Origin of the sequence: Gilliamella sp. GillExp13, assembly GCF_001690815.1 — a bacterium.
Lineage (GTDB): Bacteria > Pseudomonadota > Gammaproteobacteria > Enterobacterales > Orbaceae > Gilliamella > Gilliamella bombi.
Window position 1 is genome coordinate 1 of record NZ_LZHJ01000022.1, and the last position, 47399, is coordinate 47399.

A 47399-nucleotide genomic window follows, 5' to 3' on the forward strand; every position below is an offset into this window, starting at 1 on the left:
ATGTGCTTGATAGGCTTGATTAGGTTTTGAGTTTCTTTTTATCTCTCGACTTATTGTCGAAGGATGTCTATTGAGTAGCTGGGCTATCTCTTTTTTATTCTTTCCGGCTTGTAATAATACGAAAATTTGGTATCTTTCCTTCCTAGAAAGGTGATTATAATACATAGCAATCTCCAAACTGTGGTGGTGCGAAGGTGCTAGTATAAATCACCTTTCTACTTTCTTCACTCCACCGTGTTTAAAATTGCACTTCATGTTTGAATCCAGGATTGAATATCTAAGCTGTTTTATAGAAAAACATTCCAATTTTTCACCACACTTAAAGGTGAATATAGTCATTAATCTAGCATTAGAATGAGCCCTGAACTGGTAAAGGGGTGTTGCAAAAATAGTTGATTAGAGTATTGATTTTGTTTGTGTTTTTATAAAAACAATTAATTTATAATTAGTTATTACCCTAACCAATTATTTATTATAATAAAACTTGACAAAGCATGAGCAATTGTTGATAATGGCGCCGTTTTTTTAACCTGAATTTTTTATTATAACGAGGTGGCAAAATGCCTGTAGTTAACACTTTATCTTAATGCCGACTTGGTATCTTCTATCATATTGTCTTTTGCTTAGTATTATCTAAGCCCCTTCGTTGCAATTCAATCTATAGATTTTTGCCTTGTCGGTTTTCCCTTATTTTTTGGAGAAAACATTATGACAATGGAATCTTATATTCAAAATTTAGAATTAATTAAATATCCACGAACACTGCACCTAGAAAGCTCACGCTTACAGTTTGGTGATAGTGAACATGGACAACGTCCTTATAAGCAATTAGCTGGTCAATATATTGTTATTGAAGAAAAACTTGATGGAGCAAACTGTGCTATTAGTTTTTCAGCTAGTGGTGAGCTGTTGCTTCAATCTCGAGGACATTACTTAATAGGTGGTTCACGAGAACGCCAATTTAACCTTTTAAAGCACTGGGCTTGCGTGCATGAATATTGGTTACTTGAGCGTTTAGAAGATCGCTATATTCTTTATGGTGAATGGTTACACAAAAAACATGCTATTTTTTATGATGCTTTACCGCACTATTTTTGTGAGTTTGATATTTGGGATAGACAACAAAACTGTTTTTTATCTACCCTAAAGCGACATCAATTATTAGCTGGTGGTCCTGTTTTATCGGTGCCTGTGTTGTTTGCAGGGATTGCACCTTCTAAATTGAGCGATTTATTGGCGTTAGTCAAACCATCTTTGGCTAAAACCGCTAATTGGCGTACTTGCTTTGAACAAATCGTGATGCGTGAAAAGCTAGACTTAAGCAAAGCTTGGCAACAATGCGATAACTCTGACTTGATGGAAGGGTTATATCTTAAAATCGAATCGGAAGAACAAACCATTGATCGCTTAAAATGGGTTAGGCAGGATTTTGTTCAGGCGATTTTAGATGCAGGGCAACACCATAGTGAACAGCCTTTTATTCCAAACCAGTTGGCTCAAGGTGTTGAGTTATATACACCTCAATTAACAGTAAATTGGAATAATGGATGCCTAAAAGGGGGTAAATTATGAATTACCAAGTACTAAAACAACAAATAGCAAGTACGTTGGCAACAGATGATTTTAGCCCATGGTTAACCTGTATTCCTGAATTGAATAGTTTGATAATAACGCCACAAGATCCCTCGCATCATGGAGAGGGGAACGTTTGGGTTCATACGCAAATGGTTGTGCGTGCATTATTAACGCAAGAAGAGTTTACCAATGCAACAGAAGATGAGCAGTTTGTATTATTTATGACTGCTTTATTACATGATATCGCTAAGCCAGAAACCACCGTTATAGATGAGTTGACAGGTAAAATTACACAACCAAGGCATTCCAAAAAAGGCGAGATCCGTAGTCGTATATTATTATGGCGAATGGGGGTGCCATTTGATTTGCGGGAACAAATCTGCCGAATTATTAGTGTACATCAAGTGCCTTTTTTTGCTTTAAGTGATGAGGAAAGAAATAAATCACCCGAATATTTAATTCACCGCTTATCGTGGCAATTGCCTATTTGGATGTTGTGTTTGCAAGCTAAAGCAGATATGGAAGGTCGTATTTGTGCTGATAAACGCCGAGCGCTTGATGAAGTTGAACTCTTTAGGCAATTGGCACTTGAAGAAGGGTGTTTATATCACCCTCGTCAATTTGTTGATGATTATACTCGTATCCAATATTTTCGAGGTAGTAATGTATTACCAGATTATGCATTATATCCTCAAGAAGGATCTAAGGTGATTATGCTAGCTGGTTTACCTGCATCGGGTAAAAATAGTTGGGTGAGTAAACATTATCCAACATGGGATGTTGCTTCTTATGATGATGCTAGATCTGAGCTAAAACTAAAGCACGGTGAAAACGAAGGGCTGGTTATTCAGTTTGTGTTAGCAAAGGTTAAACAGTGGTTAAGAACAAAACAACCTTTTATTTGGAATGCGACCCACTTATCGCAAGAAATGCGTCAAAAAGCACTCGATTTGCTTTATGCTTATCATGCGAATGTGGAAATTGTCTATCTTGAACAACCAGAAAAAGAGTTGTATCGCCGTAATTCAGCACGAGATACTACGTTGCCAAATAAAGCAATTCAGCGGTTATTAAATAAATGGGAAGTTCCATTACCGACTGAAGCACATAAGGTGAGTTATTTTATTAATCAATAATTATTACTCATCTTTGGTTATATTAATTGGGGCCGATATTAAAGCCCCAAAATTAATTGGAGAATAGTGTTAAATATTAAATTCTGTTATTTTTAATTACTTTTTATATCAATAAATCTTATCTTTTTATTGTCTTGTTTTATCCATTATATTGAGACAAAAACCAAGTAATCGCAATTAAATCCGCCGATCCACCAGGGCTTAAATTACGTTTTATTAATTCACTGTCAAGATGATATAAATTTTCTCGTACTTTTGGATTGATTACGCCACCTTGTTTGATGAGTTTTTTCGATTGTTCTTGGACAAAGGTCAAGCCATCAAGTCCACCTCGTGAAACTACATTAGTGTCTTGATTAAAAGCAAGTAAATGTAACATCGCTTGTAATAAGCAAGTTTCTTCATCATAGCCGTTCTTTTGCATTTGTTGAAAGATAGGCAGTGAGATATTTCTAACTGTTGCATAACCTGATTCTGCTTCTCCTCTTGCTCCTGTAAGGTTATGGAGTTTAAATAGCTTTTCACCAACAGAATTTGTTAGATTATTTTGTTTTAGCTCGCTTTGAACAATGCCTTGGCAAATGGATGAAACTTCGTTACAAATGCTTTGTATATTGATTGGTAAGTTTAATTGCTCTAACTTGCCAATAGCGCCGAGCAGCAAACCAAAGGCAAATATCCCGCCTTTATGAGTATTAACTTGATTGGTGGCTTTAAACATCGCTTGTTCGCAATTAATACCAATTGGTCTAATGCCAGCTAAAAAAAGTTGATTTTTATGCAAAGCTGATATTCTACCATATTGGTAGAAACGTTCAAACCAGACACAAATAGCACTAATACTTTGAAAAAAGGTTTGGAAATCCATATCACGATGTGCTCCACTATTATTCATATCAACTAATCCGGGTTTTGGTGATAAGCAAATTTCTTTGATTAATGCTTTAGTTGCTAATTGCGCAGGTAAACATCGGTTAGGGTCATTATTGAGTTGTAATTCTAATAATGCTACTTGCTGAGAATAATCACTCATTACTATTGGTTACCTATAGGGATTCGATTTAATTAATTTGCATGATGCTATGATGTAAACACCAAGCCACTCTTTTAAATGGATTGGTGTGTGATAAAACTAATAATCGTTATGTGTTGATACAGCTAGTACTTCCCGATTTCCATTATGGCTTGGGGCGCTAATAATGCCTTCTACTTCCATTTGTTCGACAATTCGGGCTGCTCGGTTGTAGCCAATTCTAAATTTTCGTTGTACGCTAGAGATAGAAGCTCTTCGTGTTTCTATGACAAAAGCAACAACTTGGTCAAATAATGGATCGAGTTCTTCATCTGACGAGTTGGAATTGCCATTTTCGCTATCATCGGTCGCAACTGTGACATTTTCAACGTATTTTGGTGTGCCACGTGCTTTCCAATCTTGCACAACGGCGTGCACTTCTTCATCACGCACAAATGCACCGTGAACACGAATTGGAATGGAGCTATTAGGGGCTAAATAAAGCATATCTCCCATACCAAGTAATGATTCTGCTCCCATTTGATCTAAAATAGTGCGAGAATCAATTTTGCTTGATACTGTAAAAGCGATACGAGTTGGTATATTCGCTTTGATTAAGCCTGTAATGACATCCACCGATGGACGTTGTGTGGCTAAGACTAGATGAATACCTGCTGCTCGCGCTTTTTGAGCAAGCCGTGCAATTAGTTCTTCGACTTTTTTACCGACAGCCATAATCAAATCAGCAAACTCATCGACCATGACCACAATATAGGGTAATTTTTCGAGTGTTGGCATATTAAGATCCATACTATCAGTTGGTTTCCAAAGTGGATCGGGAATTGGTCTGCCCATTTGTTCTGCTAGTTTTATTTTTTCGTTATAACCAGCAATATTACGCACACCTAATGCTGACATTAGACGATAGCGTCGTTCCATTTCGTTAACACACCAATTTAATGCATTAGCGGCATCTTTCATATCAGTAACCACTTGTGTTAATAAATGTGGTATTCCTTCATAAATAGATAACTCTAGCATTTTGGGGTCAATCATAATAAACCTGACATCTTCAGGTTGCGATTTATATAAAATGCTTAAAATCATCGCATTAACACCAACTGATTTACCCGAGCCAGTAGTACCAGCAACAAGTAAATGAGGCATTTTAGCAAGATCAGCAACCACTGATTGCCCAGCGATATCTTTTCCTAATACGACAGTTAACGGCGATTGAGCATCTTTAAATTGAGGGCTGTCTAAGACTTCTCTAAAATAGACTGTTTGACGATTTTTATTGGGCAATTCAATACCTACATAAGGTTTTCCCGGAATAACTTCAACTACACGAACCGATGGCATTGATAATGATCGTGCTAAGTCACGATCTAGCGTTGAAATTCGTGCCGCTTTGATACCCGGTGCAAGTTCAATTTCAAATCGAGTAATCACCGGTCCCGGTAAATAATCAACCACTTTTGCCTTAACTCGATAATCCGATAAACTTTTTTCAATCAGTTCCGACATTGCGTTTAAGGCACCATGATCGACTTCGATTCGAGCTGTTGGTGGCGCAGTTAATAAGTTCAGTGACGGTAGTGGCGTAGTCGGTTTAGGTAACGGTTTATCATTACGTCTTAATAACGGATGAATTAAGCTATCTTCGTCATTTTCATTGAAATGATTATGTTGAATATCTTCAACACGATCTTCTTCAGGATAGATATCATCAATAATTGGATTTGCTTTTTTTAGAGCTTCAGTGTCAACATATTCTAGTTGCTCTACGTCTGTTTTCACTTCTTTTATTTCAGTTTCAGTCTTTGTATCTGTTATGTTTTGTGTAACTTCTATAGATGCAGTGTCTTTTGTACTTGTAATAACCTGTGGTTCTTGAATAAATGGTTGTTTGGTTTCAGTTGTTTCTATAGCTGAAAAGTTGATGGATGATTCAAACGGTGTTTGTTCATTAGTAAAATTAATTTTGGGTTCGTTGTGTACTGATGTAAACAGTGGTTTACTTGGTGCATCTGAAATTGTGTATTTTTCTGGTTCATCGAATGGTAGTTTTTCTTCTGATTTTTGTGTTTGTATTACCTGTTTTATTTGTTCTATTGATGAAGACAAGGTTTGCTCTTGCTCTGGAGTAGCTTTGTTTCCATTCATGTTTTGAATAATTGATTCAAGGCGAGATAAAATCTCGTTAGGATCGAGCTCTTTATTTTGTGGATTATCACTTGTTAGAGGCACTGTTGTTGACTGTGGTACTTGAGTATCTTTGTGGGATGATTTGATTAATTCATCGGTTGTTTTTATTGAGATTGTTTTATCGTCAGACGATATGATGGTATTTGCAGTCTGATTTTGAGTTGTTTCAACACTAAAGATAGTATTTGATGTTGGAATGATATTGGTATCATCATCTGATTTTTTATCTAGTTTTGTATCAAAAGGTATTGTAAATTGAGGATCTTTTATTTCCTCATTAGTCTGTGCTATTGGTTTTTCGTTTAGTGGATCTGGTTGTTTAAGTTTATTAGCTGTGCGAGGCTTAATTAACCATCTAATCGGTAGTAGTAAAATCATGACAAAAGCACCTAATTTTTCAATTAGATTTAACCATGATAATCCAGTTAATAATGTGACACAGGCCAAGCAAGTTCCAAGAAGAATTAAGGATAAAGTAATGCTATCTATAATTGGTAAAAGGCTTTCGATGACTATCGCACCTAAATAACCGCCCGCTTCAAATTGTTCAGAATCAGCAATATTTAAAGTAAAAAATCCTGTAGCACTAAATATAAATGCTAACACACCAATAATCCGAAATGAAAGACTAAAGTAGTTTATAGGATCATTAGCATGTTTATAAAAATAAACGATTGACTGTAAACAAATAAAAATAGCGATAAAAGGTAGGCTATAAGCAATAAAGCCTAAAAATTGAAACAGAACGTCACAGATGTATGCGCCAATATAACCGCCAAAATTACTAATAGGATAGTGCCAAGCTGTACGAGACCAACCTGGATCGGATGGATCGTAACTGAACTGCGATAGAAATAAACAAACAGATAAACCTATTATTGTTAGTAGGATCAATTGAGCGATGATCTGTTTTTTTGTAATTTTGGGCTTTTTCAAACAAGTACCTAAAAATTATTGCTATTAAAATAGCTGGCATTTTATCATAAATTGTGCTTGCTCACAGAGCCAATACCGTTTAAAACGCAATTTATTGTTGGGTTATTATGCAACAGGAAGTAGGCTAGTTTTAAATCTTATACCATTTTGTACATATCGTTGTGCATTAGTGATATTTGCTGTAATTTCAGCTTTAGTTAATTTGCGGATAATTTTTGCGGGTGATCCCATAATTAAACAACCTTCTTCATAAGGTATGGTATGTGTTACTAACGAGTTGGCGCCAACAAGGCAATTTTTTGCAATTTTGGCATTGTTTAATATAGTACTACCCATACCAATTAATACATTATCTTCAATGGTGCAACTATGTAGGATAACATTATGCCCAATAGTGACATTCTCGCCAATAATGCAAGGGATATCTGTTTCAATATGGATGGTAGTGTTATCTTGCACATTGCTATTTTTACCAATATGTATGGGAGCAATATCACCGCGTAAAACAGCGTTGAACCAAATAGAAACACCCTCTTGTAAAACGACATCACCAATGATATCAGCAGATTTTGCGATAAAACAATTTTGATGAATTTGTGGATGTAAATCACCTAGTTGATAGATCATAATTATTACCTTTTATTATTTTTGACACTCAAAAATAAGCTCACAGAAATAAAATTACATAACACCATAGAGCCAACCATTAGCCACTCTGTTGTATTATTGATCGTTATGGATTGCGCAGTTGGCGTTGATACCAATAATGATAATAATATGCCTATTGCTCCAGCGATTGCAAAACGAATTGTACCGGCAAGAGATGAGGCTGTACCTGCAATATAGGGATAAAAGTCTAAAACAATTGCCATACTATTTCCACCAATGGTTGACATACAACCAATATATCCTGCAATGCAAATAACAAGATAGGCAAATCCGAGATTAAATAATGTTACGATGGTAAGGCCTATTGCCATAACAAATTGGACCAAAAGACCGAACTGCATCATTTTAATCGAGCCAACATGTTTAACAAAACGGCTATTTAATGTATTCATAAACACCATAACTATTATATTGAATGCAAAGTAGTAGCCAAAATTAGTTGATGCAACACCGTGTAGATTCATATATACAAAAGGTCCTAAGCTTAAAAATGAAAATAATCCAGCTCCAGAAAATGCACCTAACATCATATAAGTTAATACTTGGCGATGCCTGAACAGTGTAATAAAATTACTTAAAATACGAATTAAACTAAATTTATTGCGTTTTGTTTTTGCTAATGCTTCAGGAATAAATGCGATCACTAGACCAAAGCAAGTCAAAGCAATTAGGCTGATAGTGTAGAAATTGGCTTGCCAATTAAACCAATATAAAATAAATCCACCAATAATTGGTGCGAGTAATGGTGCTACGTTGGATATCAGCATGACAAACGACATCATTTTAGAAAATTCGTCACGATCACGATAAATATCTTTCATTAACGCATTAATGACTATTGCTGTAGCCGCTGCCGCAATGCCATGGAAAAAGCGAGCTGTAATTAATTGATTAATATTGTTGGCAATACCACAGCTTAACGCCGCAACTATAAAAATAATTAGACCCAAAATGAGAACATTACGACGCCCATAACTATCTGTGAGTGGTCCAAATAAAAGTTGTCCAACAGAAAATCCTAATAAATAGCAACTAATTGTTAGCTGTACCGTGCCATCGGTTACATTAAAGTCGCGTGCAATCGTTGGCATACTAGGTAAATACATATCTATGGATAAAGGCATCAACATAGAAAGTAATCCAAGGATAAAAATAAGCGCTTGTTTGGAAATTTTAATATCACTTAAACAATCTTGAGTTGGCACGTCATACTTCCTTCAAATTTTTTAAAATGCACCTAAAAATATGTCATATAAATGAGATAAAATTATTTAAAAAATATTCATTTATCTAAATGGAAAGTTGCTATTAAGATTAATGTAAATTATATGTGTCAATTAAACGAGTCGATTTCATCTTGTGAAAGTGGTCGATATTCACCTTCAGGTATATCAAGAATTACCTTACCTATTTGTTTGCGATGCAATTCAACAACATGGTTATTGACTGCTGCAAACATGCGTTTAACTTGATGATATCGTCCTTCACTAATAGTTAATTCAGCGTGAAAGTCATCAATAATATTTAATTTCGCTGGTTTGGTAAGTGATTTCTCATTTTTTAATTGGATACCATTTTTAAATATATCAATCAGTTCAATATATAATGGCTGTTCAACCGTGACGGCATAGACTTTTTCGCAATGATGTTTGGGTGATGTAATACGGTGTGACCACTTACCATCGTCAGTAAGTAGAACAAGTCCTGTAGTATCAAGATCAAGTCTACCTGCTGCATGCAATTTTTCAGGCATTGGTTCATCAATAAAATAAAGTATAGTAGGGTGGTCAGGATCATCAGTCGAACAGACATAACCTTGAGGTTTATTAAGCATAAAGTAACGATTATTGGTTACGGGTATGATTTCATAACCATCATACTCAACCACTTGCTTGGGTAATAACTGGTAAGCACCTGATTTTATAATTTCACCATCGACAGTCACTTTTTTAGCTTTGAGTTCTTTGGTTACAATAGTGCGGCTAGCGCCTAAGTGATGAGCGAGAAATTTATCTAATCGCATAATTTAAACAATATCCTTGTATTACTCTAGAGGTGTATATATATCAAAACGGTGATTTTTAGTTTTAATTTCGGCCGTCGGTTTTTGATTGGCTAAAAACGGTGCATAATCGGGTCTTTTCACTACGATCCGTTTTTTTGCTAATTTTCTTGCTGGTTCTAATAAGCTATCTGCATCATTATCACTGCCCACTAATTGTTGAAAAATGCGCATCTCTTTTTTGACAAGCGCACTTTTTTGTCGATGTGGAAACATTGGATCGAGATAAATAACATCAGGTTTTTCAGGGTAAGTGCTCAATCCCTCAATGCTTGAATGATAAATTAAACGTAAATGTTGCTCAAGCCAACTACCGATTTTGGGATCTTGGTAGGCACGCTGCAAGCCATCTTCTAGCAATGCAGCAACAACAGGATGCCTTTCAAACATAGTGACATGGCAACCGATTGATGCTAAAACAAATGCATCTCGACCAAGCCCTGCTGTGGTATCAAGAACTGTAGGTAAATACTCGCCTTTGATACCTACTGCTTTAGCAATCGCTTCGCCACGTCCACCACCAAATTGGCGACGATGAGCCATTGTTCCAGAAACAAAGTTTACGCATATTGCCCCTAGTTTTGGTTCGTCAGTTTTTTGTAACTCAAGTTGATTGTTTTGGGTAACAAGAGCGAATGGAAGATCAGCATGTGTGGATAACCACTGCTCAGCTAATAATTTTAGCTGAGCAAAGTTAGAATTAGTGGATACCATAATGACGAAGTAATGCTTCAAGTTGAGGTTCGCGGCCTCGGAAGTTTTTAAATAATGTCATAGGCTCATCGCTACCACCCTGTGACAAGATGTTATCAAGAAATGCATTGCCTGTTTTAGCGTTGAAAATACCTTCTTCTTCAAAACGTGAAAATGCATCAGCGGATAATACTTCTGCCCATAAATAGCTATAATAACCTGCAGCATAACCACCAGCAAAGATATGGCTAAATGCGTGTGGAAATCTTCCCCATTCAACGGTAGGAACAACGGCAACTTGCTTTCTTATTTCAGCCAATGTATTTAAAATATCAGGATCTTTTTGTGTATGTAATTTAAAGTCAAAAAGACCAAATTCCAATTGGCGTAAAATAAATAGTGCTGCTTGATAGTTTTTAGCATCTAGCATCTTTTCTAACATATCAGTTGGTAACGGTTCACCAGTTTGATAATGCCCAGATATGAATGCAAGCGCTTCAGGCTGCCAACACCAGTTTTCTAAAAATTGACTTGGTAATTCAACAGCATCCCATGGCACCCCATTAATACCAGAAACTGATGAAGTATCAATTTCGGTTAACATGTGGTGTAAACCATGACCAAATTCATGGAAAAGGGTTGTGACTTCGTCGTGTGTAAATAGTGCTGGTTTATCACCAACAGGGCGATTGAAGTTACAAGTTAAATAGGCAACGGGTTTTTGTACATGACCATCAGCAAAACGCATACGACCAATACAATCATCCATCCAAGCGCCGCCACGCTTATGTTCACGTGCATATAAATCAAGATAGAAACTACCTTTTAACTCACCATTTGCGGCAAAGAGATCATAAAATTTAACTTCAGGATCCCAAACTTCAACGCCTTGTCGCTCTTTGGCTGTAATACCAAAAATGCGATGCACTACTTCAAATAAACCATTAATAACTCGTTGTTGAGGGAAATAAGGGCGCAATTCTTCATCGTTGATAGCGTACAAATGCTGTTTTTGCTTTTCACTATAATAAGCTATATCCCATGGTTTGATGTCACTTGCGCCAAAAAACTCATAAGCATAACGTTTAAGATCTGCTAACTCTTTTTCACCTTGAGGTTTAGCCTTAGTTGCTAAATTGTTTAAAAACTCAATGACTTGAGCGGTTGAGCTTGCCATTTTTGTTGCTAGTGATTTATTAGCATAATTATCGAAGCCTAGTAATAGTGCAAGCTCATTACGAAGCGTTAAGATTTGTTTGATAATTTCAGTGTTATCCCACTTACCTGCGTTTGGTCCTTGATCTGACGCACGAGTATTATAGGCTTGGTAAAGTTCAAATCGTAAATCACGATTATCACAGTAGGTCATGACGGGAAGATAACTTGGTATATCTAAGGTTAGTAACCAACCCTCTTTATCTTTTAATTTAGCCTGTTCTTTTGCGGCAGAAAGCGCACTTTCAGGCATGCCAGATAGTTCTTTGATATCGGTAATTAATTTTGACCATCCCATGGTGGCATCGAGCACATTGTTACTATATTTTGAGGATAATTCTGATAATTTTGCGACAATTTCACCATAACGTTTCTGTTTGTCATCGGGTAAGCCAATTCCAGATAATTCAAAATCACGTAGTGCATTATCAACCACTTTTTTCTGTGCTTTGGTTAAAGTAGCATATTGTTCGCTTTCTTTGAGTTGCTTATAAGCTTGATATAAAGGTTTATGTTGCCCAACCCATGTACTATATTCAGATAGTAATGGCAGACAAGCTTCATAAGCTTCACGTAATTCAGGGCTATTTTTAACTGAGTTAAGATGACTAACTGGAGACCAAGCTCGTCCAAATTTTTCGTCTGCTTCATCAATTGGTTGAATTAAGTTATCCCAAGTATATTGGCTATTTTGCTTTAATACTGCTTCAATGGTATTTCTGCAGTTTTTTAAAGTTTCTTGTATAGCAGGCAAAACATGTTCGGGTTTAATTTGTGAAAAAAGGGGTAATGGTGCATCTGTTAATAATGGATTAGTCATGTAGCGATACCTTTATACAAATGGTGTTGTCTATTGATACAACATAATATGGTGGCGAAAACAATTAATTCAAGGGATTATCATGCTAAGAAATGGTTATAACCCCATAAGTTTGCGTTCACGTTGCCATTCAGTGGGGGTATAAGTCTTTATAGAAAGCGCATGAATACGGTTATCATTAATAAATTCAGCCAAAGGGGCATAGATTGCTTGTTGTTTTTTCACTCGATTTAAATCGGCAAATAATTCTCCTACAGCAATAACTTGGAAATGGCTTCCATCATCGGTTAGGACATGTACATCATCAAGTTCAAGCGAATTTTTTAATTTGTCTATAATTTCTTGTTTATCCATTATTCATACTCATCATTAATGTAAATTATGGGGGATATTTTTTGTTAAAAAGTTTCAGGTAACTATGTGTTTCAGTATAAAACTTAACATTTTTTAAATATTAATTACAGGTTGTAGATCATACAATGTAATTAATGTTTGTAGCTGAGGATTAATACCTTTGAGCTTTACATGATATTTATTGCAAAAATAAATTAAAGTTGCGAGCCCTGAAGAATCAACCCGAGTAAGTTGCGCAACATCAATGCATTTTACACCATTTAAAATAGTATTTTGTGTTGACCACAAATCATTTAAAGAGTGAACATCAAGTTCACCCTGTAAAGACAATATTTCTTGTTGTTTTTCTGTTTTTATTTGCGACATTATGGCTAGCCTTTGGGTTTAGCGTTTGGGTCAATATTGCGATTTGAAAGATCAGTTAATTGTTTAGTTAATGCGTCAATACCATCTTGGCGTAAAATTGTTGACCATTCATTTTGCTTGGTGGTGATCATGCTGACGCCTTCTGCAACTAAATCATAAGCTTTCCATTCGCCAGTGACAGAGTTTTTACGCCATTGGAAATCAATACGTAATGGTTGTTGGTTTTTATTAGGTTGGTTTAATAAAACACGAATAGAGATAAGCGTTTTCCCTGTTAAATCTTTTGGCGATTCAACCTGATAAGTTTGGCCATTATACATAGATAATGCTTGAGCAAAAGTTTGTACTAAATAGTTTTCAAAAGCAGCGAAATAAGCTTTACGTTGCGCATCTGTAGCACTTTTATAATAATTACCTAAAATTAATGCGCCAGCATACTTTACTTGTACATAAGGTAATAATTCTGTTCTTACGATCTCTTTTAGTTTGTTTGGGTTTGATTTTAATGTCGCAGATTGTGCATTCATGGTGCTGAAAATCTTATTAGCAGACACTTCCATCTCTTTATAAGGATCATTTTCAGCAAACGCATTAGCACTAAATATTAAAGCTAATGCAAAAAAAATAGTGTGTTTAAATTTGGTTAACATAGTAACAAAACTCCTTAATTTTCATTTATATCTTGTGTATCTTGTTTCTTATCTTTATCGGTCGAACCTCCAGTACTATAAAGGAATTGACCAATTAAGTCTTCAATAACCATTGCTGGTTTAGTGTTGTATATTACAAAACCATCATGAAAATAAGCTGGTTCATGATTATTTGTTGGCAAATTGTTGCTTGTACCTTCGCTATCCAATGAATCAAGTTCTAATTCAGTACTTTTATCAAGTCCAAAGTTAATATCAATAAATTGTTCACCTAATAAACCTGATGTTTTAATTGAAAGCGAACTTGAAACTGGAATTTGATTGTATTGTGCATCAATATCTATTGTTACATAGGGTTTATATACATCAAGATCTGATGATTTTAGTGTTATATTACTGACTCGACCAATCACAACGCCACCGATTTTGATTGGAGAACGTGCTTTTAATCCGCCAATATTATCAAATACAGCATAAACTCGATATGAATTATGACTAGCAAATGATGTTGGATCCGTTACACGGAAACATAAAAAAAGTACCGAGCAAATGACCAGTACCATAAATAATCCTACTGTGATTTCAACTTTACGACTCATGTTTAATGACCTCAATGACTAAACATTAATGCGGTTAAAATAAAATCTAACCCCAAAATTACTAATGATGAATAAACAACAGTGCTTGTTGTTGCTCGACTAATTCCTTCTGATGTTGGTACACAATCATAACCATTGAAAAGTGCAATCCAAGTGCTGGCAATGGCAAATGCAAAGCTTTTTACAAAACAGTTACCTAGATCATGCCACCAATCAACATTACTTTGAATAGATGACCAAAAAAAGCCTGCATCAATACCTTTCCAATCAACACCTACAATAACACCACCTAAAATACCAACGGTAACAAAAATTGCAGTTAAAAATGGCATACTGAAAAAACCAGCCCAAAAACGAGGTGCAATAATACGTCGTAATGGATCAATTGCCATCATTTCCATACTTGATAGCTGCTCAGTTGCTTTCATTAAGCCGATTTCAGCCGTTAATGCAGAGCCAGCACGGCCTGCAAACAGCAAACCAGCAACAACAGGACCTAACTCACGAAGTAGGGCAAGGGCTACCATCATTCCAAGGCTGGCTTCAGCACCAAAAGTGGTCAGAATAAAATAACCTTGCAAGGCCAAAACCATGCCAATAAAAAGACCAGAAACAATAATAATAGTGAGTGATTGTACTCCAACAAAATAAAATTGCTTAATTAGTAATGGGAATTGTTTATTAAATTGTGGCTTACCAATTAATGCCCTAAAGAGCATCACACCAGAACGACCAATCATCGCAATGATATCAATAAACCATTGTCCTAATTTTGCCAGTATATTTAACATTATTTTGTACCTCTGCTTAGGTCTAATTTGTAATCTTCAGCAGGATAATGAAAAGGTACTGGACCATCAGCCAACCCGTCAAGGAATTGTTTTACTCGTAAATCATCATTATCACGTAATTGTTGTGATGTACCACCTGCAATAATATGTTGTTCGGCTACAATGTAAGCATAATCTGCAATACTAAGCACTTCGGTCACGTCATGGCTAACAACGATACAGGTTAATCCTAATGATTGGTTTATTTCAGATATCAGTTTAACAATAACACCCATGGATATAGGATCTTGCCCAGCAAAAGGTTCATCAAACATAATTAAATCGGGATCAAGCGCAATGGCTCTAGCTAATGCTGCTCGCCTTGCCATACCACCAGATAGTTCCGATGGCATCATTTGAGCTGCACCACGTAAACCAACAGCTTGTAATTTCATTAAGACTAAATTATGCAATATAGGTTCAGGTAATTTGAAGTGCTCACGTAGTGGGTAAGCAACATTATCAAACACAGTTAAATCGGTAAATAAAGCTCCCGATTGGAATAACATGCTAATGCGTTTGCGTACTTCATAAAGTCGGGAGCGAGACATGCTTGGAATGTCTTCACCATCGAATAAAATTTTTCCTGACTGCGGTTTTAATTGACCACCAATGAGCCTTAGTAGTGTGGTTTTACCAATTCCTGAAGGTCCCATGATTGCTGTCACTTTTCCTTTAGGGACATTCAAACTCATATTTTTATAAATAGGCCTTGTTCCACGATAAAAAGACATATCGTGAATTTCAACCAAATTTTGTTGTAATGCGTTTGTCACATTGATTTCCTAGATTTCTAGAATGGCAAAATTTTGCTTATTTTACTTGATATTTGTAAATAAAGAAATCAATTAAACGTGTTGCCTATTTGTGTATAACTGCTCAATAAATAGTTTTTATACTCGATGGCTGATTTTTATAGACAAACAGAGGTTTTACGTAAAATATCTTATTAGAGAGATAAAAGATAATTAAGGCTATTTTTCTAAATAATAAATGGGGAAAGTTATATTTTAGCTCCCCCCATTTTTTACTGATCATGCATAACTAAAAGTGATTATGTGTTTTATTCATGCCGTGCTTTACGAGCTAAATAATTACCAGTGCTTTGAATAAATTGTATAGCAATAACTAATATCACCACGCAGATATAAGTAACAGTATTATCAAAACGTTGATAACCGTATGACACAGCTAAATCGCCAATACCGCCAGCACCAATAGCACCAGCCATCGCTGTAGCACCAATTAAACCTATAGTAGCAGTTGTAAGCGTTAAAATTAAAGAGCTAAATGCCTCTGGTAACATAAAATACCAAATAATTTGTATTGGCGTCGCTCCCATTGATTGAGCCGCTTCAATAATACCACTATTCACGTCAAGTAATGAATTTTCAACTAATCTAGCAATGTAAGGAGCAACATAAAATGTTAACGGAACAATCGCTGCTATAGTGCCAATAGAGCTATTTACAATGACCTTTGTTAAAGGTTGGATAGCAACTAATAAAATAATAAAAGGCAATGAGCGAACTATATTAATAATCGGGTTGATAATACGAAACACTCGACGATTTTCTAATAGTCCATAAGGTCTTGTTGTAACTAAGCAAATACCAAGTGGAATTCCGATTAATGAACCTAAAATTAAGGAGAAAACTACCATAATTAGGGTGTCATAGAATGCTTGAACAAATTGTTCAGTGGTTACTGATGTTGCAAAGCAAGAGGCCAAATAGTCAATTATAGTATTAAATATTTCCATTTTTACTCATCTCCCAATGTTTAATTTCAGTGACTTGTACACCGCGCTCACGTAAGTAATGTACTGATTCTTTGATATTACTATCGTTACCTTTTAGTTGAACAAACATACTACCTAAAACCGTTTTTTCGATTTCTGACATATGGGCAAACAAAATATTGACGATAACTTTTTGTTGCAGTATAAGTGAATTTATCACGGGTTCTGACGCAGATCGTCCTAAGAATTCGAGCTTAAATAATTTAATATTTTCTTTTTTACCTTCTATTTCTAACAAATTTTCGACAACACCATTTGGAATTTGATTGTTGATCACTGAGCTAACAAAATTTTGAGTAGTTTGGTGTTTTGGTTGTCCAAATACGTCAAGTACGTTACCTTGTTCTATAATCTTGCCTTTTTCCATTACTGCAACTTTATGGCAAATTTGTTCAATTACATGCATTTCGTGAGTGATTAACACGACTGTTATTTTATATTCTTCATTGATTTTTTTGATTAAATCTAAAATAGCTTGAGTGGTTTGTGGATCAAGTGCTGAAGTTGCTTCATCACATAGTAAAATATCAGGATCGTTGGCTAATGCTCGGGCGATACCAATGCGCTGTTTTTGCCCACCAGAAAGCTCTTTGGGATAGCTGTTAGCTTTATCACTTAATCCAACAAATTCCAAAAGTTCATAGACTTTTTGTTTAATCGAATGTTTATCTTTTTTGATTAAAATTAAAGGAATAGCAATATTTTCAAATACGTTTTTTGATTCAAGCAAATTAAAATGCTGAAAAATCATACCAATTTTTTGGCGAGTTTGACGTAATTCAGTACTAGATAATTGATTTAACAGTTTATTTTGAATAATGACATTGCCTTGTGTTGGTTTTTCAAGAAAGTTAATTAAGCGCACTAAGGTACTTTTACCTGCACCGCTGTAACCAATAATGCCGTAAATATCACCTTTACTGATGGTTAAATTAATATCGTTTAAAGCTTGTGTTGTGACGCCATTTCTTTCATATTGTTTTGAGACATGTTCAAATTTAATCATTGTTCATCACCTATTTATTTTGTTCTAGTTGAATAAGTGCTTGCTTAGGCAATTTGGCTGAATCATTTATTGCAGGTGTTTATATTGCATATTCAACGATTGACAATAATTGATATATCTAACGGTATCACAGGTTAAATTGTTGCTCTAATAATCGTTTTTTATATCTTATTCCATATAGTTATAAGATAGAATTACTTGGAATAAATGAATGCTTTTTTCTGTGTTAGAGTGTATTTAATGCTTATAGCTTATAGAGGATAGCTGAAATGAAAAATGCGTTTATCAAACAAAAAATATTTAAATACATATCAGTCGTTTTAGTTGCTAGTTTAGCATTTTTGACTATTGGTTGTGATAATTCGTCTAAACCAGTCGATAATCAGACAAAAAAAGAAATTAGCATGGGCGTATCACCAGGTCCATATAACGATCTTTTTAATGATGCTGTTAAACCCATACTTGAATCAGAGGGTTATAAGGTTAAATTAGTGAATTTTCCGCATTTACTTGAATCAGACGTAGCTTTAAGTGAAGGTAGTATTGATTTAACCGTTGCACAGCACACAGCTTATATGAATGTGTTTAATGCCCAGCGTAAAGCAAATTTAAAATCGGTTGTGCATGTACCATCGGTACCTGCGACAATATTTTCAAATAAGTTCACCTCATTAACGCAAGTTTTTTCAGGAGCAAAAGTTGCTATTCCACAAGATGCTTCTAATGCAGCTCGTTCATATAATCTACTTGAAAAAGCTGGTTGGATAAAATTAAAAAATAATACAAATCCTATTATTGTTAGTAAAAATGATATTGCTCAAAATATTGCAGGTATTGAAATTATTGAAATGGATTCGGCCAATATTCCTAGAGTGCTTAATGAATTAGATTTTGCGGTAATTCCAGGTAGCATTGTTTATTCTGCTAATATTGACTCGAACAAAGCATTACTTCCTGAAACCATCATTCCTGATTTGGAAATTATGGTTGTAGTGAATGAAGGAAACGAAAATAGTCGATGGGCTCAAGATGTGAAGCGTATTTATCAATCTCAACAATTTAAAGATTATATGAAAACGCATAACCAAAATGGTTATTGGGTGATGCCTCAAGAATAAGCATAGCAAGGTAAAGTAATGAAGAAAAGCCCGTTTGATAACGGGCATTTTAGTATCGTGCCATCTGTTTATCAATTGTTAGCGCCCAAGCATCAATCCCTCCTGTAAGATTATAGAGAAAGTTAGGATCAAAACCGTTTTCTGCTAAATAATGAGCAACAGTTAGGCTACGTCTGCCGTGATGACAATAAATAACAATATCGATTTCATCTGGGATTTTATCTAGATATAAAGGGATCATATTCATTGGAATATGAGTTGCGTTGCCAATACTGCAAATGGCTATTTCATTGGGTTCTCGTACATCGAGTAGAAATAGATTATCTTGCTGATTTAATTTTTGTGCAAGTTCTATGGGAGTGATTTCTTTTATTGTCATTATTTAAAACTTATTAAAGCGCTTGTAAAAAAGTTTCAGGAAACTATACGTTTTAGTATAAAATTTCAACTTCAATTTTAAATTTATTAATAGCATCCTACAACGATATTGCAGAATGCTATTTCCTATTTAGGCTTCTAGTGCCTTGTTAATTTTTTCAAATAAATCTTTAGATAAATTTTCAATTTTTAGCAATGCCTCAAGTGCTTTTTGCATCTGCTGTTGACGATTTTTGTCGTAACGTTTTAATCGAATTAGAGGATCGATAAGCCTTGCTGCAACTTGCGGATTTTTTTGGTTTAACTCAGTGAGAATTTCAACTAAAAATTGATAACCACTGCCATCTTCAGCGTGAAATGCCACAGGGTTATTATTTACAAATGCTCCAATTAATGCACGAATCCGATTTGGGTTACTGAGTGTAAATGAGCGGTGAGTTAATAATTTTTTCACGGTAGCAAGAACATTCTTTTCTGGGCTTGTTGCGTTTAGTGCTAACCATTTGTCCATAACAAGTCCATCTTGATGCCATTTGTCATCAAAGTTAGCCAATAACTTAGTTCGACAATCAAGTTCAGCTTTTACAGCAACACTCAAGGCGGCTAAACAATCAGTCATATTATTTGCTTGATAATATTGTTGGTTAACCAATGTATTGGCGTGCGAATTATCATCGGCATGAGCTAATAAAGTTAAACAACAGTTTTTAAGTGACCGCTTAGCAATGTCATTATGTTTAATTTGATATTGTGACGTTTTATTGTGGTGATAAACGGCTAATAATTCATCATAAAGTTCGTTTGCAAAATGCGTTAACAAAAATAGACGCACTTGATGAATTGCGATTGGATCAACCACAGTAAATAAATTCGCCAACTCGTTTTCAGATGGCAAGGTTAATATTTGTGCAATAAGGACAGGGTCAGTTTTTTCTGATAACAATACGGCTCTAAATGCATCTAATACTGAATCAGGCAACATTAAATTTTGATTTTCTTGATAATTTTTCACATTCAAGCGAACATATTTTGCTAATAACATTTGAGCTGCATCGTAACGGCTAAATGCGTTAGTAGCGTGTTGCATTAAGAAAATAAGATCATTATCTTGATAATCATAAGTTAACTTAACAGGTGCTGAAAAATCACGTAATACTGAAATAATCGGTTTTTGAGTTACGTTATCAAAGATAAATTGTTGTTTGTTTTGTGTTAAATTTAAAACATGGTGAACAGATTTGCCTTGGTATTGCAGTGGAATTATTTCACCATTATGTTGATATAACTCGATATCAAGTGGGATATGCAAAGCCTGTTTTTGTGCTTGATCTTGAGTAGCTGGCGTATATTGTTCTACTGTTAAAGTATATTGTTGATTTTTCTCGTCATAATTATCGGTAACGGTTAATTCAGGTGTTCCTGATTGGCTATACCATAATTTAAATTGAGTTAAATCGATACCTGAGGCATCTTGCATGGCTGCAACAAAATCATCACAAGTTGCGGCACTACCATCATGGCGTTTAAAATAAAGTTTCATCCCTGCTTGGAATTTATCTTCTCCTAATAAAGTATGCATCATTCGAATAACTTCAGCGCCTTTTTCGTACACGGTGACTGTGTAAAAGTTATTCATTTCTATTACTTGTTCAGGCCGAATAGGGTGAGACATTGGACTAGCATCTTCGGCAAATTGAACGGTGCGCAAAAGTTTGACATCCTCAATGCGTTTTACTGCACGAGATCCCATATCAGCGCTAAATTCCTGATCTCGAAATACAGTTAATCCTTCTTTTAAACTAAGTTGGAACCAGTCGCGACAGGTTACCCGATTACCAGTCCAGTTGTGAAAATATTCATGACCAATTACACCTTCAATACCTAGATAGTCATCATCTGTTGCTGTTTGTGGCTTGGCAAGCACATATTTTTAATTAAAGATATTTAATCCTTTGTTTTCCATTGCTCCCATATTGAAAAAATCAACCGCTACAATCATAAAGATATCTAAGTCGTATTCAAGCCCAAAGCGTGTTTCGTCCCAACGCATGGCATTTTTTAAGCTTGTCATAGCCCACTGCGAACGATCTAAATTACCTTTATCAACGTAAATTTCTAAATCAACTTTCCGTTTTGATTGCGTGATAAACTGATCTTTTAAAATATCAAAATCACCAGCAACTAATGCAAATAAGTAAGCCGGTTTTGGAAAAGGATCTTGCCATTGTACCCAATGACGTCCATCTGCAAGTTCGCCTTGCGCTATGCGATTACCGTTCGAAAGTAGATAAGGATAATGTTGTTTATTCGCGGTAATACGTGTTGAAAAGCGAGCAAGAACGTCAGGTCTGTCAAGATAATAGGTAATATGGCGGAATCCTTCTGCTTCACATTGAGTACAGAGCGCTTCGCCTGATACATATAATCCTTCAAGTGCTGTATTGTCAATTGGTTTGATTTCGTTAACAATCGTTAATGTAAATTCTGCTGGAACACGCTGAATGATTAAACCAGCTTTTGTGAGCTGATAATCATGCCATGGTTGTTCGTCAATATTAACAGAAATCAATTTAAGATCTTCACCATCTAAAATTAAATTGTCCGCGTTATTATTTTTCTTAACAACATGGCTACGAGCTGTGACGGTTGTTATTTCGGGAGCTAAATCAAAATCAAGATCGATGTCGGTAATGGTAAAATCGGGGGATTTATAATCAAGACGATTTTTGGCAATAGGCTGCGATTCAGGTGTTTTTGTATTCATGTTGTTATGACCTTTTGGTTTGAAATCAATTTATATTTTATATTGGTTGATATTATAGCTGATTAAAAACAATCTTATTACATAATTAATCTATATCTTCATTATTATTCTGCTATAATCTTTGAAATTTTTATTTAAAGCAATAGCACTAAATTTACATGTTATCAGCAATAATTACATCAATATTAGATACTGATGCTTATAAGTTGCATATGCAGCAGGCTGTATTTCATTACTACCCAGAGGTAACTGTTGTTGCGCAGTTTCGTTGTCGTAGTGATGATTTATTGGGACAATATGTTGATGAAATAATACATCAAGTGAAATTAATGGAATCATTAGCGCTGTCTGATGATGAATTTAACTATTTATCAAATATTTCCTTTTTTAAATCTGACTATTTAAATTGGCTTAAAAAATGGCGTTTCAATAGTGATTTGCTAACTATAAAAAATGAAGATGGAGTGCTTTCTATTACAATTGAAGGTAAATGGCTAGATGTTATTCTATGGGAAGTGCCATTACTTGCCGTTATCAGTGAAATTGTTCATAAAGATCGTTCACCTAATATTGGAGTTTCTGAGGCACTAGCTCGGCTAAAAGATAAATTGGCGTTGTTTAATGAAAAAACAGCTAATATGGATATGTCGGGCTTTAATTTAATGGATTTTGGTACGCGTAGGCGTTATTCGTTTGCGGTGCAAGAGGCAGTTGTCAGTTATTTGAAAACACACTTTCATAACTTTCATAGTACTAGCAATTATTTACTGGCTTATCGTTTAGGGCTTACTCCTGTTGGAACCCAAGCACACGAGTGGTTTCAAGCTCATCAACGTTTAAGTGCTAATCTTCAAGATTGCCAAAGAAATGCTCTTCAAGTTTGGTTAGATGAATATCCTCATGACTTAGGAATAGCATTAACAGATTGTATTACAATGGATGCATTTTTACGTGATTTTGATTTGCATTTTGCTTCTCATTATCAAGGGCTTCGTCATGATTCAGGTGATTCAATTCAATGGGGTGAAAAAGCAATTGCTCATTATCAGCAATTGGGCATAGATCCACAAACTAAACTTTTGGTTTTTTCTGATAGCTTAAATTTTGACAAGGCGATTAAAATCTATCAACATTTTAATCATCGCGTAAAATTATCTTTTGGCGTCGGCGGTTTTTTAGCTTGTGATATTCCATCTAAAGATGCCAATACCAAAGCATTGAACATTGTGCTTAAATTAACGGAATGTAATAATCAATCTGTGGCTAAACTATCAGATAGTCCAGGTAAAACGATATCTCAGGATTTAGATTTTATTGATGAATTAAAACGAACTTTTAGTGTTAAACAATGATAATAATTCATGTTTAACTTATTATTAATATTAGAAACTAAAAATTAGTAATAAGAAACAAGTTATTCAAGAATTCCATTTCGTTATGGGATAGTCTTTAGAATATATCTGTATTACTTTAAATATTACTTAAACAAATTAATGTAGAGATGGATAATTAAATGACTTCAGTTGCACCTATTGTTGATGTGTTACAAGGCAAAATTGCTGTTGGTAGCACTATTTCAGTTCAAGGCTGGGTAAGAACTCGCCGTGATTCTAAAGCAGGTATTTCATTTTTAGCTGTTTACGATGGTTCCTGCTTTGACCCTATTCAAGCTGTTATTGAAAATAATTTACCTAATTATGAACAAGAAATCTTGCGTCTAACAGCTGGTTGTTCCGTTAAAGTCACTGGTAAAGTAGTGGAGTCACCAGGTCAAGGTCAAAAATATGAATTACAAGCAACACAAGTTGAAGTGTATGGCTTTGTTGACGATCCCGAAACTTACCCAATGGCAGCAAAGCGCCATTCAATTGAATATCTTCGTGAAGTGGCTCACTTGCGTGCAAGAACCAATATTGTTGGTGCGATAACGCGTGTACGCCATACGCTTGCGCAAGCAATTCATCAGTTTTTTAATGATCGTGGCTTTTATTGGCTATCAACTCCTATTATTACCGCATCAGATACTGAAGGGGCGGGCGAAATGTTCCGCGTTTCAACACTTGATATGCTAAATCTGCCTAAATTTGATAATGGTAAAGTTGATTTTGATAAAGATTTCTTTGGTAAAGAAGCTTTTTTAACCGTTTCTGGACAATTAAACGCTGAAACTTATGCTTGTGCACTTTCTAAAGTTTATACTTTTGGTCCAACATTTAGAGCAGAGAACTCAAATACTACTCGCCATCTAGCTGAGTTTTGGATGATGGAGCCTGAAGTAGCATTTGCTGATCTAGATGATAACGCTAAGCTTGCTGAGGATATGTTGAAATATGTGTTTAAAGAAGTGCTAGAAAAACGAGCTGATGATATGCAATTTTTTACCCAGCATGTCGATAAAGAAGCAATTAATCGTCTTGAAAACTTTATTAATGCTGATTTTGCTCAAGTGGATTACACTGATGCTATTACTATATTACAAAATTGTGATGCTAAATTTGAAAACCCTGTCAGCTGGGGAATTGATTTAGCTTCAGAACATGAGCGTTATTTAGCTGAACAACATTTTAAAGCACCAGTGGTAGTAAAAAATTATCCGAAAGGTATTAAAGCGTTTTATATGCGTATGAATAATGATGGTAAAACAGTAGCGGCAATGGATGTTTTAGCGCCAGGAATTGGTGAAATCATTGGAGGATCTCAGCGTGAGGAGCGTTTAGATATGTTGGATAAACGCATGGAAGAATTGGGGCTCAAAAAAGAAGATTATTGGTGGTATCGTGATTTACGTCGATACGGTACTGTGCCACATTCAGGTTTTGGACTTGGTTTTGAACGTTTAATTGTTTATGTAACAGGTGTTCAAAATGTGCGCGATGTTATCCCATTCCCAAGAACACCGCGTAATGCAAACTTTTAAGTTGATTAAAATCCCTAACAAGAATTTGTTGGGAGTACGGCAGGTAGAGATTAATCTGTTTTGGTTTAAAAAATAATCAAACAGACTTAAATTTAGACTTAGACACTACATTTAATGAAAAGTTCGCTTGATTTTAAAAAAAAATTATACATAATTTACAATACTGTAAAAAGTAGAAAAATAATAGATAAAAATATTATTTTTTGGATGAGTAATTATTGTACGAAAATTGACGCTAAATTTATGGAAGTGTCTTTTTAAAAAAATAACCATGAGGGTAAAAAATGAAACGTAATCTATTAGCAATCGCTATCCCTGCGCTTTTAGTCGCAGCTGGTGCAAATGCATCTATCGAAGTTTGGAACAAAGATGGTAATAAAGTTGACTTTTACGGTCGAGTAAAAGCAGCTAACAACATCACTGATCGTGGTCAAAAAGACGAAGGTGACGATACTTCGGCCCGTTTAGGTATGTCAGGTCAAACTCAAATCACTGATAGCGTAACTGGCTACGGTCGTTGGGAATATGAAGCGAAAGCGGGTAAAAATTCTGATAACGAAGTGCGTTATGCATTCGCTGGTTTAAACTTTGGTGACTTTGGTTCATTCGACTATGGTCGTAACGACGGTGTGTTAAAAGCAATTACTGCTTATACTGACGTATTACCACAATTTGGTGGCGATGCTGCAAACAATGATTGGAACGTACTTTCAGCTCGTACTAAAGCTGTTGCAACTTACCGTAACAATAACTTCTTCGGTTTAACTGATGATATCAGCTTTGCATTACAATATGCCGATAACGGAGATAACTCAAATAGAATTAAAGGAGATTCTGTTAAAAAAGGTGAATCTCGTGAAGCTTATGGTGCAAACGTTCAATGGAACATCTTTGACACTGGTTTAACTGCTGGTGCTGGTTATGCACGAACTTCAAACAGTGATAATCGTCAAAGCACTTGGGCTGGTGGTCTTAAATACGATAATTATAACCTATATTTAGCTGCTAACTATTTCCAATCTAAATTTAAAGATATATTCTCATATGGACCGACGCATAGAGGTAGTTATAAAACTGCTGATGGTAAAGTTAGAGGTTTTGAATTAGTAGCTCAATATGGTATTGATTTAGAAGTAGGTCGCATCACTCCATCTTTAGCTTATGTTCAACATAAAGTTAAAGCTGATGGGGCGAGTTTTGTCGAAGATAATATTCGTTACCACAATAGCGGATTCAGCTCACCTGTAGTTAAATATGTATCTTTAGGTGCAACTTACGATCTAAACAAAAATTTCAGTGCAATTGTTGAATACAAATTCAACTTGTTAGATCGTGATGATTACGGTGCTTATAAAAATACCGAAAATTCACGCGGTCGCGGTAGCAAACCAGGTACTAAAGATGTGTTAGGTGTTGGTTTGATTTACCAATTCTAATCTCTTAATATCTTATAAAAAGGCACTTAGTTGCCTTTTTTTTCGCCTCTTAAATTCATTCCTATCTAAAAAACATTTTATGTCTAAAAAAAATTATAATAAGTATTAAAATATTCGAAAATTCGCAGAATAAATCAAAATTTCATTGTTAAATAAGCAATCTATACAATAGAGTCAGTGTTTATCAGGCAAAAATGACTATCACAGTAATAATATAATTGCTAATTATTAGCAGTTATTTGTTAAACCAGAGCAAAGTAATTTGCATCTTTAATAATATAAAATACCTTTGAGGGTAAAAAATGAAACGTAATCTATTAGCAATCGCTATTCCTGCACTTTTAATTGCAGGTACAGCAAACGCTTCTATTGAAGTGTGGAATAAAGACGGTAATAAAGTTGACTTTTATGGTCGTGTTTACGCATTAAACTATATTACTGATCGCAATAACCAAACTGGTGAAGGTGACAAAACCACTGCACGTTTAGGTATGTCAGGTCAAACACAAGTGACAGACAGCGTAACTGGCTATGGTCGTTGGGAGTATGAAGCAAAGACAGGTAAAAATGCTGATAATGAAACTCGTTATGCATTTGCTGGTTTAAACTTTGGTGATTTTGGTTCATTCGACTATGGTCGCAATGATGGTGTATTAAAAACATTAACATCTTACACTGACGTTTTACCAGAATTTGGTGGTGATGCTTCTGATAATGATCTTTATGCATTAACAGCTCGTACTAAAGCCGTTGCAACCTACCGTAATTCAGATTTCTTTGGCTTAGTGAATGGTTTACGTTTTGCCGTTCAATATGCGGATAACGGAGATAACAGCTCAACGCGTCATTTCGGTAATTATACTCTTAATGATAAACACAATAGTGCTGAAGCATGGGGTTCAGTTGTTGATTGGGATGTGCTTGATACTGGTTTATCTGTTGGTGCTGGTTATGCACAAACTGGTGGTCATAAAGATGCTAAAGCATGGTCAGCTGGTATCAAATATGATAACGACAACCTTTATTTAGCTGCGTTATATATTCAAGGCAAGCAAAAATATGGTTGGGATAATGCCTCAGCTACTCATAGCGCTGATGATTTAAAAACCAAAGGCTATGAATTAGTTGCTCAATATGGTATTGACTTTGAAGTGGGTCGCTTAACGCCATCTGTTGCTTATATCCAACATAAAGTTAAGGATGCATCTAGTTATTCAAGTGATGCAGGGCTTAAAGGTAATGATTTAGCTAAATATGTTGATGTTGGTTTAACTTATGACTTTAACAAAAACCTACAAGCTATTATCGATTATAAAATTAACTTGTTAGATAAAGATGATATCGGTGCACGCCGTGCTTTATATGAAGATGGTTCATTTACTAAATCACAAATCAAGGGCACAACAAAAGACACAGTAGCACTTGGTTTAATTTACCAATTCTAATTGATTGTATCTTTATTTTTAAAAGGCACTTCGGTGCCTTTTTTTATTATCTATTATCAATTAAATAACCCTTGCGCTTTGATTAATACTCTGTTAAAAATTAAAAAGAATATAATAATGAATTAGGATACGATGATGCTATATACCACACGTAAATTACTGGCTAAAAAAAATATTGCTTTAGTTGCTCACGATCACTTGAAAGATTCTTTATTAAATTGGTGTAAAAAAAATCGTGAAGAGCTTTCTCGTCATAATTTATGTGGCACGGGCACTACTGGAACATTAATAAAGCAAGAAACAGGATTAAATATCACGCCAATGTTAAGTGGTCCGATGGGGGGAGATCAGCAGATAGGTGCATTAATTGCAGAAGGTAAAATTGATATCTTAATCTTTTTTTGGGATCCACTTAATGCTGTACCTCATGATCCAGATGTGAAAGCGTTGTTACGATTATCTACTGTTTGGAATATTCCAGTTGCCACTAATCAAGCCACAGCCAATGCATTAATTCAGTCCTCTATTTTTACGCAAGAAGTTGATATTGAAATTCCTGATTATCAAAACTATTTAACTCAAAGAGTTAAATAAATGCCAATACCATCTCAAATTCGTAAAACAGGTCGGCAAATACTTTTACTTGATAATCTGTTTATTGTCTTGGGTTTTTATGTTGTGTTTCCGCTTGTTTCAACCCACTTTGTTAACCAAGTTTGTTGGAGTGCACTTTTTGTTGGTTTTGCGTTAGGATTTCGGCAATTTGTTCACAAGGTTTTGGTATATTATTGGCAATGGTATTATTGCTGATTGCTCTAGCTAAAAACCTATAATATTATGGATAACTTTAAGTTATCTGCATTATCAATTTAAAAATGAGTCACCAAGCACCCTATTAAAATGCGGAAGATTGGCTAATTTTGCCATCTTTAAATAAAATCGCTTCGCCAGTATTAAGTTTTTGCCATATCTCATTTGAAGTTAATGGTAAGGTTGAAATGATAGTAACAATATCATTGGGTGTTGTATGTTTTTGAAAATCAATTTCTACATCTTCGTCCAATAATTTTGCTTTGCCAAATGGTGCTTTGCGGGTTATCCAATGCAAATTTGTTGTGCAATAGGCAAACACATATTGCCCATCAGAAAGTAGCATATTGAATATGCCTAGTTGGCTTAATTGGTTGGCACATTGCTTAATAAAATTAAATAGCTCAAGATCATCGACAGGTTTTTGTAAATATTTTTGCTGTAATTGATTAATTAAATAGCAAAAGGCAAATTCGCTATCGGTTTCTCCAACAGGTTGAAAAAGCCCTGTATCTAAATTTTGGTAATTGGTTAATTGTCCATTGTGGGCAAAAGTCCAATTTTTACCCCAGAGTTCGCGGGTGAATGGGTGGGTATTTTCTAGTGCGACACCGCCTCGATTTGCTTGTCGAATATGAGCAATCACAGCTTTAGATTTGATGGGATATTCTTTCACCATTTTAGCAATAGGCGAATAGCTACAAGGCTCAGGATCTTTAAATGTTCGGCAACCTTTTCCTTCGTAGAAAGTAATTCCCCAACCATCTTTGTGAGGACCTTTGTCCCCACCTCGTTTAATTAAGCTAGTAAAACTAAAGCAGATATCGGTTGGCACATTAGCACTCATACCCAATAATTCACACATATTATTTTGCCATCTCTTTTTCAATTAACAGAATAAGAATATGAATAACTTTGATGTGGATTTCTTGCACACGATCGGCATAACCAAAATGTGGAACACGAATATCAACATCGGCAAGTCCATTCATCTTACCACCATCTTTACCAGTTAACGTAATAATTTTCATCCCTTTTTGTTTTGCTGCTTCAATAGCCTTAAGCACGTTAGCTGAATTTCCTGAAGTTGAGATACCTAAAAGCACATCACCTTTTTGACCTACACCTTCAACATAACGTGAAAAGATAGAATCAAATCCAAAATCATTACCTACACACGAAATGTGGCTTACATCTGATATGGCTATCGCAGGATAAGCAGGGCGATTATCACGATAGCGACCAGTTAATTCTTCAGCAAAATGCATAGCATCACAATGAGAGCCACCATTACCACATGATAAAACTTTACCACCATATTTAAACGAATTAGAAATTAAAATAGCAGCTTTTTGGATTTGTTGGAGATTTTTATCGTCTGAAACAAAATTAGTTAATACGTCAATAGCTTGGTTTAATTCATCACGAATATTGTCAATATACACAGGTATTTCTCCATCAATAATAAATAAATTTATAGACTATTGTAATTTGTTCAAAATAGCTTGCAAGCGATAAAAATAAGATTACCTTATTTTGGTAAAAACATATTTAGGAAATATGCCATTAAGTGCAAAAATAAACATTGAAATAGAAATAAATTAAGGTCATTTCTAATAATGATGGTTGAAATAACGACAAAATTTAAATTAATTTTAAATTTAACAAATAATACATTTGCAACTAGTTAAATTCTTTGCATTTATTTTAAATAATATATTGGGTAGAACTTGGTCGTAACGCTATTTGCCGATAGGATAAGTCTTTAATTCGTGATACAATTTATTAAGTAATTTTCACTCAAAACAGAGTGAAATGGCATAAAATAGAATTAATAAGGAATTTATATGCAAACGATTGAAGGTAAAGTTGCTGCACCAAAAGCTAAAGTTGCAATTGTAGTGGCGCGTTTTAATCATTTTATTAATGATAGCCTAGTAAATGGTGCAATTGATGCATTGACACGTATAGGACAAGTTGATGATAAAAATATCACTGTTATTTGGGTTCCTGGTGCTTATGAAATTCCTCTAGCTGTTAAAGTTGCCGCACAGTCCAAAAAATATGATGCTGTGGTGGCGTTAGGTACCGTAATTCGTGGTAGTACAGCGCATTTTGATTTTGTTGCTGGTGAATCAAGCTCTGGATTATTAACTACAAGTTTAGATAACACTATTCCAGTAGGATTTGGTATTTTAACCACCGAAAGTATAGAACAAGCAATTGAGCGTGCAGGCACTAAGGCTGGCAATAAAGGGGCTGAAGCTGCATTAACTGCGCTAGAAATGCTAAATATTATTAAAGCAATTAAGGAGTAATTTTGTGGCATTAGTTAATCCTCGTCGTCGAGCAAGAGAATGTGCGGTACAAGCCATTTACTCTTGGCAAGTTTCCAGAAACGATCTTGCTGATGTTGAGACAAGTTTTATTGCAGAACAAGATATGAAAGGCGTCGATTCTAAGTATTTTCGTGAATTATTAAATGGCGTAGCAAAAAATACTGCCGAATTAGATGATAAAATGACGCCTTATCTCACTGAACGATCTGTTGATGAATTAGGACAAATTGAATTAGCGATACTTAGAATCGCACTGTATGAATTAATGAAACGTCAAGATGTGCCCTATAAAGTGGTAATTAATGAAGCCATTGATTTAACAAAAACCTTCGGTGCTGCTGACAGCCATAAATTTGTTAATGGCGTATTAGATAAAATAGCCCCAACCATCCGTACGCGATAACCGATTAATTGTGAGATTGATATGAACGACAATACCGAAAAAAATAAACCATCTATTTTTTACGCCAAAAATAGTGAATCTAAAAAACATTCTCGCTCGGCTATTGAAAAGCCTTCTCGATGGAAAGACAAGCGTAAAGATGATTCATTTCAGTTGAAATCTAAACGAGATCGTCATGATCGTATTGAAACATTCAAATCTCGAAATGATAAATCTGAGTTTGCAAAAAAGCGGTTTAATGTTGAACTTAATCAATCTCAATCATCTATCGATAATGATTCACCATGGCAAAAAAAGGTTCGTTCTAATGATCAAGTACCGACCTTTGGTTATGATGGCTATCGCCAACGTAAAGAAGAAACTTTAGTTTATAGTGAAAATAGCTGTAAAGCAGTTTTCAAACATCGACGTACAGCTATTGTTAAACTATTTATTACTCAAGAGATGACTTACCAGTTTAAAGATCTAATAGATTGGTTAGTCAAACAACGGTTAGGTTATGATGTTATCTCTAGTGAGCAAATTAGTAAAATAACTCAAACTCAGCACCATGGCGGTGTCTGCCTAATTGTAAAAAAACGTGTTCCACTTACCTTATTGGATTATTTAGAAAACAATAGTAATAAAGATCATGATTGTATTTTAGCTATTGACGATGTTCATAATCCCCATAATTTAGGCGGCTTAATTCGTAGCGCTACTTTTTATGGTGTTAATGGCGTTATATTACGTCAAACGAATTTACTTGATAGTGGCGCTGCCATGCGTGTGGCAGAAGGTGGTATTGAGGCTGTTGAATCAATTAAAAGTGATGATTTTGTTGCTTCACTTGATATGCTCAAACAGCGTGGTTACCAAGTTGTTGCGTTATTACCGTGTCAGGCAAAATCCATTGCATCAACTGAATTGCATAAAATCAAGTTTGATAAAAAAGTTGCGTTAGTTATATTTCAACAAATTAATATAAAACTTATTAATTGTGCTAATGTTGTTGTCCATTTAAAGGGCAATGATAACATGCCTGCATTAAATATTTCGGTTGCAACGGGTATTTTATTATCTAATTTACAAAAATAATAAAGTATTATTTTATTTTTATTATCAATTAGTTGGATGGTAAAAGTTATTTTTATAATTGGTAAAATATATCAAATAGCATGATTTGATTAGAAATTGCTTTTTTTTTCTGTAAATTGTTATTAGTTATTGTGTGTTTTGGTAATGGTTATGGCTTTAAAGCATAAAGTTGGTTTAATTTTCGGGAAGTTTTATCCTTTACATTGTGGTCATATTTATTTGATTGAAAAAGCAATGAGCCAAGTTGATGTGCTACATATCATATTGGGCTGTGAGGAATCACGTGATAAGCAGCTATTTGATAAAAGCCGCTTACCCAAACAACCACAAGTTAGCGACCGTTTTTCATGGTTAAAAGAGACGTTTAAAGATCGCCACAATATTCATATCCATGTACTTGATGAAGCTGGTATTGAATTTTATCCCAATGGGTGGCAAGATTGGAGTTGTCGCGTTAAGCAAATCCTTTCCGAACATAAAATTAAGCCTAATGTAGTATTTACTAGTGAACCGCAAGATGTCAAAAATCATGAACTCTATTTTGGCTGTCAGGTAATCATTGTTGATGCCAATCGAGATTTTATAAGCATCAGCGCAACACAAATCCGTGAAAATCTTTATAAAAACTGGTCTTATATCGCACAAGCAGCAAAACCTTTTTTTGTTAAAAAAGTAGCTATTGTTGGTCAAAATAGATTTCGTGATTTACCGATTCAACTTGCTAATATTTATAATACTCAATATGTACCTAACGGTTATATCAATTATATTGAGCGAGAAATCTTAACTCAGCATAACAAACGTTATTTGAGTGAATCTGATTTTATGAAAATTGCGATGTTACATGTAGAACGGATTTCAAAAGCTGTTGAAAGCGCCAATAAGGTTATTTTTACCTCAATTGATTTTGAAACATTAGCACAGTACTACGATCAATTATTTCAAAAAGATAATGAAATTTTAAAAGCTTTTAAAGACAGTTATCATTTTGATTTAGTCATTCATGAAAAAGATTTAAATCCAAAATCCTCACGGCTGGAACATTTTGAAACAATCACAAAAGAGGTTGAATCATTATTGATTTAGTTCATCACATTTATTGTGGCTTATGTTAAAATAAGTCAATCATTTGTGATAGGTAAATTTTTATGTCTCAATCTTCTGACAAACAAGACGATACAAATCAAGAAAAAATTGATTTTGGTTACAAGCAAGTTCCCAAACAAGAAAAAGTAAAACGTGTTGCCGAAGTATTTCATTCTGTTGCTGATAAATATGATGTTATGAATGATTTAATGTCATTTGGCATACATCGTATTTGGAAAAAAATTACCATTGAATATAGTAGCGTGCGTAAAGGTCAAAAAGTTTTAGATTTGGCAGGAGGCACTGGTGATTTAACGGCAAAATTCTCGCAATTTGTTGGTGATGATGGATTAGTTGTGTTAGCCGATATTAACGAATCAATGTTAAAAGTGGGACGAGATAAGCTACGCGACAAAGGCTTATTTAAAAACATTGAATATGTACAAGCTAATGCCGAAGAATTACCTTTTGCAGATAACTATTTCGATTGTATTACTATTTCATTTGGATTACGTAATGTTACCGACAAAGAAAAAGCATTACGATCCATGTGGCGAGTATTAAAACCTGGTGGGCGTTTATTAATTCTTGAATTCTCTAAACCGCAATATCAAATCCTGAATAAAGCGTATGATCTATACTCATTTACTATGTTACCATTGATGGGGAAAATAGTGGCAAATGATTCTGAAAGTTATCGTTATTTAGCTGAATCCATTCGTATGCATCCTGATCAAAATACACTGAAAAAAATGATGGAAGATTCAGGATTTGTCGATGTGAAATATCACAATATGACTGGTGGTATAGTTGCGTTACATACTGGCTTTAAATTTTGATGCGATGAATAATAATGACATTTTTTAGACTGTTTAAAATATTAACTGTATTCCGAGCTTATCAATTAAATGAATTGTTACCAAAACATCGTTCATCAAAATGGTTGCGCACTTTATTATTTTGTATGTTTTGGGTTAGAGCTAAAGCAAAACATCAAGAAATCGGTGAACGTTTACGACTAGCATTACAAGAACTAGGTCCAGTTTGGGTGAAAATTGGACAAATGATCTCAACTCGGCGTGATATTTTACCAAAACACATAGCCGATGCTTTGGCAAAATTACAAGACCAAGTTAACCCTTTTGACGGTAAAATTGCCAAACAAATAATTGAGTCAGCTTTAGAGCAGCCAATTGATTATTATTTTGCAGATTTTGACGAAAAACCAATAGCATCAGCATCAATAGCACAAGTTCATAAGGCGATATTAAAACGTAGTCAAGCCGAAGTAGTTATCAAAGTATTGCGTCCTAACATTTTACACGTTATCCAAGCCGATATTGGTTTGATGTATTGGGTGGCTAAACAATTAACTAAGCGGATTGAATCAGGCGAAAAATTACGAGCGGTTGAAATAGTGCATGATTATGAAATGGCACTATTAAAAGAGTTAGATTTACAAAAAGAAGCTTACAACACGGCTAGATTACGCGATAATTTTATCAATAGCGACATTTTATATATCCCTTATGTTTACCAAGATTTATGCCGAAAAAATGTGATGGTTGAAGAGCGTATCAAAGGGATTCCCATTGCAGATATCAATCAGTTAAAGCAAAATAATGTTGATATGAAATTACTTGCAGAACGAGGAGTACAAGCTTTCTTTACCCAAGTGTTTCGCGATAACTTTTTTCATGCTGACATGCATCCAGGTAACATTTTTGTTGATATTACTGAACCACAAAATCCACGTTATATTGGTATTGATTGTGCCATTGTTGGTATATTAAGTGCTGATGATCAACTCTATCTTGCAGAAAATTTCTTAGCATTTTTCAATCGAGATTATCGAAAAATAGCCGAAACCTATATTGCATCAGGCTGGGTACCAGCAACAACGGATGTTATTGCACTTGAAATGGCAATGCGCAATGTATGTGAGCCCGCATTTTCAAAACCACTTTCTGAAATCTCATTTTCACAGATTTTACTACAATTATTTCAAGTCGCTCGTCAATTTGATATGGATATCCAACCCCAACTAACCTTACTTGAAAAAACACTATTTTATATTGAAGGACTTGGTCGTCAGCTTTATCCAGAACTTGATTTGTGGCAAACAGCAAAGCCATTTTTAGAAAAGTGGTATCGAGATAAATATAGTGCTAAAAAGATACTACAACAAGCTTGGGAATCGCTGCCTCAGTGGCGGGTCATGTTGCCACAGTTACCAGAAAAATTAAATGATTATGAACGAATTTCCAAACAAATGAATGTTCAATTACAACAAATCAATCAAGAACTTCAGCGTAGTAAAAAGCGTGAACAAAATTTATATACAGTGATTGCACTATTTTGTGCATTATGTATTATTATATTAATTGTGCATTAAGAATTGAGCACAAAACTAGTTATTTGGGAAAATTGTAGTTTGTGTGTATAATTTAGGTATTAACCTTACTGGAGATAATTATCATGATGCCAAGCTTGCCTCAACTCCTCATATTAGTTGCTGTTGTTGTTTTGTTATTTGGAACAAAAAAATTACGAACATTAGGCTCCGATCTTGGCGCATCAATTAAAGGTTTTAAAAAAGCGATGAATGATGATGACGGCCACGACCAAAAAGAGCACGACAATTTACAAAAAGTCGAAAATATCGACTCATCAGAAACTAACAATACAGATACTAACAATAGCAAAAAAGAGTAACCCGTGTTCGACATCAGCTTTGGTCAGTTATTATTGGTATTAATTGTTGGTCTGGTGGTTTTAGGACCAAAACGATTACCTATTGCCATAAAAACAGTTGCAGGATGGATAAAAGTACTCCGCCGAATGTCTGCTACTGTACAGTTAGAATTAAATAAAGAACTTAAGCTACAAGAGTTACAAGACAGTCTAAAAAAGGCTGAACAAAGTGGTTTAACAACACTTACGCCAGAGATTCAAGAATCAATTGATGATTTAAAGCGCGTAACAGAATCATTACAAAACGAGATCGAATCTGCAACGCAGATCGATTCTCACTCTAACTCTAACTCTCACTCAGATAAAAATAAATCATGACTGACGACGCTACACAACCATTAATTGGACATCTTGTTGAACTTAGAGCACGGCTTCTGCGTTCAATTATCTGTATTTTGCTAGTATTAGCTTGCTTACTCTATTTTTCCAATGATATTTATCATATCGTGGCAAATCCGCTTATCAGCCAATTACCTCAAGGTTGTAGCATGATAGCAACAGATATTGCAGCACCATTTTTTACCCCAATTAAGCTAACTGCGGTGGTGGCAATATTTATCTCAATTCCTTACATACTGTATCAAGTTTGGGGATTTATCGCACCAGCGCTATATCAACATGAAAAACGTCTAGTAATGCCGTTAATTGTATCAAGCACAATTCTCTTTTATCTTGGTATCGCATTTGCTTACTTTGTGGTGTTTCCACTAGCATTTTACTTTTTTATTCACACTGCACCTATTGATGTAGCTATCAATACAGATATTACAAAATACCTTGATTTTGTAATGACACTCTTTATTGTTTTTGGATTTGCTTTCGAAGTGCCAGTTGCCATTATACTACTTTGTTGGACAGGAATAACTACACCTAATAGTCTACGAAAAAAGCGCCCTTATATTATTGTAGGGGTATTTGCTATCGCAATGTTTGTTACACCGCCTGATGTATTTTCACAAATATTATTAGCTGTACCTATCTGTTTACTATTTGAAATTGGCACTTTTTTTGCCCGTTTTTATCAACCACGAAAAAACGACAAAACAGAAGATGACAGCAGTTATGAATCTGATAAAGATAGTTAACAGATAAAAGATGAATTAACTGAATAATTAAGGATAACAAGTCATAATGAATACATCATTACCTGATTTTAATTGTGCCAATGTATTAGTTGTAGGCGATATTATGTTAGATCGCTATTGGTATGGAGGAACTAATCGGATATCCCCCGAAGCGCCAGTACCTGTAGTTAAAATTGACTCTTTAGAAGAGCGACCAGGTGGTGCGGCTAATGTTGCTATGAATATTACATCGCTTTGTGGTAACGCACGACTAATCGGACTAACAGGTATTGATGAACCAGCTAAAATTCTTGATGAACAGCTAAGTAACCACAAAGTTCAATGTGATTTTGTCTCTGTTTCAACACACCCAACTATAACTAAACTACGAGTCTTATCACGTAATCAACAATTGATCCGTATTGATTTTGAAGAAGGATTTGGCAATATTGATGCAACTCCTATTCTTGAGCGTATTCAAACAGCATTGGCGACGCATAAAGTATTGGTTCTGTCGGACTATGCTAAAGGAGCATTATCAGCAGTTCAAGCAATGATTAAGCTTGCCAATCAAGCAAATGTACCGATTCTAGTTGATCCCAAAGGGACTGATTTTGAACGTTACCGCAGTGCAACAATCTTAACCCCAAATATGTCAGAGTTTGAGGCGGTAGTTGGTCATTGTCAAAGTGAAGATGAAATCATAGAAAAAGGCCACCAACTGATTAAACAGTACCAACTAAAAGCGCTATTGGTTACACGAAGCGAAAAAGGCATGACATTGCTTCAATTAGATAAACCAACTTATCATCTACCGACTCAAGCTAAAGAAGTATTTGATGTAACAGGTGCTGGCGATACTGTAATTGCCACATTAGCTGCAGCTTTAGCCGCAGGGCAATCTTTAGAGGAAAGCTGTTTCTTAGCCAATGCGGCAGCGGGTGTTGTTGTTGGTAAACTTGGCACTTCAACAGTATCACAAGTAGAGTTAAGTAATGCCATTCGAGCACGTGCCGATGACGGATTTGGTGTAATGACAGAAGAAGAACTTAAAGAAGAAGTTCAAAAAGCACGGCTGCGTGGTGAAAAAATTGTCATGACCAATGGTTGCTTTGATATTTTACACGCAGGACATGTTTCTTACCTTGCTAATGCGCGTAAACTTGGTGATCGTCTAATAGTTGCTGTGAACAGCGATGCCTCGGTTAAGCAGTTAAAAGGTGAATCAAGACCAATAAACCCACTTATGCAACGAATGATTGTATTAGGTGCACTTGATTCAGTTGATTGGGTCGTGCCATTTGAGGAAGAAACACCACAACGATTAATAGCCACTATTTTACCCGATGTATTAGTCAAAGGTGGCGATTATAAACCTGAAAATATAGCAGGCGGTAAAGAAGTTATTGCTGCTGGTGGAACTGTTAAAGTGCTCAATTTTGAAGATGGATGTTCAACAACCAACATTATTAACGCAATAAAAAGAACGCTAAGCTAAATAATCACAAATAAAATCGGCTACTTTGAAATAAGTAGCCGATTGGCTTTTCAACTCTTAATAACCTTAGTTAATCCTTGTTTAAGATAAAAATCAGTAAAAAAATTAATACACTTTAATCAATCGTTAATAACTATTGTTAAATTTCAAAATTAATACTTTTTTTATTGTGATCTTTATGCAAAGCTAATAAGCAAATAACGAAAAAGAGTATTAAGGATATTTTATGACCAAACATTATGATTACATTGCCATTGGCGGTGGTAGTGGAGGGATAGCATCAATTAATAGAGCTGCGTCCTATGGAAAAAAATGTGCCATTATTGAAGCCAAATTATTAGGTGGAACCTGTGTTAATGTTGGTTGTGTACCCAAAAAAGTAATGTGGTATGGCGCTCAAATTGCAGAAGCTATTAAACATTATGGTCCCGATTACGGTTTTGATACCACTATTAATCAATTCAATTGGGATAAATTAATTGCTAGTCGAACTGCTTATATTGATCGCATTCATCAGTCTTACGATCGGGTTCTTACTAATAACAAAGTTGATGTCATTCATGGCTATGCAAAATTTGTTGACTCTCATACCGTTGAGGTAAATGGCGAGCACTATAGTGCTGATCATATTTTAATTGCTGTTGGCGGAAAACCAAGCATTCCCAATATTCCAGGTGCGCAATATGGCATTACTTCAGATGGCTTTTTTACTCTAAAAGCCTTACCAAAACGTGTGGCAGTTGTTGGCGCAGGTTATATTGCTTGTGAAATAGCAAGCGTATTACACGCCTTGGGTGCACAAACACATCAATTTGTTCGCAATGCTACACCACTACGATCTTTTGATCCGCTTATTATTGAAACCTTAATGGAAGTTATTGCTACTGAAGGGCAACAATTACATACTTTTGCTGTTCCAAAATCGGTAATTAAAAATAGTGATAATTCACTAACATTAAACATCGAGAATGGCGAAAGTTACACAGTTGATTGTTTAATTTGGGCGATTGGACGTGTTCCAGCAACAAATGACATGAATTTACAGGCGGCAGGAATTGCGGTTGATAATAAAGGTTTTGTTATCGTCGACAAATACCAAAACACCAATGTCCCGGGCATCTATTCTGTCGGTGATGATATTACAGGCGCTATAGCGCTAACACCTGTTGCTGTTGCCGCAGGGCGTCGCTTATCAGAAAGGTTATTTAACAATAAACCAGATGAACATTTAGATTACAGTAATATTCCGACCGTCGTATTTACTCATCCTGCAATTGGTACAGTAGGATTGACTGAACCAGAAGCAATACAGCAGTATGGTGAAGAAAAAGTAAAAGTGTATAAATCAACATTTACAGCAATGTACACCGCAGTAACACAGCATCGACAACCTTGTCGAATGAAATTAGTATGCGTGGGGAAAGATGAAAAAATTGTTGGTATTCATGGTATTGGTTACGGAATGGACGAAATGTTACAAGGCTTTGCAGTAGCGCTTAAAATGGGAGCAACTAAAAAAGACTTTGATAATACGGTGGCTATCCACCCAACTGCTGCCGAAGAGTTTGTTACCATGCGTTAAAAACAACCGATATTAGTAATAAAAAAGCAGGCTATTAGTCCTGCTTTTTTATTAATATTTTTATAATTAATGTTTTTATTATTTAGGCTTTTATCGATTAATGATTTGCATCACTTTGCCAGCCATTTTTAGCTAAAGGAAAGAAACCGACCCCAACCGCAATTAACGCTACAAAAGAGATGTAAATACCAGCACCAAGATAACTATATTGACCTAATAAATGTTCAGGGCTTAATAGATAAATGGTTAATGTTGGTGTAAATGCACTAAATAGCGCATAGGCTAAATTATACGAAAATGACAAACCCGAATAACGAATCGCAGGAGGGAAAGCTCTTGTACCAACTATTGCTGTCATTGCAACAGAACCAATAAATAGCCCAAATACAGCCCAAAGCGAATAAAGTTTAGTTAAGGACATATCTGGCGACAAAGAGCTATAAAATACAATGCACATAATAGCAAGTCCGCCCCAGTTAATTAGCATTGTTTTGGTTGTACCTATTTTATCTTCTAACCAACCAAAAATAATGCAACCGATAGTCAAAGTTAGTGCAGCAATACAACCACCAATACGCCAATCAAGATTAGCAAAATGGTACATGCCACCTACAATACGACCCGGTGTAATCAAAATACCCACCATAATTGCCGTCGACAACGACCAAGTCAAAAGAGCCACAATTAGGCAAGCTGTTTTATGTTTTTGAAGCACGGTAACGACAGGAATATTCTTTTCAATTGCTTTGCGTGCCGCTAACTCTTTAAAGATAGGTGTTTCAGATAAAAATCGACGTAAATAAACCGAAATAACGCCAAAAATACCACCAATAATAAACGGAATACGCCAAGCATAATCTAAAATATTTACGGTGGTAAAACAAAGATCAATAATGATAGTCACAATAAAGCCAAGTAAAATACCGCCAGTAATACCTGAAGTTAACGTACCGATACCTAAACCATAACGTTGTTTTGGCACATGCTCAGCAATGAACACCCAAGCTCCTGGCATTTCACCACCAATTGCGGCACCTTGAAGCATACGCATTACTAATAATAACAGAGGTGCAAAAATACCAATCACTTCATAAGTTGGTAAAACACCAATGATAAATGTAGGTAATGCCATCATAGCCACGCTTAAGGTAAACATTCGCTTACGTCCCACTTTATCACCAAAGTGCGCCATAATAATGCCACCAACAGGACGAACCAAATAACCAGCAGCAAAAATACCCCATGCAAATAAATCTAACGTTAATGGCGATAAAAAATGCGGTAAAAATAGTGGTTTTACAATGGTATCGATGTAAAGCGCATAAATAACAAAATCATAAAATTCTAATGTACCACCCAAAGAGGACAAAACTAACGTTTTAAAATCCTGCCGATTTAATGGTCGAGCACTAGGCTGCCATTCCGCGTTAATTACAGACTGACTCATGGAAAAACCTTATTATTAAATTAAGTTAGAAAATAAAAAATCTATCTTTTATTGATTTAAGTTAAAAACGTGAGATTCATTCTGCCACAAAAAAAAGGCTTTTTTTCATCATAAAAAAATTTAATGCATGTAACAAAACTACTTATTTGATTTATAATTCAACTAATCGAAGCTTAAAAAATATAAATCACGATAAAGCATAATCAATAATAAATAAATTAGATAAAATTTGATGACAAATAACAACAAAGTACGCTGTAGTTGGGTTTTGGATGACCCAATATACATTCATTACCACGATAACGAATGGGGCAACCCCCAATATGATAGCCTTAAACTATTTGAAAAAATTTGCCTTGAAGGGCAACAAGCGGGATTATCGTGGATCACTGTTCTAAAAAAACGCGATGAATATCGACGTTGCTTTTTTAATTTCGACCCACACAAAATTATTCAGCTAACGCCTGAAAATATTGAACATCTTTTAAAAAATAAAGGACTAATTCGTAATCGTTTAAAGCTAAATAGCATTGTAAAAAATGCTCATGCTTATTTAAACATGCAAAAAAGTGGTGAAGATTTCTCGCAATTTATCTGGTCGTTTGTTGATAATAAACCAATTATTAACCATTTTAACGATAAAAGCGAAGTCCCCGTAAGTACTGATATATCAGAAAAAATGTCAAAATCGCTAAAAAACAAAGGTTTTACATTTGTTGGTTCTACCATCTGTTATGCTTTTATGCAGTCCATGGGATTAGTTAACGATCATTTTGAAAATTGTTATAAAAAATAAAGGAAAAATGGATGATAGTAAAATCAATAAAGTATGGTATAGCCTTAATATTAGCCTATTTCATTATTGCTAACATTGCGATTTATATTTCTTCGATGCAAAAACCAATAAAAAATGCCGATACCTTGGTCATATTGGGAGCCCAAGTGATTAACACACCAGCCATAGCTTCTTCAACCTTAGCCGAGCGTTTAAATATTGCCATAAATTATTTACAAAATAACCCACAAACCAAAGTTGTTGTTTGTGGCGGACAGGGAAAAAACGAATCTGCAACTGAAGCTAGTGTAATGGCCCAATATTTAATTGAAAAAGAGATCGATGCTAATCGAATTTATCAAGAAGACAAATCAACCCGAACAGCCCAACAATTTATCTATGCAAATCGTATATTACCTTTAGGCAAAACGGTTGTGGTAACCAATGATTTTCATTTATTGCGATCGCTAATGCTAGCTAAACGTTCAGGAATTAACGATGTATCAGGCTTAGCCGCGCCATTAGATTTGACTAAAAGAGATAAATATATCGCATTAATAAGAGAACCCCTAGCACTAGCAAATTCTTGGTTATTTGACCATCCAAGCGATAGTAAAACCTCTAAAAACCAATTACCAAGTCAACCATCTAACTAAAATCATCGGCACATTACGGCAAAAGCACGGGTAACTACTGTTTTTGCCGTGCGTCCATGATATCATTAACTATTAAAATTTAAATCAGCTACAGATAAATATGAAATCAGACACAATTGTTGCACAAGCAACACCACCAGGTCGTGGTGGCGTAGGTATATTGCGCATTTCTGGACCCCAAGCCCAAGCCGTGGCTCAGGCAGTATTAGGACAAATACCCAAACCAAGGTATGCGCATTATCTTCCTTTTTTAGCTACTGATGGTTCAATCTTAGATGAAGGTATTGCGCTGTTTTTCCCAAATCCACACTCTTTTACAGGCGAAGATGTACTTGAATTACAAGGGCACGGTGGTCCAGTTATTTTGGATCTACTTTTAAAGCGTATATTAGAACTTCCTAACATCCGTATTGCAAAGCCAGGAGAGTTTTCAGAGCGTGCATTTTTAAATGACAAGCTAGATCTGGCACAAGCCGAAGCTATTGCTGATTTGATTGATGCTAGCTCAGAACAAGCGGCAAAATCGGCAATATCATCTTTGCAAGGAGTATTTTCTAAAAAAGTGAATGCATTGGTTGAATCCTTAATTCATTTACGCATATTTACCGAGGCAGCAATCGACTTTCCTGAAGAAGAAATTGACTTTTTATCTGACGGCAAAATAGAAGCACAGCTTAACCAAGTCATAACTCGTTTAAGCGAAGTTCGCCAAGAAGCTAAACAAGGATCATTGTTACGAGAGGGCATGAAAGTAGTCATAGCAGGGCGTCCTAATGCAGGAAAATCAAGCTTACTTAATGCGTTAGCTGGGCGTGAGGCTGCCATTGTGACCGATATTGCAGGCACCACGCGTGATGTACTGCGTGAACATATCCATATTGATGGCATGCCACTACACATTATTGATACCGCAGGTTTACGAGAAGCTAGTGACGAAGTGGAGCGAATTGGTATAGAACGTGCTTGGCGAGAAATTGAGCAAGCTGATCGTGTATTATTCATGGTTGACAGCACAACCACAACAGAAACCAACCCAGAAAAGCTATGGCCTGAATTTATTGAACGCTTACCTAAAAATATGCCAGTAACCGTAATTCGTAATAAAGCCGATTTAACAGGCGAAAAGCTAGGATACAGTGAAGTAAATGGCTACTCACTGATTCAGCTTTCAGCTCGAACGGGGGAAGGCATTTCACTATTACGCAATCACCTAAAACAAACAATGGGCTTTACCAGTAGCACAGAAGGTGGATTTTTAGCACGTCGCCGCCACCTTCAAGCACTTGAAAAGGCAGCCGAGCACTTAAATAATGGTAAACACCAACTAGTCACCTTCCATGCTGGTGAATTGCTCGCTGAAGAGCTAAGATTAGCGCAAGAATCCTTAAGCGAAATCACAGGAGAATTTACTTCTGATGATTTATTAAGCCGTATATTCAGTTCGTTTTGTATTGGTAAATAGGTCAAACTTTAATTCTACGTTAAATAAAGTCTATAAAGCAGAACATTGCCTAGTTGTTGGTATATTTCAATATCAAAATGTGCTGACAACTAAGAAAATCAGCATCTCAAGTAAGAATTTTTTATCATGAACAAATTAAAGCTGGCATGTAATACTTAAATGCATTCAAATAGACTTTAAACAAAATATAAAATTCCCAAAGATACTTTATAGCGAATTAATTTCACTAAAACAAAAAATCAAATAAAATCAATAGTCTACCTGAACGATTTTAAAGTAAAAAACACACTTATAGCACCACAATGCTAATATGCTTGCCTTATCACAGCATCAAAATATACCGATAACGAAATAAAGCTAGCACGCCAAACTGGGCGGTTGGGTGTGTTTGTGTTTTAGATGTTATCAGCAATATTAATCATTCCGTAAAAATCAAAAAGTCCTAAAGCTAACACCCTATTTTAATTATAAAATTCACCTATCTATAAAGCTGAACCGTTTTCATCTTTACATTTCTTTACAAAAAAGTCCGCCAAAAAACTAGTCAATCACCCCCTTAAATGGCTATACTTTCATCGCTTTAGAAAAATAAGCTTATTAAATAAGCGAATAAATATAAAAATTCAAATAAAACAAAATATTACTTAACACGAGGAATGTAATGCATTATCATTTTAGGCACAAGCACTGGCAAACCTATGTCTTAAATTTATCAAATAATCCTATTCGACGAGTTTTTACACGAAACTTATTTATATCTTCCAAATTATCTCTCAACGTATTATCGAAATTGTTCCAAAAAAGCTTATTGGTGTTGGGACTGTTATTATTGTCATCTTCATGGAATTTACAGGCATTAACTAGTAAAAGTGGTCGTGTAAATAATCATCGTAGTGATGCAATAATGCTACCTGCTGATCCAGTTATCTTATTTGCGACTCCAACCCTTTCACCTTACTATATTTATAATGAAGGTATCAACGATTTTCAACCTGAACCCACGACTCCTGAATTTGTTTACAATAAAGGGTTTTTTGCTCAACCATATCCTTTAAATGCTTTTAATTTTCCTACCACTGGTGCTGATGGGTTATTTTTTGATTTAGTTTTAGAGGGAAATGTAAATGATTTAATCTGGGATTCAGATACACATGAAGGAATTACTGCCACAGTGACAAGTATACCAAGGAATGAGTCTTGGTTTTATGAGGCTTGCAGTACTCTGGAAAGTTTTATGCCTTCCTGTAGTACAAGAACTATTTTTAAAAAAAGTACATTTATACGCGTTATTATAACAGGTCCATCAGCAAATTATGCTCAAAGAAACTCCAATAATCCAAGTCCAGTTCGTAAGCCACATTTGCCGCAAACATTTGAATTAGTGGGTAGAAATAGATCTGGAGAGGTATTAAAGTATAGTTTTATATTGAAGCAGTGGTTTGTCCATCGTGGTGATAAAATGGGTAGCCAATCTGAGCAAACCGCATGGTGTAATGCGATAGGTTATCGTATGCCAAGAGTAAAAGATCTGACCAATGCGAAATGCGGCGTAGATAACCACCCCAGATACGACAATTTTCCTTGTAGAAATGGAATAGACGGCGCTTCACCACAGTCACGCCGTAATGATGTACTACGCAATATAGGATCAGGATTCATAACGGAATGGGGAACCTTGACTATGTACGATAGTGCAGGCTTTTCCCGCCGTGGTAACTATTGGACTAGCGATAGCGATTTCTTCGTAGAATCGGGCAGTGGTACTGTTAAAAATCTAAAATCAGATTGGGTTCCTAGTTCTAATGGTGGTATTTGCGTTTATCCTTAATACTAATCTAATACAGTGGATCGGCTACACTAATTAGTACCAGTTTTATAAGGTCATTGTTATGATAAACTAAAAATAAGAGAAGGTAACAACAATGGCAATCGATTCATCACGAAGAGCAAAACGTAGCTTTACTAACGAGTTCAAAAAACAAATGGTCATGCTATATCAAAATGGTAAAAAACGTGCGGATATCGTCGCAGAGTATGACCTCACCAAATCAGCATTAGATAATTGGATAATGCAGTACCAAACTACCGGCTCATTCATCGCAAAAGATAATCGTCGAACTGAAGATAACGAACTTATCGCGCTACGCAAAGAGAATAAACGCTTGTTAATGGAGAATGATATCCTAAAGCAAGCGACGTTGATAATGGGAAGAAAATCGAGTTAATTTTACATAATAAGCATCGATACAGCTTACGTGCATTATGTCGATGTTTAAATGTAACCCGAAATCGTTTCTATTATCAACGGCAATTAACGCAGCAATCACAAGATATATCACTGAGTGAAATAGTGGGTGAAATTTTTAATACTAATTATCGTGCTTATGGTACAAGGCGTCTGCAAGCAGAGCTGAGAAAGCAAGGCATAACCGTATCTCGACGCCGAATAGGTCGAA

At 35.2% G+C, this 47399-nt stretch carries 46 protein-coding genes and 1 pseudogene; 26 read left to right on the forward strand and 21 right to left on the reverse strand.

Going from position 1 to position 47399, the window contains the following annotated elements:
- On the reverse strand, positions 1–165 hold a 165-nt coding region (locus A9G37_RS13395; RefSeq protein ID WP_141671002.1), incomplete at its 3' end, for a helix-turn-helix domain-containing protein.
- Positions 166–708: 543 nt separating this feature from the next.
- Between A9G37_RS13395 and A9G37_RS01320 the strand changes: the two genes are divergently transcribed.
- Together A9G37_RS01320 and A9G37_RS01325 are read left to right on the forward strand one after the other, a co-directional pair.
- Positions 709–1572 carry an RNA ligase family protein gene (locus tag A9G37_RS01320; protein WP_176701840.1) on the forward strand — a complete coding sequence of 288 codons (864 nt, stop codon included), beginning with the start codon at positions 709–711 and terminating at the stop codon, positions 1570–1572.
- The gene (locus tag A9G37_RS01325; protein WP_034911448.1) at positions 1569–2711 is read left to right on the forward strand and encodes an AAA family ATPase; all 1143 of its coding nucleotides are present in this window, start codon (positions 1569–1571) and stop codon (positions 2709–2711) included. Before A9G37_RS01320 ends, A9G37_RS01325 begins: the two co-directional genes overlap by 4 nt.
- Positions 2712–2850: 139 nt before the next feature.
- On the opposite strand, the gene citG is transcribed toward A9G37_RS01325, so the two are convergent.
- From citG to A9G37_RS01400, 15 genes are all read right to left on the reverse strand, one after another.
- Complete coding sequence (gene citG, locus A9G37_RS01330; protein WP_065574393.1) at positions 2851–3744, reverse strand: triphosphoribosyl-dephospho-CoA synthase CitG; 894 nt, start codon at positions 3742–3744, stop codon at positions 2851–2853.
- Between the two features lie 99 nt (positions 3745–3843).
- Positions 3844–6867, reverse strand: a complete 3024-nt coding sequence (locus A9G37_RS13400; RefSeq protein ID WP_034911452.1) for a DNA translocase FtsK 4TM domain-containing protein — start codon at positions 6865–6867, stop codon at positions 3844–3846.
- A gap of 105 nt (positions 6868–6972) precedes the next feature.
- Positions 6973–7494, reverse strand: coding sequence for a gamma carbonic anhydrase family protein (locus tag A9G37_RS01340; RefSeq protein ID WP_034911455.1), 522 nt, complete (start codon positions 7492–7494; stop codon positions 6973–6975).
- 5 nt (positions 7495–7499) lie between these two features.
- Entirely contained in the window at positions 7500–8741 is a 1242-nt protein-coding gene (locus tag A9G37_RS01345) for a Bcr/CflA family multidrug efflux MFS transporter (protein ID WP_065574394.1), read from the reverse strand.
- Between the two features lie 128 nt (positions 8742–8869).
- Positions 8870–9559 (reverse strand): 16S rRNA pseudouridine(516) synthase RsuA, encoded by a 690-nt coding sequence (gene rsuA / locus A9G37_RS01350; protein WP_034911459.1) that lies wholly within the window; start codon positions 9557–9559, stop codon positions 8870–8872.
- Between the two features lie 21 nt (positions 9560–9580).
- Positions 9581–10312 carry a class I SAM-dependent methyltransferase gene (locus tag A9G37_RS01355; protein ID WP_034911462.1) on the reverse strand — a complete coding sequence of 244 codons (732 nt, stop codon included), beginning with the start codon at positions 10310–10312 and terminating at the stop codon, positions 9581–9583.
- Entirely contained in the window at positions 10299–12326 is a 2028-nt protein-coding gene (prlC, locus tag A9G37_RS01360; RefSeq protein WP_034911466.1) for an oligopeptidase A, read from the reverse strand. Before prlC ends, A9G37_RS01355 begins: the two co-directional genes overlap by 14 nt.
- A 96-nt stretch (positions 12327–12422) precedes the next feature.
- A complete protein-coding gene (locus A9G37_RS01365; protein ID WP_034911469.1) occupies positions 12423–12680 on the reverse strand; it encodes a BolA family protein in 258 nt (85 codons plus the stop codon).
- A 93-nt stretch (positions 12681–12773) separates the two neighbouring features.
- Positions 12774–13046, reverse strand: coding sequence for an STAS domain-containing protein (locus tag A9G37_RS01370; RefSeq protein ID WP_034911474.1), 273 nt, complete (start codon positions 13044–13046; stop codon positions 12774–12776).
- A gap of 5 nt (positions 13047–13051) precedes the next feature.
- A complete protein-coding gene (gene mlaC, locus A9G37_RS01375) occupies positions 13052–13696 on the reverse strand; it encodes a phospholipid-binding protein MlaC (RefSeq protein ID WP_034911477.1) in 645 nt (214 codons plus the stop codon).
- Positions 13697–13710: 14 nt separating this feature from the next.
- The gene (gene mlaD, locus A9G37_RS01380) at positions 13711–14295 is read right to left on the reverse strand and encodes an outer membrane lipid asymmetry maintenance protein MlaD (protein ID WP_034911480.1); all 585 of its coding nucleotides are present in this window, start codon (positions 14293–14295) and stop codon (positions 13711–13713) included.
- 11 nt (positions 14296–14306) lie between these two features.
- Positions 14307–15086 (reverse strand): lipid asymmetry maintenance ABC transporter permease subunit MlaE, encoded by a 780-nt coding sequence (mlaE, locus tag A9G37_RS01385; protein ID WP_141671003.1) that lies wholly within the window; start codon positions 15084–15086, stop codon positions 14307–14309.
- A complete protein-coding gene (mlaF, locus tag A9G37_RS01390) occupies positions 15086–15901 on the reverse strand; it encodes a phospholipid ABC transporter ATP-binding protein MlaF (RefSeq protein WP_218056394.1) in 816 nt (271 codons plus the stop codon). Before mlaF ends, mlaE begins: the two co-directional genes overlap by 1 nt.
- Positions 15902–16188: 287 nt before the next feature.
- On the reverse strand, positions 16189–16788 hold the full coding sequence (locus tag A9G37_RS01395) for a methionine ABC transporter permease (RefSeq protein ID WP_370738298.1): 600 nt from the start codon (positions 16786–16788) through the stop codon (positions 16189–16191).
- Between the two features lie 85 nt (positions 16789–16873).
- On the reverse strand, positions 16874–17932 hold the full coding sequence (locus A9G37_RS01400) for a methionine ABC transporter ATP-binding protein (protein WP_065574397.1): 1059 nt from the start codon (positions 17930–17932) through the stop codon (positions 16874–16876).
- Positions 17933–18201: 269 nt separating this feature from the next.
- Here A9G37_RS01400 and A9G37_RS01405 point away from each other — a divergent pair, with 269 nt between their 5' ends.
- The gene (locus tag A9G37_RS01405) at positions 18202–19050 is read left to right on the forward strand and encodes a MetQ/NlpA family ABC transporter substrate-binding protein (RefSeq protein ID WP_218059274.1); all 849 of its coding nucleotides are present in this window, start codon (positions 18202–18204) and stop codon (positions 19048–19050) included.
- Positions 19051–19099: 49 nt separating this feature from the next.
- Here A9G37_RS01405 and A9G37_RS01410 read toward each other — a convergent pair whose 3' ends face one another.
- Positions 19100–19429 carry a rhodanese-like domain-containing protein gene (locus A9G37_RS01410; RefSeq protein ID WP_034911495.1) on the reverse strand — a complete coding sequence of 110 codons (330 nt, stop codon included), beginning with the start codon at positions 19427–19429 and terminating at the stop codon, positions 19100–19102.
- A gap of 129 nt (positions 19430–19558) precedes the next feature.
- Positions 19559–22192 (reverse strand): annotated as a pseudogene (pepN, locus tag A9G37_RS01415) (aminopeptidase N).
- 158 nt (positions 22193–22350) lie between these two features.
- Here pepN and pncB point away from each other — a divergent pair.
- The 6 genes from pncB (at position 22351) to A9G37_RS01445 (ending at position 28800) form a co-directional block, all read left to right on the forward strand.
- Positions 22351–23544 carry a nicotinate phosphoribosyltransferase gene (gene pncB, locus A9G37_RS01420; protein ID WP_034911503.1) on the forward strand — a complete coding sequence of 398 codons (1194 nt, stop codon included), beginning with the start codon at positions 22351–22353 and terminating at the stop codon, positions 23542–23544.
- 161 nt (positions 23545–23705) lie between these two features.
- Positions 23706–25109: an asparagine--tRNA ligase gene (asnS, locus tag A9G37_RS01425; protein WP_065574398.1), complete on the forward strand. Its 1404-nt coding sequence runs from the start codon at positions 23706–23708 to the stop codon at positions 25107–25109.
- A gap of 284 nt (positions 25110–25393) precedes the next feature.
- Entirely contained in the window at positions 25394–26545 is a 1152-nt protein-coding gene (locus tag A9G37_RS01430; protein WP_065574399.1) for a porin, read from the forward strand.
- Positions 26546–26847: 302 nt separating this feature from the next.
- Positions 26848–27990, forward strand: a complete 1143-nt coding sequence (locus A9G37_RS01435; RefSeq protein ID WP_065574400.1) for a porin — start codon at positions 26848–26850, stop codon at positions 27988–27990.
- Between the two features lie 135 nt (positions 27991–28125).
- Positions 28126–28584 carry a methylglyoxal synthase gene (locus tag A9G37_RS01440; protein WP_065560922.1) on the forward strand — a complete coding sequence of 153 codons (459 nt, stop codon included), beginning with the start codon at positions 28126–28128 and terminating at the stop codon, positions 28582–28584.
- A complete protein-coding gene (locus tag A9G37_RS01445) occupies positions 28585–28800 on the forward strand; it encodes a hypothetical protein (RefSeq protein ID WP_065574401.1) in 216 nt (71 codons plus the stop codon). It abuts the gene before it with no gap.
- Between the two features lie 85 nt (positions 28801–28885).
- Here the strand turns inward: A9G37_RS01445 and A9G37_RS01450 are convergent, their stop codons facing one another.
- Both A9G37_RS01450 and lpcA read right to left on the reverse strand, forming a co-directional pair.
- A complete protein-coding gene (locus tag A9G37_RS01450) occupies positions 28886–29665 on the reverse strand; it encodes a class II glutamine amidotransferase (RefSeq protein WP_065574402.1) in 780 nt (259 codons plus the stop codon).
- A gap of 1 nt (position 29666) precedes the next feature.
- Positions 29667–30245 (reverse strand): D-sedoheptulose 7-phosphate isomerase, encoded by a 579-nt coding sequence (gene lpcA / locus A9G37_RS01455; protein WP_065574403.1) that lies wholly within the window; start codon positions 30243–30245, stop codon positions 29667–29669.
- A gap of 402 nt (positions 30246–30647) precedes the next feature.
- On the opposite strand from lpcA, the gene ribH reads away from it, so the two are divergent.
- The 11 genes from ribH to gorA all read left to right on the forward strand — a co-directional run bounded on the left by ribH (position 30648) and on the right by gorA (position 40603).
- On the forward strand, positions 30648–31118 hold the full coding sequence (ribH, locus tag A9G37_RS01460) for a 6,7-dimethyl-8-ribityllumazine synthase (RefSeq protein ID WP_065574404.1): 471 nt from the start codon (positions 30648–30650) through the stop codon (positions 31116–31118).
- Between the two features lie 4 nt (positions 31119–31122).
- Entirely contained in the window at positions 31123–31542 is a 420-nt protein-coding gene (gene nusB / locus A9G37_RS01465; protein WP_034911540.1) for a transcription antitermination factor NusB, read from the forward strand.
- 21 nt (positions 31543–31563) lie between these two features.
- Complete coding sequence (locus tag A9G37_RS01470; protein WP_065574405.1) at positions 31564–32619, forward strand: TrmH family RNA methyltransferase; 1056 nt, start codon at positions 31564–31566, stop codon at positions 32617–32619.
- A gap of 150 nt (positions 32620–32769) precedes the next feature.
- On the forward strand, positions 32770–33705 hold the full coding sequence (gene nadR / locus A9G37_RS01475) for a multifunctional transcriptional regulator/nicotinamide-nucleotide adenylyltransferase/ribosylnicotinamide kinase NadR (RefSeq protein ID WP_065574406.1): 936 nt from the start codon (positions 32770–32772) through the stop codon (positions 33703–33705).
- A gap of 62 nt (positions 33706–33767) precedes the next feature.
- Complete coding sequence (gene ubiE / locus A9G37_RS01480) at positions 33768–34544, forward strand: bifunctional demethylmenaquinone methyltransferase/2-methoxy-6-polyprenyl-1,4-benzoquinol methylase UbiE (protein ID WP_065574407.1); 777 nt, start codon at positions 33768–33770, stop codon at positions 34542–34544.
- Between the two features lie 14 nt (positions 34545–34558).
- Positions 34559–36100, forward strand: coding sequence for a ubiquinone biosynthesis regulatory protein kinase UbiB (gene ubiB / locus A9G37_RS01485; RefSeq protein WP_065574408.1), 1542 nt, complete (start codon positions 34559–34561; stop codon positions 36098–36100).
- An 83-nt stretch (positions 36101–36183) separates the two neighbouring features.
- Positions 36184–36420: a twin-arginine translocase TatA/TatE family subunit gene (tatA, locus tag A9G37_RS01490; protein WP_065574409.1), complete on the forward strand. Its 237-nt coding sequence runs from the start codon at positions 36184–36186 to the stop codon at positions 36418–36420.
- 3 nt (positions 36421–36423) lie between these two features.
- Positions 36424–36777: a Sec-independent protein translocase protein TatB gene (gene tatB / locus A9G37_RS01495; protein ID WP_065574410.1), complete on the forward strand. Its 354-nt coding sequence runs from the start codon at positions 36424–36426 to the stop codon at positions 36775–36777.
- Positions 36774–37544 (forward strand): twin-arginine translocase subunit TatC, encoded by a 771-nt coding sequence (tatC, locus tag A9G37_RS01500; protein ID WP_065574411.1) that lies wholly within the window; start codon positions 36774–36776, stop codon positions 37542–37544. The genes tatB and tatC overlap by 4 nt, the downstream gene beginning before the upstream one ends.
- 46 nt (positions 37545–37590) lie before the next feature.
- The gene (hldE, locus tag A9G37_RS01505) at positions 37591–39021 is read left to right on the forward strand and encodes a bifunctional D-glycero-beta-D-manno-heptose-7-phosphate kinase/D-glycero-beta-D-manno-heptose 1-phosphate adenylyltransferase HldE (protein ID WP_065574412.1); all 1431 of its coding nucleotides are present in this window, start codon (positions 37591–37593) and stop codon (positions 39019–39021) included.
- 226 nt (positions 39022–39247) lie between these two features.
- Positions 39248–40603, forward strand: coding sequence for a glutathione-disulfide reductase (gene gorA, locus A9G37_RS01510; RefSeq protein WP_065574413.1), 1356 nt, complete (start codon positions 39248–39250; stop codon positions 40601–40603).
- Between the two features lie 97 nt (positions 40604–40700).
- Here gorA and A9G37_RS01515 read toward each other — a convergent pair whose 3' ends face one another.
- Positions 40701–42050 carry an MFS transporter gene (locus A9G37_RS01515; protein WP_065574414.1) on the reverse strand — a complete coding sequence of 450 codons (1350 nt, stop codon included), beginning with the start codon at positions 42048–42050 and terminating at the stop codon, positions 40701–40703.
- A gap of 232 nt (positions 42051–42282) precedes the next feature.
- Between A9G37_RS01515 and A9G37_RS01520 the strand changes: the two genes are divergently transcribed.
- The 6 genes from A9G37_RS01520 to A9G37_RS13405 all read left to right on the forward strand — a co-directional run.
- Positions 42283–42846: a DNA-3-methyladenine glycosylase I gene (locus A9G37_RS01520; protein ID WP_065574415.1), complete on the forward strand. Its 564-nt coding sequence runs from the start codon at positions 42283–42285 to the stop codon at positions 42844–42846.
- An 11-nt stretch (positions 42847–42857) separates the two neighbouring features.
- On the forward strand, positions 42858–43481 hold the full coding sequence (locus tag A9G37_RS01525) for a YdcF family protein (protein WP_065574416.1): 624 nt from the start codon (positions 42858–42860) through the stop codon (positions 43479–43481).
- 100 nt (positions 43482–43581) lie between these two features.
- On the forward strand, positions 43582–44943 hold the full coding sequence (mnmE, locus tag A9G37_RS01530; RefSeq protein WP_065574417.1) for a tRNA uridine-5-carboxymethylaminomethyl(34) synthesis GTPase MnmE: 1362 nt from the start codon (positions 43582–43584) through the stop codon (positions 44941–44943).
- 661 nt (positions 44944–45604) lie between these two features.
- On the forward strand, positions 45605–46771 hold the full coding sequence (locus A9G37_RS01535) for a hypothetical protein (protein ID WP_065574418.1): 1167 nt from the start codon (positions 45605–45607) through the stop codon (positions 46769–46771).
- 94 nt (positions 46772–46865) lie between these two features.
- Entirely contained in the window at positions 46866–47168 is a 303-nt protein-coding gene (locus tag A9G37_RS01540) for an IS3 family transposase (RefSeq protein ID WP_065560538.1), read from the forward strand.
- A 125-nt stretch (positions 47169–47293) separates the two neighbouring features.
- A partial coding sequence (locus tag A9G37_RS13405) for an IS3 family transposase (RefSeq protein ID WP_141671004.1) occupies positions 47294–47399 on the forward strand: 106 nt, incomplete at its 3' end.

Excerpts from the sequence above, each read along its gene's own strand:
- A9G37_RS01320 (WP_176701840.1), top strand. The coding sequence starts at position 709 with ATGACAATGGAATCTTATATTCAAAATTTAGAATTAATTAAATATCCA.
- A9G37_RS01325 (WP_034911448.1), top strand. The coding sequence starts at position 1,569 with ATGAATTACCAAGTACTAAAACAACAAATAGCAAGTACGTTGGCAACA.
- citG (WP_065574393.1), bottom strand. The coding sequence starts at position 3,744 with ATGAGTGATTATTCTCAGCAAGTAGCATTATTAGAATTACAACTCAAT.
- A9G37_RS01340 (WP_034911455.1), bottom strand. The coding sequence starts at position 7,494 with ATGATCTATCAACTAGGTGATTTACATCCACAAATTCATCAAAATTGT.
- rsuA (WP_034911459.1), bottom strand. The coding sequence starts at position 9,559 with ATGCGATTAGATAAATTTCTCGCTCATCACTTAGGCGCTAGCCGCACT.
- A9G37_RS01355 (WP_034911462.1), bottom strand. The coding sequence starts at position 10,312 with ATGGTATCCACTAATTCTAACTTTGCTCAGCTAAAATTATTAGCTGAG.
- prlC (WP_034911466.1), bottom strand. The coding sequence starts at position 12,326 with ATGACTAATCCATTATTAACAGATGCACCATTACCCCTTTTTTCACAA.
- A9G37_RS01365 (WP_034911469.1), bottom strand. The coding sequence starts at position 12,680 with ATGGATAAACAAGAAATTATAGACAAATTAAAAAATTCGCTTGAACTT.
- A9G37_RS01370 (WP_034911474.1), bottom strand. The coding sequence starts at position 13,046 with ATGTCGCAAATAAAAACAGAAAAACAACAAGAAATATTGTCTTTACAG.
- mlaC (WP_034911477.1), bottom strand. The coding sequence starts at position 13,696 with ATGTTAACCAAATTTAAACACACTATTTTTTTTGCATTAGCTTTAATA.
- mlaD (WP_034911480.1), bottom strand. The coding sequence starts at position 14,295 with ATGAGTCGTAAAGTTGAAATCACAGTAGGATTATTTATGGTACTGGTC.
- mlaE (WP_141671003.1), bottom strand. The coding sequence starts at position 15,086 with ATGTTAAATATACTGGCAAAATTAGGACAATGGTTTATTGATATCATT.
- A9G37_RS01395 (WP_370738298.1), bottom strand. The coding sequence starts at position 16,788 with ATGGTAGTTTTCTCCTTAATTTTAGGTTCATTAATCGGAATTCCACTT.
- A9G37_RS01400 (WP_065574397.1), bottom strand. The coding sequence starts at position 17,932 with ATGATTAAATTTGAACATGTCTCAAAACAATATGAAAGAAATGGCGTC.
- A9G37_RS01405 (WP_218059274.1), top strand. The coding sequence starts at position 18,202 with ATGAAAAATGCGTTTATCAAACAAAAAATATTTAAATACATATCAGTC.
- A9G37_RS01410 (WP_034911495.1), bottom strand. The coding sequence starts at position 19,429 with ATGACAATAAAAGAAATCACTCCCATAGAACTTGCACAAAAATTAAAT.
- pncB (WP_034911503.1), top strand. The coding sequence starts at position 22,351 with ATGTTATCAGCAATAATTACATCAATATTAGATACTGATGCTTATAAG.
- asnS (WP_065574398.1), top strand. The coding sequence starts at position 23,706 with ATGACTTCAGTTGCACCTATTGTTGATGTGTTACAAGGCAAAATTGCT.
- A9G37_RS01430 (WP_065574399.1), top strand. The coding sequence starts at position 25,394 with ATGAAACGTAATCTATTAGCAATCGCTATCCCTGCGCTTTTAGTCGCA.
- A9G37_RS01435 (WP_065574400.1), top strand. The coding sequence starts at position 26,848 with ATGAAACGTAATCTATTAGCAATCGCTATTCCTGCACTTTTAATTGCA.
- A9G37_RS01440 (WP_065560922.1), top strand. The coding sequence starts at position 28,126 with ATGCTATATACCACACGTAAATTACTGGCTAAAAAAAATATTGCTTTA.
- A9G37_RS01445 (WP_065574401.1), top strand. The coding sequence starts at position 28,585 with ATGCCAATACCATCTCAAATTCGTAAAACAGGTCGGCAAATACTTTTA.
- A9G37_RS01450 (WP_065574402.1), bottom strand. The coding sequence starts at position 29,665 with ATGTGTGAATTATTGGGTATGAGTGCTAATGTGCCAACCGATATCTGC.
- ribH (WP_065574404.1), top strand. The coding sequence starts at position 30,648 with ATGCAAACGATTGAAGGTAAAGTTGCTGCACCAAAAGCTAAAGTTGCA.
- A9G37_RS01470 (WP_065574405.1), top strand. The coding sequence starts at position 31,564 with ATGAACGACAATACCGAAAAAAATAAACCATCTATTTTTTACGCCAAA.
- nadR (WP_065574406.1), top strand. The coding sequence starts at position 32,770 with ATGGCTTTAAAGCATAAAGTTGGTTTAATTTTCGGGAAGTTTTATCCT.
- ubiE (WP_065574407.1), top strand. The coding sequence starts at position 33,768 with ATGTCTCAATCTTCTGACAAACAAGACGATACAAATCAAGAAAAAATT.
- ubiB (WP_065574408.1), top strand. The coding sequence starts at position 34,559 with ATGACATTTTTTAGACTGTTTAAAATATTAACTGTATTCCGAGCTTAT.
- tatA (WP_065574409.1), top strand. The coding sequence starts at position 36,184 with ATGATGCCAAGCTTGCCTCAACTCCTCATATTAGTTGCTGTTGTTGTT.
- tatC (WP_065574411.1), top strand. The coding sequence starts at position 36,774 with ATGACTGACGACGCTACACAACCATTAATTGGACATCTTGTTGAACTT.
- hldE (WP_065574412.1), top strand. The coding sequence starts at position 37,591 with ATGAATACATCATTACCTGATTTTAATTGTGCCAATGTATTAGTTGTA.
- gorA (WP_065574413.1), top strand. The coding sequence starts at position 39,248 with ATGACCAAACATTATGATTACATTGCCATTGGCGGTGGTAGTGGAGGG.
- A9G37_RS01515 (WP_065574414.1), bottom strand. The coding sequence starts at position 42,050 with ATGAGTCAGTCTGTAATTAACGCGGAATGGCAGCCTAGTGCTCGACCA.
- A9G37_RS01520 (WP_065574415.1), top strand. The coding sequence starts at position 42,283 with ATGACAAATAACAACAAAGTACGCTGTAGTTGGGTTTTGGATGACCCA.
- A9G37_RS01525 (WP_065574416.1), top strand. The coding sequence starts at position 42,858 with ATGATAGTAAAATCAATAAAGTATGGTATAGCCTTAATATTAGCCTAT.
- mnmE (WP_065574417.1), top strand. The coding sequence starts at position 43,582 with ATGAAATCAGACACAATTGTTGCACAAGCAACACCACCAGGTCGTGGT.
- A9G37_RS01535 (WP_065574418.1), top strand. The coding sequence starts at position 45,605 with ATGCATTATCATTTTAGGCACAAGCACTGGCAAACCTATGTCTTAAAT.
- A9G37_RS01540 (WP_065560538.1), top strand. The coding sequence starts at position 46,866 with ATGGCAATCGATTCATCACGAAGAGCAAAACGTAGCTTTACTAACGAG.